The sequence below is a fragment of the Flexivirga sp. B27 genome, assembly GCF_052905685.1.
Window position 1 is genome coordinate 1 of sequence record NZ_JBPYUM010000004.1, and the last position, 55,493, is coordinate 55,493.

56 protein-coding genes (1 of these 56 running past the window's edge) are annotated in these 55,493 nt (G+C 66.7%); 19 read left to right on the plus strand and 37 right to left on the minus strand.

Translation table 11 applies throughout. The features are described from left to right. Window positions 1-221 precede the first annotated feature (221 nt). On the plus strand, window positions 222-1,433 hold the full coding sequence (gene fdhA / locus ACSZL9_RS15300) for a formaldehyde dehydrogenase, glutathione-independent (protein WP_446666377.1): 1,212 nt from the start codon (window positions 222-224) through the stop codon (window positions 1,431-1,433). A 16-nt stretch (window positions 1,434-1,449) separates the two neighbouring features. Here fdhA and ACSZL9_RS15305 read toward each other — a convergent pair whose 3' ends face one another. Next, the gene (locus tag ACSZL9_RS15305; RefSeq protein ID WP_446666378.1) at window positions 1,450-2,412 is read right to left on the minus strand and encodes a LysR family transcriptional regulator; all 963 of its coding nucleotides are present in this window, start codon (window positions 2,410-2,412) and stop codon (window positions 1,450-1,452) included. Between the two features lie 72 nt (window positions 2,413-2,484). Between ACSZL9_RS15305 and ACSZL9_RS15310 the strand changes: the two genes are divergently transcribed. From ACSZL9_RS15310 to ACSZL9_RS15320, 3 genes are read left to right on the plus strand one after another with little or no spacing between them, the layout of a single operon-like run. After that, window positions 2,485-4,524 (plus strand): oxidoreductase, encoded by a 2,040-nt coding sequence (locus tag ACSZL9_RS15310; protein WP_446666379.1) that lies wholly within the window; start codon window positions 2,485-2,487, stop codon window positions 4,522-4,524. Between the two features lie 26 nt (window positions 4,525-4,550). Beyond that, window positions 4,551-5,822: an aromatic ring-hydroxylating oxygenase subunit alpha gene (locus ACSZL9_RS15315; RefSeq protein WP_446666380.1), complete on the plus strand. Its 1,272-nt coding sequence runs from the start codon at window positions 4,551-4,553 to the stop codon at window positions 5,820-5,822. Then, window positions 5,819-6,880, plus strand: coding sequence for an FAD-binding oxidoreductase (locus ACSZL9_RS15320; protein ID WP_446666381.1), 1,062 nt, complete (start codon window positions 5,819-5,821; stop codon window positions 6,878-6,880). The genes ACSZL9_RS15315 and ACSZL9_RS15320 overlap by 4 nt, the downstream gene beginning before the upstream one ends. 19 nt (window positions 6,881-6,899) lie before the next feature. On the opposite strand, the gene ACSZL9_RS15325 is transcribed toward ACSZL9_RS15320, so the two are convergent. Then, entirely contained in the window at window positions 6,900-8,534 is a 1,635-nt protein-coding gene (locus ACSZL9_RS15325) for a beta-N-acetylhexosaminidase (RefSeq protein ID WP_446666382.1), read from the minus strand. A gap of 31 nt (window positions 8,535-8,565) precedes the next feature. Continuing rightward, window positions 8,566-9,591: a hypothetical protein gene (locus ACSZL9_RS15330; RefSeq protein WP_446666383.1), complete on the minus strand. Its 1,026-nt coding sequence runs from the start codon at window positions 9,589-9,591 to the stop codon at window positions 8,566-8,568. A gap of 212 nt (window positions 9,592-9,803) precedes the next feature. On the opposite strand from ACSZL9_RS15330, the gene ACSZL9_RS15335 reads away from it, so the two are divergent. Then, window positions 9,804-10,724 (plus strand): NAD-dependent epimerase/dehydratase family protein, encoded by a 921-nt coding sequence (locus ACSZL9_RS15335; RefSeq protein ID WP_446666384.1) that lies wholly within the window; start codon window positions 9,804-9,806, stop codon window positions 10,722-10,724. A gap of 5 nt (window positions 10,725-10,729) precedes the next feature. On the opposite strand, the gene ACSZL9_RS15340 is transcribed toward ACSZL9_RS15335, so the two are convergent. The 9 genes from ACSZL9_RS15340 to ACSZL9_RS15380 all read right to left on the minus strand — a co-directional run bounded on the left by ACSZL9_RS15340 (window position 10,730) and on the right by ACSZL9_RS15380 (window position 20,531). Beyond that, window positions 10,730-11,320, minus strand: a complete 591-nt coding sequence (locus ACSZL9_RS15340; protein ID WP_446666385.1) for a TetR/AcrR family transcriptional regulator — start codon at window positions 11,318-11,320, stop codon at window positions 10,730-10,732. 56 nt (window positions 11,321-11,376) lie between these two features. Continuing rightward, complete coding sequence (locus tag ACSZL9_RS15345; RefSeq protein ID WP_446666386.1) at window positions 11,377-11,934, minus strand: PhzF family phenazine biosynthesis protein; 558 nt, start codon at window positions 11,932-11,934, stop codon at window positions 11,377-11,379. Between the two features lie 47 nt (window positions 11,935-11,981). Then, window positions 11,982-12,938 (minus strand): hypothetical protein, encoded by a 957-nt coding sequence (locus ACSZL9_RS15350; RefSeq protein WP_446666387.1) that lies wholly within the window; start codon window positions 12,936-12,938, stop codon window positions 11,982-11,984. A 197-nt stretch (window positions 12,939-13,135) separates the two neighbouring features. Then, entirely contained in the window at window positions 13,136-15,298 is a 2,163-nt protein-coding gene (locus tag ACSZL9_RS15355; protein WP_446666388.1) for a 3-hydroxyacyl-CoA dehydrogenase NAD-binding domain-containing protein, read from the minus strand. A gap of 169 nt (window positions 15,299-15,467) precedes the next feature. Then, a complete protein-coding gene (locus ACSZL9_RS15360; protein WP_446666389.1) occupies window positions 15,468-16,679 on the minus strand; it encodes an acetyl-CoA C-acetyltransferase in 1,212 nt (403 codons plus the stop codon). A gap of 40 nt (window positions 16,680-16,719) precedes the next feature. Then, a complete protein-coding gene (locus tag ACSZL9_RS15365) occupies window positions 16,720-17,868 on the minus strand; it encodes an acyl-CoA dehydrogenase family protein (protein ID WP_446666390.1) in 1,149 nt (382 codons plus the stop codon). A 156-nt stretch (window positions 17,869-18,024) separates the two neighbouring features. Next, the gene (locus ACSZL9_RS15370) at window positions 18,025-18,441 is read right to left on the minus strand and encodes a cupin domain-containing protein (RefSeq protein ID WP_446666391.1); all 417 of its coding nucleotides are present in this window, start codon (window positions 18,439-18,441) and stop codon (window positions 18,025-18,027) included. A 10-nt stretch (window positions 18,442-18,451) separates the two neighbouring features. Then, entirely contained in the window at window positions 18,452-19,285 is an 834-nt protein-coding gene (locus ACSZL9_RS15375) for a phosphoenolpyruvate hydrolase family protein (RefSeq protein WP_446666392.1), read from the minus strand. Between the two features lie 25 nt (window positions 19,286-19,310). Further along, entirely contained in the window at window positions 19,311-20,531 is a 1,221-nt protein-coding gene (locus ACSZL9_RS15380; RefSeq protein ID WP_446666393.1) for a Tm-1-like ATP-binding domain-containing protein, read from the minus strand. A 236-nt stretch (window positions 20,532-20,767) separates the two neighbouring features. Here ACSZL9_RS15380 and ACSZL9_RS15385 point away from each other — a divergent pair, with 236 nt between their 5' ends. Together ACSZL9_RS15385 and ACSZL9_RS15390 are read left to right on the plus strand one after the other, a co-directional pair. Beyond that, window positions 20,768-21,637: a hypothetical protein gene (locus ACSZL9_RS15385; protein ID WP_446666394.1), complete on the plus strand. Its 870-nt coding sequence runs from the start codon at window positions 20,768-20,770 to the stop codon at window positions 21,635-21,637. 20 nt (window positions 21,638-21,657) lie between these two features. Beyond that, a complete protein-coding gene (locus ACSZL9_RS15390; protein ID WP_446666395.1) occupies window positions 21,658-22,377 on the plus strand; it encodes a class F sortase in 720 nt (239 codons plus the stop codon). Here the strand turns inward: ACSZL9_RS15390 and ACSZL9_RS15395 are convergent. Together ACSZL9_RS15395 and ACSZL9_RS15400 are read right to left on the minus strand one after the other, a co-directional pair. Beyond that, entirely contained in the window at window positions 22,344-23,141 is a 798-nt protein-coding gene (locus ACSZL9_RS15395; RefSeq protein ID WP_446666396.1) for an alpha/beta fold hydrolase, read from the minus strand. The genes ACSZL9_RS15390 and ACSZL9_RS15395 overlap by 34 nt on opposite strands. Next, window positions 23,141-23,752 (minus strand): DUF2867 domain-containing protein, encoded by a 612-nt coding sequence (locus tag ACSZL9_RS15400; RefSeq protein ID WP_446666397.1) that lies wholly within the window; start codon window positions 23,750-23,752, stop codon window positions 23,141-23,143. Before ACSZL9_RS15400 ends, ACSZL9_RS15395 begins: the two co-directional genes overlap by 1 nt. Window positions 23,753-23,923: 171 nt before the next feature. Between ACSZL9_RS15400 and ACSZL9_RS15405 the strand changes: the two genes are divergently transcribed. Continuing rightward, window positions 23,924-24,571, plus strand: coding sequence for a hypothetical protein (locus ACSZL9_RS15405; RefSeq protein ID WP_446666398.1), 648 nt, complete (start codon window positions 23,924-23,926; stop codon window positions 24,569-24,571). A gap of 16 nt (window positions 24,572-24,587) precedes the next feature. Here ACSZL9_RS15405 and ACSZL9_RS15410 read toward each other — a convergent pair whose 3' ends face one another. After that, window positions 24,588-25,376, minus strand: a complete 789-nt coding sequence (locus ACSZL9_RS15410) for a maleylpyruvate isomerase family mycothiol-dependent enzyme (RefSeq protein WP_446666399.1) — start codon at window positions 25,374-25,376, stop codon at window positions 24,588-24,590. Between the two features lie 90 nt (window positions 25,377-25,466). Here ACSZL9_RS15410 and ACSZL9_RS15415 point away from each other — a divergent pair, with 90 nt between their 5' ends. Continuing rightward, window positions 25,467-26,210 (plus strand): aspartate/glutamate racemase family protein, encoded by a 744-nt coding sequence (locus ACSZL9_RS15415; protein ID WP_446666400.1) that lies wholly within the window; start codon window positions 25,467-25,469, stop codon window positions 26,208-26,210. Here ACSZL9_RS15415 and ACSZL9_RS15420 read toward each other — a convergent pair. After that, window positions 26,201-27,373, minus strand: coding sequence for an epoxide hydrolase family protein (locus tag ACSZL9_RS15420; RefSeq protein ID WP_446666401.1), 1,173 nt, complete (start codon window positions 27,371-27,373; stop codon window positions 26,201-26,203). The genes ACSZL9_RS15415 and ACSZL9_RS15420 overlap by 10 nt on opposite strands. Window positions 27,374-27,511: 138 nt before the next feature. On the opposite strand from ACSZL9_RS15420, the gene ACSZL9_RS15425 reads away from it, so the two are divergent. After that, window positions 27,512-28,084 (plus strand): CGNR zinc finger domain-containing protein, encoded by a 573-nt coding sequence (locus ACSZL9_RS15425; protein WP_446666402.1) that lies wholly within the window; start codon window positions 27,512-27,514, stop codon window positions 28,082-28,084. Window positions 28,085-28,113: 29 nt separating this feature from the next. On the opposite strand, the gene ACSZL9_RS15430 is transcribed toward ACSZL9_RS15425, so the two are convergent. From ACSZL9_RS15430 to ACSZL9_RS15445, 4 genes are read right to left on the minus strand one after another with little or no spacing between them, the layout of a single operon-like run. Then, window positions 28,114-29,508 carry a nucleobase:cation symporter-2 family protein gene (locus tag ACSZL9_RS15430; RefSeq protein ID WP_446666403.1) on the minus strand — a complete coding sequence of 465 codons (1,395 nt, stop codon included), beginning with the start codon at window positions 29,506-29,508 and terminating at the stop codon, window positions 28,114-28,116. Beyond that, entirely contained in the window at window positions 29,505-30,134 is a 630-nt protein-coding gene (locus ACSZL9_RS15435; protein WP_446666404.1) for a glutathione S-transferase family protein, read from the minus strand. Before ACSZL9_RS15435 ends, ACSZL9_RS15430 begins: the two co-directional genes overlap by 4 nt. A gap of 10 nt (window positions 30,135-30,144) precedes the next feature. Further along, window positions 30,145-31,881 (minus strand): Rieske 2Fe-2S domain-containing protein, encoded by a 1,737-nt coding sequence (locus ACSZL9_RS15440; RefSeq protein WP_446666405.1) that lies wholly within the window; start codon window positions 31,879-31,881, stop codon window positions 30,145-30,147. Continuing rightward, window positions 31,878-32,801 carry a hypothetical protein gene (locus ACSZL9_RS15445; RefSeq protein ID WP_446666406.1) on the minus strand — a complete coding sequence of 308 codons (924 nt, stop codon included), beginning with the start codon at window positions 32,799-32,801 and terminating at the stop codon, window positions 31,878-31,880. The genes ACSZL9_RS15440 and ACSZL9_RS15445 overlap by 4 nt, the downstream gene beginning before the upstream one ends. 291 nt (window positions 32,802-33,092) lie before the next feature. On the opposite strand from ACSZL9_RS15445, the gene ACSZL9_RS15450 reads away from it, so the two are divergent. After that, a complete protein-coding gene (locus tag ACSZL9_RS15450; RefSeq protein ID WP_446666407.1) occupies window positions 33,093-33,770 on the plus strand; it encodes an HAD-IA family hydrolase in 678 nt (225 codons plus the stop codon). Window positions 33,771-34,007: 237 nt separating this feature from the next. Here the strand turns inward: ACSZL9_RS15450 and ACSZL9_RS15455 are convergent, their stop codons facing one another. The 4 genes from ACSZL9_RS15455 to ACSZL9_RS15470 all read right to left on the minus strand — a co-directional run bounded on the left by ACSZL9_RS15455 (window position 34,008) and on the right by ACSZL9_RS15470 (window position 37,251). Continuing rightward, window positions 34,008-34,469, minus strand: a complete 462-nt coding sequence (locus ACSZL9_RS15455) for a hypothetical protein (RefSeq protein ID WP_446666408.1) — start codon at window positions 34,467-34,469, stop codon at window positions 34,008-34,010. A gap of 577 nt (window positions 34,470-35,046) precedes the next feature. Then, entirely contained in the window at window positions 35,047-35,973 is a 927-nt protein-coding gene (locus ACSZL9_RS15460; protein WP_446666409.1) for a DUF5655 domain-containing protein, read from the minus strand. Beyond that, on the minus strand, window positions 35,966-36,796 hold the full coding sequence (locus ACSZL9_RS15465; protein ID WP_446666410.1) for a hypothetical protein: 831 nt from the start codon (window positions 36,794-36,796) through the stop codon (window positions 35,966-35,968). The genes ACSZL9_RS15460 and ACSZL9_RS15465 overlap by 8 nt, the downstream gene beginning before the upstream one ends. After that, window positions 36,793-37,251, minus strand: a complete 459-nt coding sequence (locus tag ACSZL9_RS15470; RefSeq protein ID WP_446666411.1) for a hypothetical protein — start codon at window positions 37,249-37,251, stop codon at window positions 36,793-36,795. Before ACSZL9_RS15470 ends, ACSZL9_RS15465 begins: the two co-directional genes overlap by 4 nt. Before the next feature lie 136 nt (window positions 37,252-37,387). Here ACSZL9_RS15470 and ACSZL9_RS15475 point away from each other — a divergent pair, with 136 nt between their 5' ends. Both ACSZL9_RS15475 and ACSZL9_RS15480 read left to right on the plus strand, forming a co-directional pair. After that, window positions 37,388-37,699: a hypothetical protein gene (locus ACSZL9_RS15475; protein ID WP_446666412.1), complete on the plus strand. Its 312-nt coding sequence runs from the start codon at window positions 37,388-37,390 to the stop codon at window positions 37,697-37,699. 28 nt (window positions 37,700-37,727) lie between these two features. Beyond that, a complete protein-coding gene (locus ACSZL9_RS15480; protein WP_446666413.1) occupies window positions 37,728-38,546 on the plus strand; it encodes a hypothetical protein in 819 nt (272 codons plus the stop codon). A gap of 74 nt (window positions 38,547-38,620) precedes the next feature. On the opposite strand, the gene ACSZL9_RS15485 is transcribed toward ACSZL9_RS15480, so the two are convergent. Further along, window positions 38,621-39,142, minus strand: coding sequence for a helix-turn-helix domain-containing protein (locus ACSZL9_RS15485; RefSeq protein ID WP_446666414.1), 522 nt, complete (start codon window positions 39,140-39,142; stop codon window positions 38,621-38,623). 103 nt (window positions 39,143-39,245) lie between these two features. Here ACSZL9_RS15485 and ACSZL9_RS15490 point away from each other — a divergent pair, with 103 nt between their 5' ends. Continuing rightward, window positions 39,246-39,383 (plus strand): hypothetical protein, encoded by a 138-nt coding sequence (locus ACSZL9_RS15490; RefSeq protein WP_446666415.1) that lies wholly within the window; start codon window positions 39,246-39,248, stop codon window positions 39,381-39,383. 515 nt (window positions 39,384-39,898) lie between these two features. Then, window positions 39,899-40,636, plus strand: a complete 738-nt coding sequence (locus ACSZL9_RS15495) for a MerR family transcriptional regulator (protein ID WP_446666416.1) — start codon at window positions 39,899-39,901, stop codon at window positions 40,634-40,636. Window positions 40,637-40,657: 21 nt separating this feature from the next. Here the strand turns inward: ACSZL9_RS15495 and ACSZL9_RS15500 are convergent, their stop codons facing one another. From ACSZL9_RS15500 to ACSZL9_RS15520, 5 genes are all read right to left on the minus strand, one after another. Continuing rightward, window positions 40,658-41,812, minus strand: a complete 1,155-nt coding sequence (locus tag ACSZL9_RS15500) for an acyl-CoA dehydrogenase family protein (RefSeq protein ID WP_446666417.1) — start codon at window positions 41,810-41,812, stop codon at window positions 40,658-40,660. 22 nt (window positions 41,813-41,834) lie between these two features. Beyond that, complete coding sequence (locus ACSZL9_RS15505; RefSeq protein ID WP_446666418.1) at window positions 41,835-42,710, minus strand: CoA transferase; 876 nt, start codon at window positions 42,708-42,710, stop codon at window positions 41,835-41,837. A gap of 118 nt (window positions 42,711-42,828) precedes the next feature. Continuing rightward, the gene (locus ACSZL9_RS15510; RefSeq protein WP_446666419.1) at window positions 42,829-44,034 is read right to left on the minus strand and encodes an AAA family ATPase; all 1,206 of its coding nucleotides are present in this window, start codon (window positions 44,032-44,034) and stop codon (window positions 42,829-42,831) included. A gap of 263 nt (window positions 44,035-44,297) precedes the next feature. Further along, a complete protein-coding gene (locus ACSZL9_RS15515; RefSeq protein WP_446666420.1) occupies window positions 44,298-44,957 on the minus strand; it encodes a VC0807 family protein in 660 nt (219 codons plus the stop codon). 87 nt (window positions 44,958-45,044) lie between these two features. Further along, window positions 45,045-45,581, minus strand: coding sequence for a HutD/Ves family protein (locus ACSZL9_RS15520; RefSeq protein WP_446666421.1), 537 nt, complete (start codon window positions 45,579-45,581; stop codon window positions 45,045-45,047). A gap of 191 nt (window positions 45,582-45,772) precedes the next feature. On the opposite strand from ACSZL9_RS15520, the gene ACSZL9_RS15525 reads away from it, so the two are divergent. After that, on the plus strand, window positions 45,773-46,225 hold the full coding sequence (locus ACSZL9_RS15525; protein ID WP_446666422.1) for a YdeI/OmpD-associated family protein: 453 nt from the start codon (window positions 45,773-45,775) through the stop codon (window positions 46,223-46,225). Window positions 46,226-46,341: 116 nt separating this feature from the next. On the opposite strand, the gene ACSZL9_RS15530 is transcribed toward ACSZL9_RS15525, so the two are convergent. The 3 genes from ACSZL9_RS15530 to ACSZL9_RS15540 form a co-directional block, all read right to left on the minus strand. Continuing rightward, complete coding sequence (locus ACSZL9_RS15530; protein ID WP_446666423.1) at window positions 46,342-47,364, minus strand: zinc-dependent alcohol dehydrogenase family protein; 1,023 nt, start codon at window positions 47,362-47,364, stop codon at window positions 46,342-46,344. Window positions 47,365-47,606: 242 nt separating this feature from the next. Next, window positions 47,607-48,251: a CPBP family glutamic-type intramembrane protease gene (locus ACSZL9_RS15535; protein ID WP_446666424.1), complete on the minus strand. Its 645-nt coding sequence runs from the start codon at window positions 48,249-48,251 to the stop codon at window positions 47,607-47,609. A 2-nt stretch (window positions 48,252-48,253) separates the two neighbouring features. Continuing rightward, on the minus strand, window positions 48,254-49,258 hold the full coding sequence (locus ACSZL9_RS15540) for an NAD(P)H-binding protein (RefSeq protein ID WP_446666425.1): 1,005 nt from the start codon (window positions 49,256-49,258) through the stop codon (window positions 48,254-48,256). Between the two features lie 141 nt (window positions 49,259-49,399). Here ACSZL9_RS15540 and ACSZL9_RS15545 point away from each other — a divergent pair, with 141 nt between their 5' ends. Beyond that, window positions 49,400-50,623 (plus strand): MFS transporter, encoded by a 1,224-nt coding sequence (locus ACSZL9_RS15545; RefSeq protein ID WP_446666426.1) that lies wholly within the window; start codon window positions 49,400-49,402, stop codon window positions 50,621-50,623. Window positions 50,624-50,634: 11 nt separating this feature from the next. On the opposite strand, the gene ACSZL9_RS15550 is transcribed toward ACSZL9_RS15545, so the two are convergent. Beyond that, window positions 50,635-51,510 carry a winged helix-turn-helix transcriptional regulator gene (locus ACSZL9_RS15550; RefSeq protein WP_446666427.1) on the minus strand — a complete coding sequence of 292 codons (876 nt, stop codon included), beginning with the start codon at window positions 51,508-51,510 and terminating at the stop codon, window positions 50,635-50,637. An 83-nt stretch (window positions 51,511-51,593) separates the two neighbouring features. On the opposite strand from ACSZL9_RS15550, the gene ACSZL9_RS15555 reads away from it, so the two are divergent. Both ACSZL9_RS15555 and ACSZL9_RS15560 read left to right on the plus strand, forming a co-directional pair. Next, a complete protein-coding gene (locus tag ACSZL9_RS15555) occupies window positions 51,594-52,868 on the plus strand; it encodes an MFS transporter (protein ID WP_446666428.1) in 1,275 nt (424 codons plus the stop codon). A gap of 68 nt (window positions 52,869-52,936) precedes the next feature. Beyond that, the gene (locus ACSZL9_RS15560) at window positions 52,937-53,545 is read left to right on the plus strand and encodes a GrpB family protein (RefSeq protein ID WP_446666429.1); all 609 of its coding nucleotides are present in this window, start codon (window positions 52,937-52,939) and stop codon (window positions 53,543-53,545) included. Window positions 53,546-53,623: 78 nt separating this feature from the next. On the opposite strand, the gene pdxY is transcribed toward ACSZL9_RS15560, so the two are convergent. The 3 genes from pdxY to ACSZL9_RS15575 all read right to left on the minus strand — a co-directional run. Beyond that, the gene (gene pdxY / locus ACSZL9_RS15565) at window positions 53,624-54,472 is read right to left on the minus strand and encodes a pyridoxal kinase PdxY (protein WP_446666430.1); all 849 of its coding nucleotides are present in this window, start codon (window positions 54,470-54,472) and stop codon (window positions 53,624-53,626) included. Between the two features lie 101 nt (window positions 54,473-54,573). Then, complete coding sequence (locus tag ACSZL9_RS15570; protein WP_446666431.1) at window positions 54,574-54,903, minus strand: rhodanese-like domain-containing protein; 330 nt, start codon at window positions 54,901-54,903, stop codon at window positions 54,574-54,576. A 14-nt stretch (window positions 54,904-54,917) separates the two neighbouring features. Further along, window positions 54,918-55,493 carry the 3' portion of an Fpg/Nei family DNA glycosylase gene (locus ACSZL9_RS15575; RefSeq protein WP_446666432.1) on the minus strand. 279 nt of this gene lie beyond the right edge of the window, so 576 of the gene's 855 nt are visible here — the last part of the coding sequence; its start codon lies beyond the right edge, outside the window; the stop codon is at window positions 54,918-54,920.

Consider the following 55,493-nt stretch of genomic DNA (forward strand, 5'->3'; position numbering starts at 1 on the left):
GCCTGCCCGCCGAATCGTAGTGCAGTGCAGGCGGTTTCGGACGGTTCTGATCACTGCTTCATGTCGTTGGGGCGCCGACCTCCTGGCCTGCGACCAGCTGCTCGTAGTCGTCCTTCGCACCGAATCTGCCGACCGCTGACTGCCTCACATCTTCCGGGGCTAGCTTGGAGTGATCCAGCTCACGACACATTGCCGTGATCGATCGAGATTGGAGTCTCCTCATGGCCGGAAACCGAGTCGTCGTCTACAAGGGTGCGGGCGAAGTCGCCGTCGAGTCGATCGACTACCCGAAACTCGAACTCCCCGAGGACGTTTCGTCGGGACTGAAGCTGAAGAAGAAGGCGCCGCACGCCGCGATTCTGAAGCTGGTCACGACCAACATCTGCGGCAGCGACCAGCACATGGTCCGCGGCCGGACAACCGCCCCGGTCGGGCAGACCCTGGGCCACGAGATCACCGGTGAGGTCGTCGAGACCGGTGACGACGTGCTCTTCGTCAAGGAAGGTGACATCTGCTCCGTGCCGTTCAACATCGCCTGCGGGCGGTGCCGGATGTGCAACGAGGGCAAGACCGGAATCTGCTTGAACGTCAATCCTGCTCGCGCCGGCGCGGCATACGGGTATGTCGACATGGGTGGCTGGATCGGCGGCCAGGCGGAATACGTCATGGTGCCGTATGCCGACTTCAACCTGCTGAAGTTCCCCGACCGCGATCAGGCCTTGGAGAAGATCCTCGACCTGACGATGCTGTCCGACATCTTCCCGACCGGCTACCACGGCGCCTACACGGCGGGCGTGACCACCGGCTCCACGGTGTATGTCGCGGGCGCCGGCCCGGTCGGGCTGGCGGCAGCTCACGCCGCGCAGGTGCTCGGGGCATCCGTCGTGATCGTCGGCGACATGAACACCGACCGACTCAAGCAGGCACGTAGCTTCGGCTGCGAGACCATCGACCTGTCGACCGATGCGACGATCGAGGACCAGCTCGAGCAGATCGTCGGTGAACCCGAGGTCGATGCGGCGATCGACGCCGTCGGCTTCGAAGCCCGCGGTCACGGATCCGGTGCGGACGAGGCTCCTGCAACGGTGCTCAACGACATCATGAGCATCTCGCGCGCAGGTGCGTCGCTCGGCATACCGGGGCTCTACGTCACCGGTGACCCGGGCGCCGTCGACGAGAACGCCAAGATCGGCCAGCTCGGCGTCCGCCTCGGACTCGGCTGGGCCAAGTCGCACTCCTTCACCACGGGTCAGTGCCCGGTGAAGAAGTACAACCGGCAGCTGATGAATCTCATCCTGGCCGACAAGGCGCAGATCGCGAAGGCGGTGAACGCCACGAAGATCACCCTCGACGAAGCGCCGCAGGGCTACGCCGACTTCGACAAGGGCGCCGCCAAGAAGTACGTCATCGACCCGCACGGCATGGTCGCCTGACGCGGTCGCAGCGGCATCACTCTGCGGGGTGCTGCCGCTGCTGCCCGGGCGGGTCTTCGCACGACCCGAGCGACTCCATGCTCCGGCTGGCGGTGGAGCGCAGGGCTTCCAGGGTCGTCGCGATCTCCGGGTACTGCGCACTGCCGCGACGCACACTGGTGAGGATGTGCCGCGACGGGCTCGGGTCGCCGTGCAGTTGCACTCGCGCCACGGCATACCCGGCAGGAAGCCGTGCCAGTCGGGGGATCATCGCGATGCCGAGCCCGGCGGCGACGAGCGCGGCCGCCGTCTCCCACTCCGTCGCCCGGTGCGCGATGGCCGGGGTGAAACCGGCGTCGTTGCAGGCGCTGATCACCAGCTGGTGATAGGGCCGACCGGGCCGGTCCAGGATCCACGGCTCGGCCGCGGTCTGGTCGAGCCGGACCGAGGTCTCGTGCGCCAGCGGATGGTCGGTCGGGAGCAGCACGTCGAGCGGGTCATCGAGCAACGGCTCCTGGTCGAACCGCGGATCCACACTCGGCGGCAACGCCGACGTCGCCACCACGACCGCTACGTCGGCATGGTCGGCCAGCAACAGGTCGAAGCACTCCTCCGGATCCGCTTCGATGATCTGCACCACGGTCTCCGGGTGAGTGGTGCGCAGCTGCTGGGCGACCGGCGGCAGCAGCGTCGCTGCCGCCGTCGAGAAGCCGCACAGCCGCAGCGTGCCCAGGCCGCGACCGCTGGCGGTGGCGAGCTCGGCCTTCATCTCCTCCCAGCGGGCATACAGCTCGTCCGCATGCGCGAGCAGCGTCCTGGCTGCGGGAGTGAGTCGAACCCCGCGCCCCTCCTGCACGAGCAAGGTCACGTCGAGTTCCCTTGCGAGAGAGCGCAATTGGTGAGAGACCGCGGACGGCGTGTAGTTGAGCGCTCGCGCAGCGGCCGTGACCGTGCCGTGTGAGGCCACCATGCGAAGCACATGGAGCCGAGGATCGATCATGCAATCAGTTTGCACGTTATCGTGCAGGTTCGTTTGCTTTTCTTCAGCAGTGACCCGTCCCACACTGGCGGTGTGCGAACCTTCGATCCACTCCTGGAGCCCTTCACACTCCGGGACCTCACTCTCCGCAACCGGGTGGTCAGCACGTCCCACGAGCCGGCATACGGCGAGGGTGGGATGCCGACGGATCGCTACCGCGCCTACCACGTCGAAAAGGCCCGCGGCGGAGTCGGTTTGACGATGATCGGTGGGTCGGCGGTCGTCGCACCGGACAGCCCGCCGTCGTTCGGGAACCTCCTGCTCTACCGCGACGAGATCGTGCCCTGGCTCCAGCGCCTCTCCGACGAGGTGCACGACGAGGGCGCCGCGGTGATGTGCCAGGTCACCCACCTCGGCCGCCGCACCAGCAACTACACCGGCGACTGGCTGCCGGTCGTCTACCCGTCCCGCAGCCGCGAGTCACAGCATCGTGCGTTCCCGAAAGTCGCCGAGGACTGGGACCTGGCACGGATCGTCAGCGCGTATGCCGATGGCGCCCGCCGCTGTCAGGCCGGCGGGCTGGACGGCATCGAGATCGAGGCCTACTCCCACCTGTTCGACAGCTTCCTGTCGCCGGTCACCAACGACCGTGACGACGCCTTCGGTGGCGACCCTGAACGCCGAATGACGTTCCCCCGACGGGTGATTCAAGCGATTCGTGCGGCTGTCGGACCGGACTTCATCATCGGTGTCCGGATGGCGATGGACGAGGACGACCCCGACGGGTTGCACGCCGAGGACACGGTGGCGGCACTGCGCACCCTCGTGGCCGACGGTGTTGACTTCCTCAGCGTCATCAAGGGACGCCTGGACAGCGATGCCGCGCTGGCCAGGACCATTCCGTCGATGGGCACGCCGTCCGCGCCCTTCCTGGAGTTCGCGGGTGAGATCCGGCGCGCGATCGACATACCGGTGATGCACGCGGCGCGGATCTCCGACGTCGCGACGGCGCGGCACGCCATACGGGACGGCCTGCTGGACCTGGTCGGTATGACGCGGCCGCAACTCGCCGATCCCTATCTCGTCGCGAAGATCCGGTCGGGCGACGAGGACCGCATCCGGCCGTGCGTCGGAGCCAGCTACTGCCTCGACTCGCTCTACGCATCCGGCGACGCGAAGTGCATCCACAATCCGGCGACCGGACGCGAGCTGACGATGTCGCACGTCATCGCGCCCAGCGCGAAGTCACGCAACGCTGTCGTGATCGGCGCCGGCCCGGCCGGCCTCGAAGCCGCTCGTGTCCTCGGCGAGCGCGGCCACCGGGTCGTCGTGTTCGAGGCCGCCGACCGCCCCGGGGGCCAAATACTGCTCGCTGCCGCCTCGCCGCGACGGCGAGACCTGACCGGCATCATCGACTGGCGGGTCGCCGAGGCCAAGCACGCCGACGTCGAATTCCGTTACGGCGTCTACGCGGAGGCCGAGCAGGTGCTCGCCGAGGACCCGGATCTGGTGCTGGTCGCCACCGGCGGCATGCCGGACCGGTCGTTCCTGACCGAGGGACAGGACCTGGTGCTGGACACCTGGGACGTGATGAGCGGCGCAGAACGACCGAACGGCACCGTGCTCGTGTATGACGACAACGGCGCCGAGCCGGCCATGGACGCCGCCGAGCTGCTGGCGTCGCACGGCGCCGCGGTCGAGATCGTCACTCCGGAGCGGACCCTGGCCATCGAGGTCGGCAGCATGAACTCGCCGGCGTACCTGTCCGCGTTCGCGGCACACGACGTGCGCACCACCTTGGGCTACCGGCTGCGGGCAGTCCGACGGGGACCGGAGGGACGCCGAATCGCTGTGCTGCACAGCGATTACACCGACGCCGACGTGGAGCGGGAGGTCGACGCCGTGGTCGTGGAGCACGGGACCAGCCCGAACGATGAGCTCTACTTCGACCTGGTCTCCTCGTCCACGAACCTCGGCGAGGTCGACCAGCAGGCCCTGCTCGAAGTCCGGCCTCAGGCGCTGACCACGAACCACGACGGGCGGTTCCAGTTGTTCCGGATCGGGGACGCTGTCGCCAGCCGCAACATCCACGCCGCCATCTACGACGCACTCCGCCTCTGCCAACCGATTTGAGCCACCTTCTCCCCGAGGATGCATCGATGACCACGATCGCCGAAAATCCCACCAGCACAGCAGATCTCGCCGGTCTGCTCGCTCAGCACCGTGCCGGACGTGCGCTCGAGGCGCCGTTCTACGTCAGCCAGGAAGTCTTCGACGCCGACATCTCCGGGGTCTTCGCCAAGTGCTGGATCTTCGTCGCCACCGAGGCGGAGGTCCGTGAGCCGGGAGACTTCATCACCTTGGACATCGGCCCCTACTCGATCATCGTGGTGCGCAGCGACGACGGGTCAATACGTGCGCTGCACAACGTGTGCCGCCACCGCGGGTCGCGGGTCCTGACGGAGTCGCGCGGCTCCGTGGGCAACATCGTGTGCGGCTATCACCAGTGGACCTACGACACCGACGGCAAGCTGCTGCACGCCGGCAGCCAGGCACCCAATTTCGACCCGAAGTGCTTCGGACTCAAACGGATTCATGCACGCTCGGTCGGTGGGCTGATCTTCATCTGCCTGGCCGAGAATCCGCCGGAGGACTTCGAGGACATGGCGTCGCGGGTGGCGCCATACATCACCCCGCACCAGCTGGAGCGAACCAAGGTGGCGGCCCAAGAGGACATCGTCGAGACCGGCAACTGGAAGCTGGTCATGGAGAACAACCGGGAGTGCTACCACTGCGAGAACGGCCACCCGGAGCTCGTCTGCACCTTCTTCCCCACCTGGGGTTACACGGATCTCGACCAGATTCCCGAGCGTCTGCTGCCCGCGCATGCGCGCTACCTGCGGTCGCAGGCCGAGCTGGAGCGCGCCTGTCAGGAGCGCGACATGCCCCATGCGCTGATCGAGGAGATCAGCGGACGGGTGTCCGCATTCCGCATTCAGCGCGAGCCGCTCGACGGTGCGGGCGAGTCGTACACCCGCGACGGATCTGCCGCGAGTCAGAAGCTGCTGGCCGACTTCGACACTCCGCGGCTGGGGCGGATGTCCCTTCACCACCAACCGAATTCGTGGTTCCACCTGCTCGCCGACCACGCGGTGACCTTCACCGTCCTCCCGCTCGCCGCCGACCGCACGCTGGTGCGGACGACCTGGCTGGTGCACGAGGACGCCGTCGAAGGAGTCGACTACGACCTGGCCACGCTCACCGACGTCTGGCACCACACCAACGAGCAGGACGGGACGTTCGTCGGCCGCGCGCAGGCCGGAGTCACCAGTCCGGCATACGAGCCGGGTCCCTATGCGCCCAACGAATACCAGGTGGCCGGTTTCATCACCTGGTACCTGGAACGTATGACGGAGGAGCTGACGCGATGACCGACATGCTGATCCGGCCGGTCACTGAGGCGACACGGACCGATCAACTCGACGAAGCCTTGACCTGTGTCGATGTGCTCGACGTGACACACGACGTGAAGACGTTCCTGCTCGCGCCGCAGAGCCCATCTCCCATGTATGACGCGGGCCAATACCTCACACTGACAATGGATATCGCCGGAGAGACGCTGCAGCGTTGTTACACGATCAGCTCCGCACCGACGACTCCCGGACCGCTCGCGATCACCGTCAAGCGGGTGCCCGGCGGACCGGTCTCGAACTGGCTGCACGACGAGTTCGGGCCCGGCGACACCATCTGGGCGACCGGTCCGCACGGCGAGTTCAGCCACGTCCGCCATCCGTCCGGCAAGTACCTCTTCCTGTCGGCGGGCAGCGGCATCACCCCGGTCATGTCGATGACGCGCACCCTGCGGAACGACCCGTATGCGGATGTGGTGTTCGTGCACAGTGCACGCACGCCGGACGACATCATCTTCCGTGCCGAGCTGAACACGATCGCCGCCGCCGGGGATGCCTCCGTCACGGTGATCTGCGAGGCAGACTCGCCGACCGAGACGTGGCAGGGGCCGACGGGTCGCCTCGGACTGCGTAACCTGCTCTCGGTGCCCGACCTGCACGCGCGGGAGGTGTTCACGTGCGGTCCGGCCGGGTACATGAAGGCGGCGCGCCAGCTCCTCGAGCTCGCCGGCATCGATCAATCTCGTTGCCACGAAGAGCTTTTCGATCTCGCGGCGCGCGGGGCGGCGGTGACCGGGGAGACTGAGCTGTCGGACACCCGCTACGTCGTGGAGCTGCGCCGCAGCGGCCGCAGCGTCGATTGCGCCGCCAACGAGACACTGCTGCAGGCCGCCCACCGCGCCGGGCTCACCCCGCCGAGCATGTGCGCCGAAGGCATGTGTGGCACGTGTCGGACCACCCTGCTCGCCGGAGACGTGGACATGCAGCACCAGGGCGGCATACGTCAGCGGGAGATCGATCAGGGGCAGATCCTGATGTGCTGCTCGAAGCCCACGGGTGACGTCGTGATCGACGGGTGAGCAGACCACATCGCCGACCTCACTCGTCGGGCTCGGCGATGGACGCGACCAGGTCGGCAAGGTGCGCGGCACGCTCGGCGTCGCTCTGCGCCCTCCCCGGGACCCCAGGGCGACGTTGCCATGGGTGCGGGCCGTCAGATTGCCGGTATTCGACGCCGAATTCGTCGAGCCGGCACAGGTGCTCATCCAGTCGCCGGCTGAAGTTGGCGAAGTCCCCGCCCGGCCCGCTCCACAGCACCTCGGCGAGCGCGGCCACCCGCGGATACGCGAAGTAGTCGATGACTCGTGCGGAGTCGATGTGCTCGGTCCAGATGTTGCCCTGGCCGCCGAGCACGTGCGCTGCCTGCTCGGGCGTCGCGTCGTCCGGAATCGGTCGCAGGCCGTAGACCCGCTCCACGTCGTTGACCGTGCCGACCGGGATCGGCTCGTCCGGGTCGTCGGACTGTCGGTAGTCCAGATAGACCGGCGAGTCGGGGCACGCCACGACGTCGAGACCACGGCGGATCGCGGTGCGCGCGCCCGTCATACCTCGCCACGAGGCGACCAGCGTGCCATCGGGGACGTCGCCTTCGAGCAGCTCGTCCCAGCCGAAAGCCTTTCTGCCGCAGGCGGATAGGTGATCGACCAGACGCCCCATGAACCATGCCTGAGCCTGTTCCTCGTCGGCCAGGCCGCGCTCACGCATCAGCTGCTGGGTGCGCTCGTCCTGCTCCCACGGACCCTTCGGGCACTCGTCGCCGCCGACACCGATGTAGGTGCCCGGGAAGAGCTCGAGCAGCTCGTCGAGCACGTTGCAGAAGAAGGTGACGGTGTCCTCCTCCAGGTTGAGGATCTCGGTGCTGATGCCCCACCGCGTCCACACCTGCGCCTGCCGCTCCGGGTCGAGGCCCAGCTGCGGGTATGCCGTGATCGCAGCCTGACTGTGCCCCGGCAGGTCGATCTCGGGGACGATCGTGATGCCGCGCTCCTCGGCATAGGCGACGATCTCGCGGATGTCGTCCTGCGTGTAGAACCCACCGTGCGGACGACCGTCCGCGACGGCATCCGGGCCTGCGCCGACGGTGCTCTCGGCGCGCCAGGAAGCGATCTCGGTCAGCCGCGGGTAGCGCAGGATCTGCACCCGCCAGCCCTGGTCGTCGGTCAGGTGCCAGTGCAAGGTGTTCAGCCGGTGCATCGCCGCGAGATCGATGAAGCGCAGCACGTCCTGCTTGGGCAGGAAGTGCCGGGCGACATCGAGCATCACTGCGCGCCATACGAATTCCGGCTCGTCCTCGATCTCCACCTGCTCGATCTGCCAGTCGACTCCACGCACCGTCGCTCGGCGCTGGACCTGCGGCGGCAGCAACTGCAGCAGCGTCTGTATGGCGTGCAAGGCCCCTCTTGGGCCGGCCGCTTCGATGCGGACCTGGGAGTCGTCGACCGTGAGGCGATATCCCTCAGTGGCAAGGCCTTTCACCTCCGTCAGCCGGATCGTCGCCGCTGTCGCATCGACCGCAGTGGGCAACTCGAAACCGGTGCTGTCCTGCAGCCGGCGACGCAGCTGCCGCAGCGCCGGCCACAGACTCCGGTCCGCAGCAACGCTGGCCTCACCGGTCAGCGCGAGCGTGCCGTTGCCGGTGACAAGATGACGAGGGCGCGGGATAACGGAGGTCACAACCCACCACCCTGGCACGGATCCGCCCGGCTCAGTAGCTCGGCAACATCGCCTTCGCCAGTGCGACGAGCTTGGCCTTCGTCACGTGCTCGCCGGTGCCGTCCACCGTGACCTCGGACTTCTTGGTCGCGACGTGGAGCTCGCCGTTCGGGAAGTAGACCGCCGCCTCACCGAGACCCTTGATCTTCTCCGACTTCGGGACACGCCCCGCTTCGTCCTTGATCGCCTTCGCTGCGTCGTCCATCGGCATGCCGTAGATGCTTGCCGAAGCCTGATGGACCGCCCAGCCACAGATCACCGAGCCGTTCGTGTCGTCCCGCCGGATCGTGGCCGGACCACCGATCGCCGAAGCTGCCGCTGCGTTGCCCTTGGCACACTCGGACTTGCCGAGCAGTGCCGGCCACGGCTTGACCGAGGACGCCTGGGGCACAGCGAGTTTCAGCAGCGCGACGATCTGCTCGCGCGTCGTCTCCGTGTTGCCGACGGCCTCGACGAGACGGTTGCCGACCAGGACGTAGCCGGAGACCTTGTCCGCCATGCCCTTGTGGCTGCCGATCTTGATCGCCTTGTCTGTCTCGTTGTCCTTGAGGTCGAGGCGCAACTGCTCGTCCCACTCGGCCTCGGTCCACGTGTCGGCCGAGATGCCGTAGCTCGCGTGGCCGCTGTACTGCGTCTCACCCTGCAACGCGTATTGGCAGGAGTCGAAGGTCACGTAGCCCACGTCCGAGGTGACCACCTTCGTCTGGGGCACGACGACCTCGGCTTTGACCACCTTCGCGACCTTGTTGACGTCGATCCTGCTGCACAGACTGTGCGACCACTTGAACGAGTCGCTCACCATGGTGGCCGTCGCGGTCGGTGTCGGTGAGGTCGACGAAGTCGATGGTGTCGGCGACCCGGCGTTGGTGTGGATGGCACGGGTCGTCGAGTGCGTGCTCACAGCCGGGCTGCCCGACGTGTGCGTGGGTGTGGACACCGCCACTCCGCCACTCGAGCCGCAGGCCGCCAGGCCCGAAACCGCCACTGCCGCAACCGCAATCGTCATCGTGCGCTTCATCAACTCTCCCCTTCTGTCCGCGATCAACGCGGATCGTGATGGCTCCTCCGGGGCGTCAGTAGAGCACAGTCCGCGCTTCACCCGACGAGCGCTGTCCACAGGCAACGTGACGCAGCCGACACCATCGAGGCAAGTAATCACTTGCCACCGGCAGAGCGCGAATCTACGCTCGAAGGCAAGTAATCACTTTCCTAACGATACGGAGGATGACAATGCGAGTTCTTCTGGCGGGAGCGACCGGCGCGATCGGACGCCCCCTGACAACGGCACTACAGCAGTCCGGCCACGACGTGGTGGCCATCACCCGCCACCTCGCACGGGCCGCCAACCTGAGGGAGCGCGGCATCAGCACGATCGTTGCCGACGCACTCGATCGCGACGCACTGCTACGCGCGGCTCAAGGCGTCCAGGTCGACGCGGTGATCCACGAGCTGACCGCGCTGCGCAAACCGCCGGCGAAGCACAGCGGCATGACGCAGACCAACACGCTGCGGACGACCGGCACCCGCAACCTGCTGGAGCTCGCAATTGCCAGCGGTGCCAAGCGTTTCGTGACCCAGAGCATCGTCTTCGGCTACGGCTACTTCGACCACGGGACGGAGCCCGTCACTGAGGACGCGCCCTTCGGCGAACGCGTGCACGGTCCGACCGATCCGCACGTCCATGCGATGGGCCTCAACGAACGCCTGACGCTGGACAACCCGGATCTGGACGGCATCGCGCTGCGCTACGGGCTCTTCTACGGCGGAGCCGACATGGCGGGGCTGCTCCGCGATCGGAAGGTCCCCGTGCCACGCCACGGCGGTGGCGAACTGGGCTGGGTGCACCTCGACGATGCCACTTCCGCAACTGTCGCGGCACTCGAAAATGGTTCTGCCGGCTCGGCATACAACATCGTCGACGACGACCCGGCATCCTGGCGCACGGTCATGATGCGACTGGCGAGGACGTATGGCGCACCACCGCCGCGCGCCCTGCCGACGTGGGCGTTCCGCCTGGCAGCGCCGTACGTGCGGTCAATGCTGGACACGTCGCTGCGTGCGTCGACCGCCAAGGCTCGCCTCGAGTTGGGCTGGTCGCCCGCTCACACCTCAACGCGTCCGGAGACCGACGTCACCGCACCCTGTGGATGACCGCGCTACGCCGGTGACTGACCCGTGATCGCCGAAACCGTCAGGGACACAATGGCTTTCACGAAGCGTTCGCGTGACACGCCCGACGGATGAGCACCGAAGGTGTCCTCCAACAGCCAGTAGTGCGCAGTCGCGCCCTGCAGCACGGTCGCGAGCGCCTCCCAGTCGTTGTCGCCGCGGTCACCGGCAATGGTCGCGAGCAGCGCAGCCAGGTCTCGGGTGATCCTCGCAATCTCTTGATCACCGAATCGCGCTAGCAACTCTGGGAATTCGGCCAGTCCACGGAAGAGGATCCGGTTGAGGTCGCGGTCCTCCTCCATGCGCGCGAGTCCAGCCCGCGCAACGCCGTCGAGCGCGGCAGCGGGTTCGGTCGGTCGCTGCTCGAGCGCGGCGAGCGTGCTGCCTCGGGACGAGAGCAACTGGTCCAGGCCGACGCTGAGCAGCTGCTCCTTGGACTTGAAATGCTTGTAGAGACTGCCGGATCCGGGTGCCAGTCCGGCGGCCCGCTCGATCTGGGCGACTGATGTCGCGGCATACCCGCGCTCGCCGAAGAGGCGCATGCCTTCGGCGAGTATTCGTTCGCGTCTCGTCGTCACGGATCGACTGTAGCAAGTGCCCACTTGCGTGGTCGGTAGCTCGCTCGGCGGGTGTGTCAGGCGTCGGAATAGTCTGCGCGCTCGACGAATTCGACGCGTCCGCCGATCGCGACCGTGCCGTCCGGCGCAGGTTCGACGACGATGCGCGACGCAACACCCTGGTGGATCGTGAGCGGCCGCCGCAGCAGTGCCCCGAGTCGGATGGCGGCAGAACCGGTCGCCTCGTCCTCGTCGATCCCCATCCGGGTGGGGAAGACGCGCACTCGCACGTCACCGGCGGTTTCGTCCCCCCACGACCAGACCTGCAGAACCTTGTCCCGCCCGGCACCAGGGTGTGCGTCGACATCCGTCGGTGCGGCCAGCTGATGCATGTCGAACTCGGGCGCCCACTCCGGGCGCGCCCGGATCCAGGTGTCGTCGCCGTCGACCCACGTCGGCACCTCTCCGGCGGGCGGCCGGAGCACCGGCACCTCGACGCCCTCCCTGCGCAGCAGCCAGGAGGTGCCGACCAGCGGGTGCCCGGCCAGCGGCAACTCGACGGCAGGAGTGTGGATCCAGAGCTCGCCGCGGTCGGCCGCGGCGACGAAGACCTTCAGCACCTGAAGTTGCGTCATACCGTCATCGCTCCCTGATAGCTCCCTGATCGCCCACTGCAGCCAACCTACGGCAGCCGGGACGTCGTGGCTTCCAGACGGAGCATCCCGGCGATCGCGCCACCGAGCGCGCACAGCAAGCTGAGGACGCACAGCAGCGCCGCACCCGGCCCGTAGATCGGGTCGTCGTCCGGCCCGGCCACGACCAGGTCGGTGACCAGTGACAATGACTCGGCGAAGACGACGCCGCTGCCGATCCACGCTGCTGCCAACAGTTTTCGGCTCTGCGGGCGCCCGCGCCAGAATTGCGTGTATGCCGCCACCCCGACCATCGCGAGCAGCGCGAACGTCAGCTGGGCGACGCGTTGAGTGGTCGTGGGGTCCAGGTAGAGGCCGCCGCCGGCGATCGCGTCATACATGTGCTGCGCGGCGAAGACGGTCGCGCCGACCACAAAGCCGCCCTCGAGGATGCGGCGCGTCCGGTGCGGGCCGGCGGTCCCGATCGCAGCCTGGCGCGCAGCGAACAGCGCAGGCCACCGGTCACGCGCATAGAGCGCGAAGGCCGGGATGAGCAACCCGGCCTGCACCAGGAATCCGCTGTAGACGACCACGAAGACCCATGCGTTCAGGCCGCCGTCGTCCCTAAATGCGTCGCCGCCGGACAGCAGTTGGGCGGGCAGGCCGAGCACGAGCCCGCCACAGAGTGGCGTCAAGAGCCCGGTCGCGACCCAGGTCGGCAGGCCCACGAGCAGTGCCGGAATCCGCCGCCCGACCGGATGCACGAAGAGCACGGCCAGACCCGCCGCGCAGAGGTCCATGAACGCGGTGGCGATGTTCGCGGGGCGGGTGTCGTCGAGGAAGGTCGATCCGTTGACACCCAGTCCGATCCCGAGGATCCACAACACCTTCAGGGTCAGGTATGGCGCGCAGGCCGCGACCGTGACGATGCACAGTTTCCGGCGCGCCGGCGACGGGCCGACGTTCGGTGCCGCCGGAACGACGGGTCGTTCGATGATTTCAGTCATGCCGCACATGCTCTGCGCCACGGACCGTCACGACCTCCCCCGAAGGTGCCGGCGGCATACCACCACGAGGTGATTCGGGCTCGAACGCCGAATGACGGCCTCCCCGTCGAGTGACGGTCAGATGGGACCGTCACTCGGCGAGGAAGCCGTCATTCGCGATGGAGGGGCTGGGGGTGGACCGGGTCCCAAGCGGTCGGTCAGTAGGTCTCGCCGGCCTCCGCCTTGGCCACCAGCGACGCGGGCGGAGTGAACTGCGGGCCGTAGCGATCCGCGAGTTCACGGGCGCGGGCGACGAAGCCGGACAGGCCGCCGTCGTACCCGTTCATGTACTGCACGACGCCACCCGTCCAGCCTGGGAAGCCGATGCCGAGGATCGAGCCGATGTTGGCGTCCTCGACCGAGCGCAGCACGCCCTCGTCGAAACACTTGACCGTCTCGAGCGCCTCGGCGAAGAGCATCCGCTCCTTCATGTCCTCGAACGGCAACTCCTTGTCACCGCCGAAGTTCTCGACCAGCCCCGGCCACAGGCCGGTGCGCTTGCCGTCGGCGTAGTCGTAGAAGCCGGCGCCGCCCAGCTTGCCCTTGCGGCCGTCGGCGATGAGCTTGTCGACGATGTCGTATGCCGGGTGGTGGAAGTAGTTCTCGCCCTTGCCGTCGGCGGCCAGGCCTTCCTTGGTCTCCTTCTGGATCTTGCTCATCAGCGTCAGGTTGAGCTCGTCGGCGAGCTGCAGCGGCGCCGCCGGGTAGCCGGCCTGCTGACCTGCCTGCTCGACCGACGCCGGGTGCACGCCCTCGCCGACCATCGCGATCGCTTCGTTCATGAAGGTGCCGATGACGCGGCTGGTGAAGAAGCCGCGGCTGTCGTTGACGACGATCGGGGTCTTCTTGATCTGCTGGGCGATGTCGAATGCCTTCGCCAACGTCGCGTCGGAGGTGTTCTCCCCGGCGATGATCTCCAGCAACGGCATCTTGTCGACCGGCGAAAAGAAGTGCAGCCCGATGAAGTTGTCCTGCTTCTTCACCCCCTCGGCCAGGCCGGTGATCGGCAGCGTCGAGGTGTTGGAGCCCAGCACGGCGTCGGACTCGACGACGTCCTCGATCTCCTGGAAGACCTTGTGCTTCAGGTCGACGCTCTCGAAGACCGCCTCGATGACCAGGTCGCAACTCTTGAGGTCGGTCGCCTCGGTCGTCGGCGTGATGCGCGCGAGTATGGCGTCAGCCTTCTCCTGCGTGGTCTTGCCGCGCGCCACAGCCTTCTCGAAAAGCCCTGCGGAGTAAGCCTTTCCGCGCTCGGCGGCCTCCTGCGAAACGTCCTTGAGGACGACGTCCATGCCGCCGCGTGCGCAGACATAGGCGATGCCGGCACCCATCATGCCGGCACCGAGCACGCCCACCCTCTTGGCGGTGAACTTCGGCTGGTCGGCCGGACGGCTGCCGCCGCCGTTGATGTGCTGCAGGTCGAAGAAGAACGCCTTGATCATGTTCTTCGACACCTGGCCGGTGACCAGCTCGGTGAGGTAGCGGGACTCGATGACCAGCGCGGTGTCGATGTCGACCTGCGCGCCCTCGACGGCCGCGGCGAGGATCGCACGCGGTGCCGGGTAGTTGGCGCCCTTGAGCTGCTTGCGCAGGTTCGCCGGGAAGGCGGGGAGGTTGGCCGCGAAGGCGGGCGTCGACGGAGTGCCGCCGGGAATCTTGAATCCTTTTACGTCCCAAGGCTGCTGGGCCTCAGGGTTTGCCGCGATCCAGGCCTTGGCCGCGGGCAGCAGCTCCTCGACGCTGCCGACGACCTCGTCCACCAGGCCGAGCTCCTTGGCCTTCACCGCCGGGTAGCGGTTGCCCTGCAGGAGGACCTTCATCAGCGCGTCGGCGATGCCGAGCATGCGGACGGTGCGCACAACACCGCCGCCGCCGGGCAGCAGACCGAGGGTGACCTCGGGCAGGCCGACCTGGGCACCCTTCACGTCGGCGATGATCCGGTGGTGGGTCGCGAGCGCGATCTCCAGGCCACCGCCCATGGCGGCGCCGTTGATCGCCGCGACGACCGGCTTGCCGAGGGTCTCCAGCGCGCGCAGCTGTGCCTTGACCTCGGTCGCGCCCTCGAAGAACTCCTGCGCCTGGTCCTTGGTCGTGGCCATCAGGTCGTGCAGGTCGCCGCCGGCGAAGAATGTCTTCTTCGCCGAGGTGATGACGACGCCGGTGATGTCGTCCTTCTCGGCAACGAGGCGGTCGACCGCCGCACGCATCGAGGCGATGTATGCCGCGTTCATCGTGTTGGCGGACTGCGACGGGTCGTCGAGGGTGAGGACGACGACTCCGTCGGCGTCCTTCTCGTAGTTGATCGTGTTCTGCTCAGTCATGAAATGTCCTTGTTGTCAGGCAAAGTCGGTGGTTCGCGTAGCCACAGAAAGCTGGTCGAGTGCCGGAGGAGCGAAGCGGGGGAGGTGTATCGAGACCAGGTGGATGGAAACGACGCTTCGGTCTCGATACGCGGCTCGTTCCTCACCGCTACTCGACCACCTTTCAGCGTCATACGCGCTCGATGAGGGTGGCGACGCCCATGCCGCCGCCGATGCACAGGGTGATGACGGCCGTGTTCAGATCACGCCGCTCGAGCTCGTCGACCATGGTGCCGAGGATCATCGCGCCGGTCGCGCCGAGCGGGTGACCCATGGCGATAGCGCCACCATTGACGTTGAGCTTCTCGTCCGCGAAGCCAATGTCGCGCTGGTACTTCATCGCGACCGAGGCGAACGCCTCGTTGATCTCGAAGAGGTCGACGTCCTTCTCGGTGATGCCCGCCGTGGCGAAGAGCTTCTTAGTCGCCGGTGTCGGACCGGTGAGCATGATCGTCGAGTCGGCACCGCTGGTCGCGGTCGCCACGATGCGAGCACGCGGGGTCAAACCCAGGTCCTTGCCGACCTGCTCGGACCCGACGAGCACCAGCGCGGCGCCGTCGACGATGCCGGACGAATTCGCAGCGGTGTGAACGTGATTGATCCGCTCGACGTTGTGATATTTCTGCAGCGCGACGGCGTCGAAGCCGCCCGCCTCACCCATCGCGGCAAAGGACGGCTTGAGCGCGCCGAGCGACTCCACCGTGGACTCCGGCCGCATGTGCTCGTCGTGGTCGAGCACGACGATGCCGTTCTGGTCGACCACCGGGACGATCGACTTGGCGAAATATCCGTTGGCCCAGGCCTTGGCCGCCGCTTGCTGCGAGCGCACGGCGAACCCGTCGACGTCCTCGCGGCTGAAGCCCTCGATGGTGGCGATCAGGTCGGCGCCGATGCCCTGCGGCACGAAGTGGGTGTCGTAGTTGGTCGCCGGGTCCATCGCCCACGCGCCGCCATCGGAGCCGATCGGCACTCGCGACATCGACTCGACACCGCCGCCGATGACCAGGTGGTCCCAGCCGGAGCGGACCTTCTGGGCTGCGGTGTTGACCGACTCCAGGCCGGAGGCGCAGAAGCGGTTGAGCTGCACACCGGCGACGGTGTCGGGCAGGCCGGCGGCCAGCGCCGCGGTCCGGGCGATGTCGGAGCCCTGGTCACCGATCGGTGAGACGACGCCGAGCACGATGTCGTCGATCCGGTCGACCTCCAGGGTCGGGTTGCGCTTGCGCAGCTCGTCGATCAGGCCGACGACCAGGTCGACCGGCTTGGTGCCGTGCAGCGACCCGCCGCGGTTGCGACCGCGCGGGGTGCGGATCGCGTCATACACGAATGCTTCGGTGCTCATGGGAGCAGTCCTTTCGAATCATCAATGGAATCAAGCAAGTTCACAGGCTTCGGGCGATGAGTTCCTTCATCACCTCGTTGGCGCCGGCCAGGATCCGCAGCACGCGCACGTCGGTGTAGACGTGCGAGATCGGGTATTCGTCCATGTAGCCGTATCCGCCGAAGAGTTGCAGGCAGCGGTCTGCGACCTCGGTGGCGCGGTCGCTGATCCAGTACTTCGCCATGGACGCCTCGGCGGCATCGAGCTCACCGGCTACGTGCTTCTCGATGCACTGGTCGAGGAAGGCCCGCGCGACGCGGGAGATCGTCTCGCACTCGGCGAGCTCGAACCGGGTGTTCTGCATGGCGAAGAGCGGCTTGCCGAAGGCCTTCCGCTCTTTGGTGTAGTCCACCGCCAGCTTGACCGCTGTCTCGATCGACGCCTGCGCGATGACGGCGGTGATCAGCCGCTCCTGGGGCAGCTGCTCCATCAGCTGGTAGAAGCCCTGCCCTTCCTTCGGGCCGAGCAGGTTCGCCGCCGGGACGCGCAGGTCGTCGAAGAAGAGCTCCGCGGTGTCCTGGCCCTTCTGCCCCATCTTGTGCAGGATCCGGCCACGCTGGAATCCCGTTGTGTCGTCTGCGACTTCGGCGACGATGAGCGAGATGCCGGCCGCGCCGTCCTCCTCGCCGGTCCGGGCCACGATCACCAACAGCGAGCAGACGTGCCCGTTGGAGATGAAGATCTTGGACCCGTTGATGACGTAGTCGTCCCCGTCCCGTGCAGCGCGGGTCGTGATCGCTTGCAGGTCCGAGCCGGTGCCCGGCTCCGTCATACCGATCGCGGCGACCCACTCCCCGGAAGCGAGCTTGGGCAGCCAGCGCGCCTTCTGCTCGTCCGTGCCGTATGCCGCGATGTAGTGCGACACGATCCCGGCGTGCACGGCGAAGCCCATGCTCGTGTCACCGGCGCGCACCTGCTCCTCGATCAGCGTGGCTTCGTGCGCGAAAGTGCCTCCGCCGCCACCGAATTCGTCCGGAAGTGACATACCGAGCAGGCCCAGCTCACCGGCCTTGACATAGAGGGCGGGGTCCGGGTGGCCCTGCGCGAGGTGCTTGTCCCGGCAGGGCAGCACCTCCTTGGCGAAGTAGGTCGCCGCCAGTTCGCGGACCGCCTCGGTCTCGCCGTCGCTCCAACGCGGTCGTACGGGCACAACAACCTCCAAGCGGTCAACAGGTTACCGACGAGTATCGGCACGCTGTTGACAGGCTGTCAACGAACATCGACGAGGGCATCGCCGGCGACCCGGAGGTGGAGCGGATCCAGGCCTCGGACATGGTGCGCCGCCGGGCGTGAGTCGGACGTCCGGTCAGTCGACCCGCTCCCAAACGGGCGCCGTGCCCGGCTCGAGCACCTGATAGTCCGGCGCTCCGCGCAGCGCCGCCTCGGCACCGGCGGGGTTGTAGATCGCGATCAACCGCAACTGCCGCCATCCGGTGTTGAAGGTCGAGTGCTCGGTGCCCCGCGGGATGTAGACGCTGTCGCCCGCCTTCACGGCGAATTCGCCTGAGTCACCGACAGTTTGCACGCCTTCGCCCTCGATGACGTGCAGCACTTCGTCGGACTCCGGGTGCGTGTGGATGTCGTGGCCCTTGGTCGGGTTGATCACCACTTCTCCGACGGTGATCGAGGCACCGGGGACGGTGTCGGCGGTCACGCCCCACTTGATCGAACCCCAGTCGAAGGTCTCCGTGCGCAGCTCGTCCTGGGTCGTGTGTGTCGTCATACGCCTGCTCCTACTCGTTGCTGCCGAACGTGACGGCCTTGAACTTCTCGGTCTGCTCTCGTATGGCGACCTCGGTGGGCAGCCGCTCGATCGAGCTGGCGCCGAAGAATCCCACGACGCCGTCCGTGCGCTCCAGCACGTATTGGGCGTCCGCCGGCTCGGCGATGGGCCCGCCGTGGCAGAGCACCATCACGTCCGGGTTGACCTCGACAGCCGCGTCGCGCATCGCCTGGACCCGGTCGACACACTCGTCCAGGGTGAGAGCCGTGTCGGCGCCGATGGATCCCTTGGTGGTCAGCCCCATGTGCGGCACGAGCACATCAGCACCGGCATCGGCCATCGCACGCGCCTGGTCGGTGTCGAAAACGTATGGCGTGGTGAGCAATTCGCGCTCGTGCGCGGCCCGGATCATGTCGACCTCGAGGTCGAAGCCCATCCCGGTCTCCTCCAGGTTGGCGCGGAAGGTCCCGTCGATGAGTCCGACGGTCGGGAAATTCTGCACCCCGGCGAACCCGGCGGCCTTGACCTCGTCGAGGAAGCGGCCCATGACGCGGAAGGGATCAGTGCCGTTCACCCCGGCCAGGACCGGTGTGTCATGCACGACCGGGAGCACCTCGTCGGCCATCTCCATCACGATGGCATTCGCGTCGCCATACGCCAAAAGGCCTGCGAGAGAGCCGCGTCCGGCCATCCGATAGCGGCCGGAGTTGTAGATGATCAGCAGGTCGATGCCGCCGGCTTCGGCCGATTTGGCGGAGATGCCGGTGCCGGCGCCTCCGCCGATGACGGGCCGGCCGGAGGCTGCGGTCTCGCGCAGTCGGGTGAGTGCGGTGTTGCGGTCCATGTGGGTCTCCTTGCGGGCTCAGCGGTCAGTGCGCTGCGGTGATCAGTGCGTGCAGACGTCGGGCGGCGTCACGTCCGAAGCCCTCGTCGTTGAGGTGTTGGTCGATCTCGATGACCTCGACGGCATCCCCCACTGCCGTGCGGACTGCGTCGAAAAGTGCTGTGTCTGCTTCGGGTTCGTGGAACGGCCCACCGTCGACGTCGATGCCGCTCACCCCGCGCAGCGGGATCAGCAGGGTGGTCGGACCGGTCGCTGCAGCCAGCTTGGCGCCGATGCGGCGACCCAGCTCGGTGTTCTCCTCGGGCGTGGTCCGCATCAAGGTGACGGTCGGGTTGTGGACCACGAAGGTGCGGTCGTCGAAGCGCTCAGGCACCAGCTCGCGTGGCCCGAAGTTGACCATGTCGAGTGCTCCGAGAGAGACGACCTGCGGGATGCCTGCGGCTCCGGCGGCCTCCAGGCGACGTGGGCCGGCGCTGAGCACACCGCCGACCAGGTCGTCGGCGAGCTCCGTTGTGGTCAGGTCGAGCACGCCGGCCAGCCGGCCGTCGGTGGCGAGCTTCTCCATCGCCCGGCCGCCGGCGCCGGTGGCGTGGAAGACCAGCGGCTCGTAGCCGAGGTCGACCAGCTCCGCACGCGCCTCGTCCACGGCAGGCGTGGTCAGGCCGAACATGCTCAGCCCGATCAGCGGCTTGTGCTCGCCGTCCGGCGCGTTGCGGCGGGTCTCCTCCGCTTTCGCCATACCCGCGATGGCCGCAGCGGCGTTGCCGAAGACCTGCGCGGACACCGAGTTGATCCCGGCGACGTCGACAACGGAATACATCATGGTGACGTCGGATTCGCCGACGTATGGCGCAACGTCGCCGGCCGCCATCGTCGACACGAGGAGCTTCGGCACTCCGACCGGCAACGCCCGCATGGCGCGGGAGGCGACCGACGATCCGCCGGAGCCGCCGAGCGCGAGGACGCCGTCGACCTTTCCCTCGTCGAAGAGACGCAGCAGGACGTTCGCCGCACCGTCGGCCATCGCATCCATCGCGGCGCCACGGTCGTTGCTCTCCTTCAACTGGGCGAGGTCGTGTCCTGCTGCGGCTGCGACTTCTGCCGGAGTGACATCCGCATCGGCGTCGGAGAAGGTGCCGACGTCGAGCCGCGTCACGTGTGCACCGTGGCCGCGGACCTGCTCGGCCAGCCAGGCATATTCGTCGCGCTTGGTGTCCATCGTGCCGATCAGGACCACGGTCGCCATGTCACGTCCTCCTCGGAGTCGTCGCCGCTACCGGCAGTCTGGCATCTCCGGAGGGTTCTGGCCCGGGAGTCGGCGCGACTGCGCGAAAACATGTGCTTCTCTTACCAATCCGCCTGCCCGACTGTGCCGAATCACTCATGTTCGTCGGCTCTGCGGGCTTCCTTCGGTGTCCGGTGCGCGACGAATTGTCGGCGGAGCAACTGCCCTGTCGTCGTCCGAGGAAAGGGAAGCTAGTCATGCAAACGAAGAAGAAGCTGATGCTGTCGGCGGTTCCGGCACTGGCGTGTGTCACCGCGCTGGGCGTGGGGGCACCGGCCGCGCATGCCGCGGGCGATTCCGGTGACACGACCTACCAGGCGAAGCTGGCGCCGGTGGCGCTGAACACTCCGTCCGACGCTGCCTCGGGGAGCGTGTGGTTGACGCTGAAGGGCGACCAATTGACCGTCAACGAGAAGGTTTCCGGCCTGGCCACGAACCTCCCGAAGGACAAGAAGACGCTGGACGCGCTCGGCATACCGACATCGTTCGCGGGCGCGCCCTTCCCGCACGTGCAGCACATCCACATCAACGGCGGGGACTCCTGCCCGACGGCTTCGGCGGACAAGAACGGTGACGGCGTGATCAGCACCGTCGAGGGGCAGCCTGCCTACGGCAAGATCGGCACCACCTTCTCGACGAAGGGTGCGACCGACGCCTCGACAGCCACCGACGTGACCAAGGCTCCCGGTGGTGGCAGCTACACCTACAAGCGCACCTTCACCGTCAATGCCGACACGATGACGGCGTTGAAGAACCGGAAGGCGGTCGTCGTGGTGCACGGACTCAACCCGACAACCGCACCGAAGGCGTCGCTGAGCACGCCCAACTCGCTCGGCGTGACGCTGCCCGGTGCGAGCAAGAAGCTCGCGCTGATCGGCACTGCTCCGGCGTTGTGCGGCAAGTTGGAGCAGTCCCAGATGAACACGATGCCCTCCGGTGGAGTCTCGACCGGTGGCGGCTCGACCTCCGGCACCCAGGACATGGGCCTGTTCTACGGCGCCGGCGCACTGGTGCTCGGTGCCGGAGCGGTGCTCGCGATGCGTCGCCGGTTCGGCAAGCAGCACTGACCCGTCCTGACTGAATCACTATGGGTGACAACATGTTCGGCCACCACGGTCGCCGTATGGCGGCCGTGGTGGCCGGCGTGCTCGCCCTCGCCGCCGTGGTGCTGGTCGTCATCGGCATCCGGGGCCAGGAGCACGCCGCGACACCGCCCGCCTCCGCGGCACACACCGCCGCAGAGGGTGATCTGCCCGCTCCCAGCACGAAGGCGCCACCGTCCCAAAGCACGACACCGTCCCCGGACGCGAAGCCGTCCACCGTCGGCAAGGTCCTCAAACGTTCCAGGCCGACGGCGCTGACCATCCCGGCGATCGATATCGAGCACTCCCACCTGGCGGCATACGGCACCGATGCGCACGGTGCAATCGACGTGCCGCCGGCAACCGGCGGAGTGCCGGCCGGCTGGTACACCGGATCACCCACCCCCGGTCAACTCGGGCCGTCCGTGATCGTCGGGCACACCGATGCGGCCAAGGACGGGCGATCCATCTTCTTCCGCCTCGGCGAACTACGTCCCGGTGACAAGATCCGGGTCGCCCGAGCTGACCACACCGTCGCGACGTTCCGGGTCGACAGCCTCGAGCACTACCCCAAGGCGAAGTTCCCGACCTCCACGGTCTACGGCAACATCAACCACGCCGGACTGCGACTGATTTCGTGCATCGGCAAATTCGACAGGACCACCGGCCACTACCTCGACAACATCGTGGTCTACGCGCACCTGGTCACGAGCCACCGCGGATGACTCGCGAAGTCAGCAATGAACGCTGCCGTGGTCTCTGGGTCGTCGAACATCGGCGTGTGACCGGAGTCGGCGACGATGTCGATCCGCACACCCGGGACACTGCGATAGTCCTCGACCTTCGCCGGACGTCGGCGCTGCTCGTGGCCGCCGAAGATCACCTGCACCGGAAGTGGCAACCGAGCCAGTCGCTCGGGCACCGTTCTCGCACACATGAATTCGAACCCTGCGGCGTATGTCGCGACGCAGGTGTGGTGGTCGACCCGCAGCGAGGCGGCCACGATCCGGTCGAGGTCTGCGGCCTCGGTCTTGATCGAAGCGCGCAGCGCGGCACGAGCGAGCGGCTCGAGGCGCAGGCGCCATACCAGCGGGCCGAGGACGGGAGCAGCGAGCAGCCGACTGTTCGCGCGTTCGCCGGCGATCGACTCGGCGCTCGGCGGCGTGCCGATGAGACTGACGGCGCGGACCAAACCCGGAGCCTGCTGGGCCAGGGCCGTCGCGACCAGACCGCCGAACGAGTGCCCCACCACGATCGCACGCGACACCCCGATGCGGTCGAGGGCGTCGGCGACCCGATCCGCTTGTGCCGCAACGCCATACCCGCTGTATGGCGCGGTCGACCCGCCGTGTCCCAGCAGGTCGATCCGCACCACGCGCCACTCGGCGAAGGCGGGCAGCACCGGATCCCACCACGCCGTCGAGCCGATGAGTCCGTGCAAGAAGACGATCGGCTGCCCGTCGACGCGGCCGGATTCGACGACGTGCATCAGGCGGCACTGCCCGGCGTATTGGCCAGCAGGTCGGCGCGGTCGCGCCACGCGCGCTCCCATCGCCGGGTCAGCAGCGGATAGACGATGAGTCGCCGAATCGGTTTGATGGCAGTCATATACAGCTTCCCGAGTCGCCCGTTCGGCTTGACGAGCGCAGCCATCCGCAGCTCGTAGTCGCCGTCCTCGCCCTGCACCCAGCCGAGGTGGCAGATCGTGTGGACGGTCTTGTTGGCCAACTCCTCGGCGCACTCGTCCGACAGTTCATAGACGGGAGTGAAGGGGATGTTGGGGTCGTCCGATTGCACGGCTTCGCGCAGGTCGTCGGGCAGGCGATCACGCAGCGAATCCACCCGCCCACCAATGGATTCCGAGGGGCTGTCCCACTTCAACAGCGCACCCAGCTTCCACCGTATGTCGAACAGCACCCGCGTCACCGGGTCCTGCTGATCGTGCCGGTTGGTCGCGCGCATCGCAGCCCGCATCAGCGGGAAGTCGTCGGGACCGGCGCCGCGTGTGCGGTAGCGCCATACATCCTCGACCTCGAAGTCCTTGGTGAACTCGTGGATGCGCCATGGCTGCGCACGGTGCTCTGCGGTCGAAATCTGCACGGGTTGTCCCCTTCGTCATCGGTTTCCGGTTGGTAGCCATGACGATTCCGTGCTCGCCGTGCGACGACATCCCCCAATGGAGCGAATTGAATCACTCTGCAGGGTGAAGCGGTCCGGCCCGGACCGGAGTTTGCTGGGTGACCTGACCAGTAGTCCCTGAAATGAGTTGTCATGTCCACTGAATGCGACAGGTCCACCGTGACCGTCCTCGACACCGGCCCCGTGCGGCGGGTGCGCGGCGCGTGGAGTTATGCCCACGATCCCGTGCCTGGGGCGCCGCGTTGGACGCGCCGGGCTGCTGTCGCGGTCATCCTCGCGGTGCTTCCGTCGAGCCTGTGGCGCATCGCGCTGTGCACCCTCCACCTGCCGATCGGCCGCGGTGACCTGGGGCATGGCGCCGCGGCAGGCAGCATCGGCTCCGGAGTGCCCGGGCTGCCGCTCGAGGTGTATGTCGTGCTGCTGTCGGTCGTGTCGGAGCTGGTGGCGTTCACCGCGTTCGGTCTGATCGCGGGGTGGGGCGAGGTGTTCCCGCGCTGGATCCCGCTGCTGCGTCGCCGCCGGGTGCCGACGCTGTTCGCGGTCGTGCCGGCCGTCGTCGGCGCCACGATCCTGACGGTCGTATGCACCTGGACCGCGATCAGCTTCTCGCTGGGACGCCGGGTCGACGGCAGCAAGCAGACGGATACTCCCCCGGTCAGCTTCGACGACTGGCAGGGTGTGCTCGGCTTCCTGGCCTACGGGCCGCTGCTGCTGTGGGGTCCGTTGCTCGGCGCCCTGGCCGTCAGCTATTGGCGCCGGCGGCGGCATACAACCAACTGACGGTCAGGCGTGGTGCTCAGAAGCCGGGGAAGACCTCACGCAGTTGGTCGAGAGTGACATTGCCGGTCACCACCACGTCGACCGGGGTGTGGATCGGTCCGAGCCGGCCGGCGGTCAGCCGCAGCGCGGCCTCGGTCGGACCCTCGAATGTCGCTGTGCCGCCGTCGGTTTCGGTCGCCAGACTGACTGTGTCGTCGATGACGACGGCATACCCTGTCTCACCGACGGTCAGGACCACACGGTCCTGGACACGGTCGGCCTTGCCCGCGAAACCGAGCAACATGGCCAGGTCACCCGAGAGATGCTCGAGAAGTGCGGACGCACTGTCGTCGAGGAGTCCCGCGCCACGATCGCCGGCGACGCGCACGTCCCAGCTGTGATGGGATGCCTCGTTGAGTCGCAGCCCGGCAAACGTCGCGACGCTGACCGGCGCGTGGAGGAAGCCGAGCGACACCGTGAGCGACGAATGCTGCTCCGGCGTCAGGCTTTCCAGCGCTTCGACCAGTCGGGCGTCGTGCTCGAGGAAGCCGGCGCGTTGCTCGTCGGGCGTCATCGCGTCCCAGCGCTCCCACACCTTCCGGTTGAAGTCGTCGCCCGGGGCGTCGCCGTCACCCAGTGCCGCCCGCAGGCCGGCGAGGGTGATCTCCGAGCCGCTGCCCAGGTGTGAGAGCACCTGGGCGACTGGCCACTCGCTCGCGCCGGATGGCCCGGACAGCTGGTCGTCGGTCAATTTGGACGCGATGTTGGCGAGTGTGTCGTGCTCCTGGCGAAGCGCATCAATGGTCCGTATGGCGAGAGAAGTCATATGAGTGGCAACCAGAATCGTCCGCTCGATGTTCCGGAGCCTGCGTCCGGGAGGGCTCGCGTATGCCGCGCCGAGCACATAATGAATTGCATGCCGAAGAAGATGGATGCGCCCGCCGTGACAACCGGTGCGCAGCGGGTGATCGGAATGCTGGGCGGGATGAGCTGGGAGTCCAGCGCGCAGTATTACAAGCTGGCCAACGAGCTGGTCCGGGAACGACTCGGCGGTCTGCACTCGGCCCGAATCGTGTTGTCCTCAGTCGATTTCGCCGAGGTGGAGGCACTGCAGGTCGGCGGTCGGTGGGACGAAGCGGGCGACCTGCTGGCCGAGGCTGCCAGGGGGCTGGAAGCGGCCGGGGCCGAACTCCTGCTCATCTGCACCAACACCATGCACAAGGTCGCCGAGCAGGTCCAGGCTGCGATCGGCATTCCGCTGCACCTGGGTGACGCGACCGCGCAGGCGGTGACGCACGCGGGGATCACATCGGTCGGCCTGCTGGGGACCGCGTTCACGATGGAGCAGGACTTCTACCGCGAGCGACTTGCAAGCCATGGTCTCCAGGTGCTCGTTCCCGGGCCCGCAGATCGAGCCGAGGTGCACCGCATCACCTATGACGAGCTCTGCGTGGGCGTGGTCAGGGAAGAGTCCCGGCAGGCGTACCGCGAGATCATTGGCCGCCTGGTCCAAGCCGGCGCCGAGGGCGTCATACTCGGCTGCACCGAGATCGAGCTACTGATCTCGGCAACCGACAGTCCGGTGCCCGTCTTCCCCACCACACGTCTGCACGTCGAAGCCGCGGTGGACGCTGCATTGCCCAGAGGCTCTCACTCCTGAGTGGCCAGCACGGCGGCAAGTCCCTCACGCACATCATGGACGAAGAAGTCCGGCACCTCCAGCGACGGGAAGTGCCCGCCCGCGTCCGGCTCGCTCCAGCGGACGATCCGGCGGAACCGCTGCTCCGCCCACGGCCGCGGATACTTCTCAATGTCCTTGGGATACATAGTGATTGCCGCAGGCACATCGACCCGAAGGTCGGGGTCCAGGGAGTTGTGGCTCTCGTAGTAGATGCGCGCGGCTGATGCGCCGGTGCGCGTCAGCCAATAGAGCGTGACGTCGTCCAGGATGCGGTCTCGGGAGATCCGCTCGAACGGGCTGTCCTGACTGTCCGACCACTCGGCGAACTTGTCCAGGATCCAGGCAAGGAGGCCGACCGGTGAATCGACGAGTGAGTAGCCGATGGTCTGTGGCCGGGTCGCCTGTTGCTTCGCGTATGCCGCCCGGTGGTGCCAGAAGTCGTGCGTCTCCTCGGCCCACCGACGCTCCTCCGCGGTCAGCCCGTCCGTCGTGAGTCCGGGCGGTCCCTCAGCGAACGTGGTGTGTATGCCGAGCACGCGTTGCGGGAACCTGCCTGCCAGCACCGTGGTGATGTTGCCGCCCCAGTCTCCGCCCTGGGCCAGGAACTTCTCGTAGCCGAGCCTGCCCATCAGCTCGACCCAGGCGGCCGCGATCCTCTCGGTGCCCCACCCGGTGCTGGCCGGCTTGTCGCTGTAGCCGAAGCCGGGGAGCGACGGAATCACGACGTGGAACGCCGTCGCGTCGGCGTCCGCGGGATTCGCCAATTCGTCTGCGACGTCGACGAATTCGGTGATGCTTCCCGGCCAGCCGTGCGTCATGATCAGCGGAGTCGCATCCGCGCGCGTGGACCTGCGGTGCAGGAAGTGGATCCCGAGTCCGTCGATCGCCGTGCGGAACTGTCCGAGTTGGTTCAAGCGCGCTTCGAAGGACCGCCAGTCGTAACCGGTACGCCAGTAGTTCACGACGTCGACGAGGTCGGCGAGCGGAACACCCTGGTCCCACCGGCGCGGCCCGGCCGGGGCGCCATACACGGTCTCGCGCTCCGGCAGGCGCGCCGCGGAGAGTCGGGCGTGCAGTTCGTCGAGGTCGGCATCGGTCGCATGCGCTTCGAAGGGTTGGACTTCCTCGATCGGGCTGGTCATCGCAGCTCCACTTCCATGCGGGTTAGTAGGTCTGGGGAGCGAAGCGGAGGAGACCGCATCGAAACCCCGTGATCAAGAACCATCTAAGACGGTTCTACCACCGCAGTCGACACCGTCGCAACCGGCTAAGGTGGTTCCATGCCTGCTGACTTCCCCGACTTCCGACTCGGCAGCGTGCTCGCGACGAGCTTCACCGCGACTCTGACGGAGCGTGAGGGCGAGCCCGTCGAGCGCATCCCGACACCGCAACGACTCGTCGATTGGCTGGCGGTGTGGGGTCTTGATGCGCAGTCGTGCACAGAGGCCCAGCTGAAGGGTGCACGCAAGCTCCGGGAGGCGATCCACGCCGCCGCGACGGCGGCCGCGATCGGGGACGCGCTGCCGAAGAACGCCATACGAATCATCAATGATTGCAATGCTGCTGGCCGGGCTGCAGCCGCCCTGACCCTCGACGGCGAGCGCGTATGGCGACTTCCGGACTCGAGCGTCGAAGATGCCCTCGGCGTGATCGCCGCCGACGCGATCAACATCATCTCGGGCGAGCGCGACGGACGACTCGCGTTGTGCGCCTCACCCACCTGCCGAGCCGCGTTCTTCGACACCAGCCAGAGCCGGACTCGCAAGTGGTGCGACATGGGCACTTGCGGAAATCGTCAGAAGAAGGCGCGCTTCAACGCGAACCACCGCACGAAGCACAGTCCAGCGAGGTGACGAGCGGCCAGTCCCCCGATGCTCCCGGGCTATCTATCTCCGGACAGCGCCGGCAGCGGTTCCTCGCCGCCGTCGGCAGGCGCCGAGTCGACCTGCTTCTTACCGCGGCCGAGGTGGTGAAAGATCAGGTTCAGCCCGATGGCGGTGACGGCTCCAGCCGTGATGCCACTGCCCAGGATGTTCCCCGCCCATTCCGGCACGGCATCCTTCACGTCCGGCTGGGTGGTCACGTAGACGCCGATCCCGATGCTCGCGGCAACGATCATCGAGTTGCGGTGGTCGTTGAAGTCGACCTTGCCGAGGATCTCGATCCCGACGACGGTCACCATGGCAAACATCGCCAGGGACGCTCCGCCCAGCACCGGTGCCGGAATGGCGGTGATGACGGCAGCAAACTTCGGAAACACTCCGAGCAGCATCATGATGACGCCCGCTGCGGCGATGACCCACCGGCTCTTGACCCGGGTGAGTCGCACCAGGCCGACATTCTCACTGAAGCAGGTGTAGGGGAAGGAATTGAGCACTCCGCCGACGGCGACCGACAGTCCGTCGGCCCTCATGGCTCGACTGATGTCGTCCTCCTTCACCCGCCGGTCGACGATCTCCGAAACCGCGAACACCGCTCCGGTGGTCTCGATGGCAGTGATCACGATGACGAACATCATGGTGATCACGGGTCCGACCGAGAAGTGTGGCGCCCCGAACTGGAACGGTCCGGCGACGCCAACAACGCTCGCCTTCCCGACCTCGGAGAAATTCGTGTCGCCGAGCACCCACGCCACGCCCGTGCCGATCACGAGCGCGAGCAGCACCCCGATCGTCGACAAGAACTTCTTCGACACCTTCTGGATGAGCACGATGAACGCCAAGGTCCCGAGCGCGTAGGCCAAGTTCTTGGTGCTGCCCGGGTCGAGCCCAGGGCCCTCGCCGCCGGCCGCAGTCGTCGCGGCCACAGGAAGGAGTGCGAGACCGATGATCGTGAGGACGGATCCGGTCACCACGGGTGGGAAGAAGCGCACGATCTTGCCGAAGAGATGCGCAACCAAAAAGGTGATGATCCCGCAGATGATGATGGCGCCATACACAGTGCGCAGACCCTCGGTGCCGCCGCCGGCGGCCGAGCCGATCGCGATCATGGGAGCGACCGCTGCGAACGCCACTCCCTGCAGCAGGGGGAGCCGGACGCCCACCTTCCAGAAGCCGACCGACTGCACGATCGAGGCGATGCCGCACGTCAACAACGCGGCGCTGATGAGATGCACCAGCTGCGCATTCGTCAGTCCGAGAGCGGAAGCCACGAGGATCGGTATGACGATCGCCCCGCCGGCGAAGAACGCCAGGACGTGCTGGAACCCGTAGACGGCCAGCTTCCCGACCGGAAGCTTCTCGTCGACCGGGTGCCGCTCGGCGGTCTCGGTGCTCATGCCGGACGCTCCTGGGGAGCAGGAAATATCCCAGACATCAATGGCACTCCCGGAGCTCTCTTGACGCGGTCGAACCAGCGCCGCACTGCTGGATAGTCCTGCTGACTGATGCCGCCCTCCTCGCAGAGCACGGCGTCGCCGAAGCAGGCGATGTCGGCGACGGAGAATTCGCCGACGAGGAAGTCGTCACCCTGTTGCTCACCGAACCAGAGGTGGCGGTCCATGAAGCGGAGCAGCCGGTGTGCCTCTGCTTGTGCCCCGTCGACGTCGTCGAGCCGATCGCCGAAGGACTGCTGTCGGCGTGCGGCACCGGCGGTCGCCGACAGGGAGCTGGACAACGCCAGCCAGTCGAGCACCTGCGCCAGCTTTGCGGGTTGTCCGCCTCCCCACAGACGTCGTGACTCGTCGTAGGTCGCACACAGGTAGGTGAGCGCTGCGCCCGAGTCGTGCACCACCGCCGGTGGTGAGCACGCTGGATCGACGAGCACCACGCTCGGTCGGGGCGCGTCCGGGCCGGCGTCGTACTCCTCCAGTGCGATCGACCGGAAGTCGAGCCCGAGGACGTCCAGCAGGACGCGCACCCGGTAGCAGTCGGCGGAGGTCTCGTCGTCATACAGGGTGATCATCGGCGGCACCTCATAGATCCAGGGTCAGTTGCGGTGTCAGGGAACGTGAGACGCAGGTCATGATCGAGTCACACGCGGCCTTTTCGTCGTCGTCGAGGTAGACGTCCTGGTGGTCGGGAGTTCCCTCGATGACAGTCGTCCGGCACGTGCCGCAGGCACCCTGTTCGCAGGACGAGGGCACCACGACTCCTGCTTCCCGCAGCGTCTCCAGGATGCTCTTGCCCGGTTGGACGGTGAGGGTCATGACCGATCGTGCGAGGACGACCTCGAACTGGCTGCTGTCGTCGATTTCGATGTCATTGCGGAAGTATTCGACGTGGACCGCGTCCTTCGCCCAGCCTGTTGTGCGGGCGACCGCGGTGGCGAGCTCGAGCATCGGCGGGGGTCCGCAGAAATAGGCTTGGCTGTCGTCGTCCAGTGCGGTGGTCAGGATCCGAGTCAGCTCTGCCTCGGTCTCGGCGGGGCTCAGGCCACAGACGATCCGGACGTTGTCGAGCTGCTCCAGACGCTCGCGGAAGGCGACGTCCTCGTCGGAGGACACGAAGTAGTGCAGTTCGTAGCCGAGCTGCTGGTGGTGCAGTGCCTGCGCCATCGCCAGTAGCGGTGTCAGGCCGATGCCTCCCGCGATCAGGACCGTCCGGTGCCGGTCACGCCGCAACGGAAAACAGTTGCGCGGCAAGGAAACTGCCAGGACGTCACCTTCCCGGAGATGCTCGTGCACCGCGATCGAGCCACCTGCGGAGTCGGCAGTCCGTTTGACGCCGACCAGGTAGTGGTCGGTCTCTCCCGGTCCGTTCACGAGTGAGTACTGCCGCACCTGCCCTCCTGGCAGGGCGACGTCGAGGTGCGAGCCGGCCTGCCCGCTCGGAAGGGCATCGCCAGTGGCGCTCACGAGCTCGAGCGCACGCACACCACTTGCCGTGTCCCAAGCCCGCGCGACACGAACGCGCGTCGGCAACTCGCGCTGGTCACCGTCGGGCACCTCGACCAGGTCTTCGGGGACGGGCAGGTATGTCGCGGCGAGTTCTTCGGGAGCCGGGTTGCGTGCTGCTGCTGCCTCCGCGCCGTCCCGCAGGCGGCTGATCTCACGGTCGAAGTGTCGGAGCAGGTCCAGTCGGTCGCGGACCGAGCCCGGTGACAGATCAGGGTCGAGCACGCCACGGATGATGACCCGGGCGGCGTCGGTCGGTTGCACGATGAAGAGGCCGACACCCTGGACTTCGACACTGAAGTCGGAGCAGCGATGCGCAACGCCGGACGCACCGTCGGGGGCAGTGGGCGGATCCGCGACCAGGAGCTGCATCGCGTCCTCGACTGTGGCCCGCACCGGAAGCGGCCGTAGCACCAAGCCATCGGGCGACTCGGGGTCCTCGGTCGGCTGGCCGATGGAGGTCCACACCAGGCCATGGGCGACGCGGACGGGGAACGTGCGGTTGGTGATGGTGCGTGCCGGCGCGTTCGCGGGGTGCGCTGGGATGTAGGTGCACGCCGCAGTGCGGTTCGCATACCGCCAGCCGTGATACTGACACTTCAGCTCGCGTCCGTCGTTCTGTGCGATGGAAAGCCGGACTCCCCGGTGCAGACACCGGTTCTCCCACACGTTCACGTGTCCGTCGTCGGCTCGCCAGATCGCCAGCTCCTGCCCGAGCAGTTGCCCATGGAAGACATGCCGGTAGGCCAGGTCTGTTTCGGAGGCGACCGGATGCCACGCGTCCGTCGCGGTCAGCAGCAAGTCCTGGGCGGTCATGCCGCGGCTCCCGGCAGCACGCCGTATCGGATGCCGAGTTGGCTCAGCCAGCGTCGGTAGGCAACGGCTGCCTTGTCGGCCCGTATCGGGGTCTCGGCCCTCGGGTCCAATGGAAGTCGCCGAGGAAGCTGATTCTCCAGGATGGGTTTGTCCTGACCGAAGATGGAGACCTGGAAGCGACGCAACTCCCAGTCGGGCATGTGGTCGTCCAGCAGGCACAACCACATGTGTGCCCGGATGTGCTCCTCGTCGATGGCCTGGATGAAGACCGCGATGGCGTCCAGCCGCCCCGGGTGCCCGGGGCTGGACTTGTAGAGGATCGCGCAGTGCGGGTGCGGAACCCGGTAGGTGTAATCGACCTCGGCGCCGCCTGTGCTGCCCATGGCGGCCTTGGGCTGGAAGAAGACGCAGTCGGTCGCGAGGATCTCCTGGTCCTCGGCCGAGACGGTGACGTTGTAGTCCTTGACCTCGGTGTGCAGCTCCTCGCCGAGCGTCCCGGTGTGCACGAACGGGAAGTGCGCCATGTCGAGGAAATTCTCGATGCTGCGGCCGGCAGAGGTGTGCACGGTCACCGATCCGGCATGCAGCAGCCGGCGGTCCGGCTCCGCGGACTGGGGCACGTCGAAAAGGTGACGCGGCGTCCCCAGCGAGGTCCACAGGTAGCCGTAACGTTGCAGGACCGGCAGGTCGTTCTCAGCCGCGTCCGTGCCCGATGCTGCCACCCCGGCAGACCCGGCCGATGTGCGCCGCGCAACCGTGATCCGGCCGTCCGGGTGCCGTCGAATGGTCAGTGGCACGCCGAGCAGTTGGTCGTCCCATGATCGTTCCGACGAAAAGGAGTCGATCGAGCCGAGCGGGTGCCACAGATCGAGCAGGGCTCTGTCGTGGCAGGGCTGGGCGGGTGCATAAGTCGGACACACGGGTCTACCTCCCGATGGTGCTGGGTGGGAGGGGAGAGGTGACGAGCAGTCGTCCCAGTCTCCGGAGGCTGCCGCAATGGCGAGCCACGGATTCGGCGAAATCACTCCCGTGCTAGTGCCGTTCGGCAGTTTAACGACGTGACTCACCTCACACAATAGCGATGCGCCGAGTCGCTGCCCGCGTCATACACGAGCACGTCCGCCTTGTGGTCCACGATCCCCACCGACGCGGGACCGACATAGGTTGCTGCCTGTCAGTCGACTCATCCGGGCGAGACGAAGGAGACGTTCGTGCCCAATTCCTCGCGCCATACGCCGGCTGTCTTCGAGGCCGCGGCCGTGCTGTTCGACAACGACGGCGTGCTCGTCGACTCCCGGGCGACCGGCGAGGCGGCCTGGGCAACCTGGGCACGGGAACGCCGTCTCGACCCGGAAGCCGTGCTCGCCGTCATGCACGGTCAACGCTCACGGGACACGGTCGCACAGTTCATTCCGCCGGAGGATCTGGAGGAAGCGACTGCCGAGATCGACCTGCTCGAGATGCAGGCAGCAGCAGACACTTCTCCGATCCCCGGCGCTGCCGCACTGATCCAACAGATCCCGGACGCATCGCGAGCCTTGGTAACGTCCGCTTCCCGCCCGCTCGGCACGGCGAGACTGGAGGCCGCCGGGGTGCCATCGTTCGCAACCATGGTCACCGCAGAGGTGGTCACGAAGGGCAAACCGAACCCCGAGCCCTACGAAACGGCTGCCCGACTTCTCGCACTGGCTACCTCTGACTGCATCGTCGTCGAGGACAGCTCAAACGGCATCCGTGCAGCAAGGGCCGCCAAAGTCGGCGCTGTCATCGGCATCGGAACCCCCGCCGTCGGTCAGGGCTGCGACATTGTGGTCCCGGACTGCACCCACCTCGCCTGGACCGCCGCCCGGCTGGTCGCCTCGGACCCAATCTGTCTCGCGCACAGCTAGCCGGCACGGCTTCACCGTGCGTGGCCGCCGCACGCAGCACGGCACCGTATTCGGCATGCCGGGCTCGGGCGCGAGCCATCGAAGACACATCATCTGGGATTCCGGCTGGACGCCAAGGATCTGATTCACTTGAACGGTGACCGCTACGTTCTGACGCACCTCGGCGAAGGGGACGTCGAGCAGCGAAAGTTGCTCGAACCGCAGTAGGCCGCCTCCGGAAGCCCACGGCACCGATATTCATGGGGTCGACGACATCGGGTCTACGCCGCCGACCCGTAGCAAACTTCGCAGCCGGTCTCGATACTGGCGCAACTCTTCGTAGTCCAAGGTCACAACATCTCCAGACGTTCGCGGCGGGGCACCAACTGCCGCCAATCGTTGCTCTGAGGAGTCGTCGATCAGCCGCGTGCCGTGCGCGAAAGCGTTCCGTACCACTGCAACTTCGACTGCGCCAGCTTCCCCATCGAAGACCCCACTCCAGTCTCGACTGTGCTCGCCGAGCAGACTCCCTCCCCAGACTTCGATGCCGCCAGCAGTCCGCGAATCGATCCCAAGTTTCCGACACGCAGCCGACTCTGCGAGTGCGTACGTGTGGATCAGCACCGACGCATAGAGAGTGACTTCGTCTTCGACGGCGGATAGGTGGTTCTTCAGCGCCACTTCATAGCGCCGGCGGCCCGTGGTGCTCGTGATCATCACCGCGTCAGGATCGGAGAGCTCAAGCGAGCTCCATAGATTCCGCTCTCGTGCGAAAGCAAGCCGAGCGCTCTCGAGAAACCGAGTGAGCGCACCCCACTCAGTCCAAACGGTCGGCATTCGACACTCCTTCCCTCCACGCCAGACTCAACAGCAGGCATACCTCAATTTGCATCGATGCCGCGACAGCGAATGCTCCAAATCGTTGGTCTGTCGTAGCGAGAGGCAAACGCAGCTTCGAACCGAGCAGATCCTCTCCGAGCCTGGCACCGCCTGAGCTATGTCGAACAGTCTGCCGAAACTCCTCGAGCGTGATCGATCGACGAGTTCGAACCGGACCGAACCGCTGCCGATTCAGCACCCAATCCACGAGGGCCGAAACGGCATCATATGGGGCTCCAGGTCCCGCAGACTCAGCCATTACGAATGGCCCATGGGACATCATCCGCAGGGGTCCACGAACCCGTGCCGTTCAAGTCACCGACCGGAAGCACCACGCCCACCATGATTGACGGCACCGGCAAAATATGAGTGACCGCATGCTGGCCTTCATGCCATTGCAGTAGCGGGCAAGATTCCATCAGCTCTCCTCGTAGGAGCGCTCGATCAACCCCTGCGCGCGCTGCATATCCTCGGGTCCCCGCATACGCAACTCCAGATCACCTGTGCCGAAGTGTCCGATCGACCTGACGTCGCGGCTAAATCCGTCTTCCAGTGTGATGGAGTCAGGGTTGACCTTGAGGTAGACCAACAGGTTCCGTGTCTGCGGATGAACTTCCACACAAGCGAAGTTCTTCAGCCGACGGAAGGCGAAGTAATTCTTCAAGGTCTTCTTCGTGACGTCGTCGCCGAGCGCGATGCAGAACGCCTCCACCGCTTCGTATAGGTCTTGAAGTTCCGTCGATGACTGTGCGAGGTACTCAGTCGCGGTCTTGGTCGAGGCCACGCTGCCCGTCCCGGGTCCTGGCGTTGCCGGCGCTCCCTCAGACCCGGTGTTGTCGACCTTCGTTCCGCTCATCAGTTCCAGAGCCAGTAGTTCCCCACCGAAGTCGCGGTAGCGCACAAGTTCGATGCTGCGGTTCATCTGCTGCACTGCGTGCTCGTCGTACCGTGTGAAGCCACCTGCAACGCAGATCAGTCGCGGATTGCGCCAGTCGACGGCGGCTGCAGCTTCCGATCCGAGGCGATCGAGAACCAGCATCGTGAAGTCACCGCGGTGGTCCATTAGCCAGTCGAGATAGAACAGTCCTTGGTTGATGACGTTCTCGTTGACGGCGCGCTTGTACTCGAAGATCACCGGGCTGTAGTTCTCGTCAATACCGAGGGAGTCCATCCGTCCACCGTGCTTGACGCCAGTGGAGAACTCAGAGTCCAGGAGCCGTACACCGAACAGTGTCTCCATGTTCCGTTCGATCACCATCTGGAGGGACCGTTCCAGCGCTACGGAGGAACTGGCCAGTTCCTCCGCTGCGCCATCCGTGATACGGAAGAGCTTCAGATCAGACACCAAACCATCCTCTCGGCGCGACGTTTTCGACTGTCTTGCACACGTAGTCACGGACCTCACGAACGCGCGCATCAAGGTCGGCAAGACGACCTGGCGGGTACTCCACAACCAGCGGCTTCGTCGCATGCATGATCACGTTCCGAAATTCGGGGAGCTCACCCATCGTCTCCGAGATGGGACCCGGAACGTCCTGATCCACGCGGCTCACATACACATTGAGAAGATCCCTCAGGTCGAGATACTCGACAATCCTGGTGTCCGTGCCCTCTTTGCGTGCCTTCTTGAAGCGGTTGGCTCCTGGTGACTTCCGCACAAGCTCTTCGATAACCTTGTCGGGAACGGCTGCGCCGATGACGTCGGTCAGACACATCTCGATTTCAGCAATTGCCAGGTAAAAGTGCCCACGCATTGCGTGGCGCTCCAAATCGCTGGGCACGATGAACCCGCTCAAGCCGGCGCCATGGACCGTGAACACGAAGCCGTTCTGCACTGCTGGCAGAACACGCGACAACGATGTCGTCGCTGCGACAATTGGAGTGCGGCTGAGCGGAGTCAGGTGCCCGGCGACAGTGCCGTCACCAGTTTTGAGGTCGCGAAGGTGCACCCACCCGACGGTGTCGCCGCCGGACTGCACTGGAGCTTGGTCGAACTCGGCAGCCTCCAAGCGTTCGAGGGCAGCTTCGCGCGACTCAGTGGCGGAGAGCGCAACAGCGCCATCGAGCGACGTCGACAGCTGACTGGCCACGAACGGTGAGAAACGGTCGTCCCCCATGGGAGCCGAGGGCGCGGTGGTACCAGCAGGGTCGTCGGCGTCGAGTGTCATGCGCTTTCGCCTGATTCACGGATGGTCTTGTAGAACTCGCGGCCAATCATCTGAGTGAGTGCGCTGCGGAAGTCGGGCTTGTCGAGGAACGCTTGCACCAAGTCGCTGTTAACGTCGTGACGATCGATCATGGCGCCTCCGAGGTAGCCGTCCAAAACGGACATGGACTGGTCTTCGCCATCGTGCTGCGCGACCGCCATGACGTGGGCGTTGTCGGCCAGGTCGACTTGGGCTTGTTCGAAGAAGAACTGGTCGGTCTCGGTGAGGTCGGTGCCGACACGTTCGTCGAGCAGGCCGATGATCGACGACAACGGCTCGCGCGGGTCATCGTGTTGCTTGCCCCGATCCGCTTCGCTGCCCTTATGCCCGGACTGCTCAGACTCCTCATCCGTCACCGTCGTCAGAGAAGCGTCGGCGAAGGAAACCTTGTCGTTGAAACGCTCGACTCCTGGCACGCTCGTGAGATTAGTCGTTGGCCGCCGCCCAGCGCACCCAACAAGACACGGAACCCGCCAACATCGATCTGGCAGCAGGCTGGGAGGTGTTCCGGCATACTCCGTGATGCCGCAGCCGCTTAGGGAGGACACCAGCGTGACGACCGTCGATTTCAGGATCAGCACTGACACCGGTGAGCGACTTCTCACCGTTCACGACGGCATGTCTGGAACCGCCACTGATCTCCTCCACTCGGCGTTCCAACTCGCTCAGGCAGGCAAGATGACGCCAACCCGGTTCAACGTCGCTGAGATGGAGTCCGAGGTAACGGGCTCCGTGCTGCGAGAGTTGCTCCAATCGGTGACGCTCGACGACGCCGACGATGGACCGACCGATGAGCATGTCGCCGACGTGCTGAGCCAGATCGATGACTCAGCGACCTACCGGATATCCGGGTTGGAGGTCTAGGCGTGCTCGTTTTCCAAGGCTCAGTGGGATGGACTTCCCGATGGCAGTGAACCCGGTTGACCGTGGCCGCACGCAACCATCTCAGGCTGCTTTCCTCGGGCGTGACGACGAGTGGGTTCGCTGGAACACGGCCGCGTGGCGCTCCTTGGCAGACCCGGGCGGTGAATACCCGCGCTGGAACGCTCGGCTCCGGGAGACGGCAGACCACATCGAGCAAGCAGCTGCCGTCGTCAGCGTCTTGGAACTTGCGATGTTTGGCCTCGGGTGGCGCCGCCCCGACATCGGATTGGCTGCGTGGATCGGACTCGGTCGCCCGACGGATCACCCGATACTCGCGCTCCTCGACGATTGGTGGGGCGAAGACATCGCACTCATCACGACTTGGGCTGGGCACCCTGACTGCGCCGCCTTCAATCTCCTCGATGAGCAAGTCTCCGAAGCCTGTGGCCTTCCCTCGCAGCCGTTTCAGCAACTTCGGCGCAACCCGGCGCTCGAAGAGCACCCGTGGATTCAGAACCATTGCCTCGGTGGATCGGACCCCTTCCATTCGTCTTTTCACGTGCCCGTGCCTGTGCTGCCCAACTATTCGTGTGACCGCGCTGAGCCTCCACGATGGATCACCAACTCCACGTCGAACCCGCCCACCGCGACCATGATCACGAGCCGATACCCCGGGTGGTACGCGCACCTCGTGCATGGCGGAGACAAACTTCCGTCGTCGACTCGCTCTTGGCGGGTCGACGTGGTCATCCAGCCGTTCGGGTGGCTTGGGCAATACCGCAGATCGCGTCAGACTGGCATGTGGTTCACCGGCCGACATCGCTGGCACATGCTGGGACATCCATAGACTCCCGCCCGGCAAGGTCCCATTCGCTGCAGCGATGGCGCCTATGGCCCTCCCACGGTGCAGACGCACCGTGGTCAGTCCGCGGGGTCCGACACATCGACCCCGAGCTCCGTAGCGAAGTCTTCCAACTGCTCCTCTGGGAGCTTCGCTAGGGCCTCGGAGAGTGCGGCCTCGAGACGCTTGCGCCCACGTCGACGGCGATGGACTGCAGCCGTGGTGGCCGCCGCAAGGATTGGGGCGGGCGTTACAAGTGCGCCAACCGCAGCTGCACCCAAGGCTTGCCCGAGCGCTCCGCTCACGGTTCCGGCGCGAAGTGTCGCATCATCAGCTCCGCGCGCCTTATGAAATTGCCAGGCACTGGCGCGCTGTGAGAGATCGGGTGCGTCAATCCCGAGCGCCACAGCCAGCCGCTTCAGCGTGGTGGCTGAGGGCGCCTTCCGTCCCTGCTCAATCTTGGCCAGCATCTCCACGCTGAGTGGCCTGACATCATCCGACCCGGTCAAGAGACACAAGTCCTGACGACTCAAGCCCTGAGCCTCACGCAGCGTCTTGACCGTCGCGCCGATGCTCTGCCGGCGCTCCTCTTCCTCACTCATCGTCCGCCATAGTACCAGTTGCGTACTTGACAGGTACCGACTAACGGCGATACAAACGGTGTACTCACTAAGTACTAACTTGGTACCAGGAAGGGAACACGTCATGATCAGCGGCATCATCACCATTGCGCGGCACCCCGTTGTGCAGCAGGTCGCAACTCAGATTGTGATCACGGTTGCAAACCAAATCGCAGAAATCGCAACCAAGAATGCAGCTCGCCGCGCCCAGGGCACGGCATGAGCGGCGCGGCTTCGAAGCCACTGCGCGTGCCGTCGCTGGCAGAGGCTGCAGCGATCCACGCGAAGAACAAGGCACGCATCGAGGCCGGCGAGACGTACAGATCACAGCGCGCCTTCCCTTATCGCACAGCCGGACGCGCAACCCATTGGCGGTGACTCGGAGAGAACGGCCATACGCAGAGTCCCGTGCAGAACGCGAAAGTTGAGGGTGTGGATCCATTGCAATGGATCCACACCCTCATACCTCCGAACGTCAGTGCACACAGCTGGTGGGTGTCGGCTGTCCAGACTGGGCATTGGGTGGATCCAGAGTCGCAGGTGACTGCGAGCCAGGACGACCTGCACGAGTAGCACGCGAGTCCTACCGAAACCGGTGTCGGTGCCTTGGGACTGGCGCCCGCGACGGCGCCGGGCAAGCCGGCGCGGCTGGCAACCACCTCGACGCGACATCCATACGGTGACAGTTTCGGTGTCACCCTCGGACTTCGACTGTCGCAGGTATGCGAGTATGACGAGATGCCAGGTCGCGCCCCCGCCGAGTTCACCCTTGACGAGCTCGCTGCCCGCTCCGGCGTGACCGCACGCAACATCCGTTTCTACACCGGGCGCGGCATGTTGTCGGCGCCCACCCGACGTGGACGAACCGCGCACTACACGGCCGATCACCTGGTGCGGCTGGAGCTGATCCGAGAGCTGCAGGCGCACGGGTTCACGCTCAGCGCCATCGAGACCTATCTGGCGCGCGTGCCGGCGGACGCATCCCCCGAGACCATCGCCCTGCACCGCACGTTGCTCGCCCCCTGGATGGCCGAGCAGCCGGAATCGTTGTCGATGGCCGAACTCAGCGCCCGCGCGGGGCGCGACCTGAGTCCGCAGGACGTGGGCATCCTGGAGGACCTCGGGATCGTCCGGCGCGCCGGACGGCGGTATGACGTCAGTGTCGCCCACTTGTCCATCGGCGTCTCGATCCTCACGCTCGGGCTGCCCGCCGCCGCTGCCCGGCAGGCCAAGGACATCTTCGATGCCCACGGGCGAGCGATCGCCGAGGAACTCACCGAGGTCTTCCGTGACATCGTCTGGCCGGCATACCGCGACGGCGGAGTTGACGCCGACGATCTGCGAGAGACCGTCGAACGATTCAAGCCCCTGACGATTGCGGCGCTGATCCGCTCCTATGAGTCCGCGGTCAACGACACCAAGCGGGATGCGGCCCTGAAGCGCGCCGCGGCGGAAACGCACGACGCCGGCGCATGATCGAGCCGGCACGGCGGCGGATCAGAGCGTGCGAGCGATCAGCTCCTTCATGATCTCGTTGGTCCCGCCGTAGATCTTCTGCACGCGCGCGCTGGCGTACATCCGGGCGATCGGATACTCGGTCATGTAGCCGTAGCCGCCGAACACCTGCAGGCAACGGTCGATGATCTCGACCTGCTTGTCGGTGCTGAAGTACTTGGCCATCGACGCCGACGCCGCATCGAGCTCGCCCTTGAGGTGCTGTATGACGCAGTGGTCCACCAGCGTCCGCACGGCGCGCGCCTCGGTGGCGCACTCGGCGAGCACGAACCGGGTGTTCTGGAATTTGAGCAGTTCCTTGCCGAATGCCTTGCGATCCTTGGCGTATTGAAAGGTGAGCTCCACGGCCACCTCGGCGACCTTCGCTGCGGAGACCGCGATGATCAGCCGCTCCTGCGGCAGCTGTTGCATCAGCTGGATGAACGCCTGGCCCTCCTCACCGCCCAACAGGTTCTCCGTCGGGATCCGCATATCGGAGAAGAACAGCTCGCGGGTGTCCTGCCCGTGCATGCCCAGCTTCTCCAGGACACGCCCACGCTCGAAGCCGGCCAAGTCCTTGGTCTCCGCGACGAGCAGCGACAGCCCCGCGCCGCCCTCCCCACCGGTCCGCACCACGATGATGATCAGGTCGGCGTGAGAACCGTTGGTGATGAACGTCTTTGACCCGTTGACGACGTAGTGGTCGCCGTCGAGCTTCGCCGACGTCTTGAGCGACTGCAGGTCGGATCCCGCACCCGGCTCGGTCATGGCGATCGCGCCGACGAGCTCGCCGGTCGCCATCTTCGGCAGCCAGCGCTGCTTCTGCTCCTCGGTGCCGTAGTTGAGGATGTAATGGGCGACGATCGTGCTGTGCACGCTGTTCCCGAACGCGTCATCGCCAGCCTGCGCCTGCTCCTCCATCACCACGGCCTCGTGGGCGAAGGTGCCACCGCCGCCGCCATACTCCTCCGGGATCGAGATGCACAGCAGACCCGCAGCGCCGGCCGCGTCCCAGTACTCGCGGTCGACCTGCTTCTGCTGGGCCCAGCGCTCCTGGTTGGGGATGGATTCCTTCTCGAAGAAGGTGCGCGCCATGGACCGAAGATCATCCAGGTCTTCGTCCATCCACGGCGAACGGTAGGCACTGCTGAGCTGCATGGTTCACATTTCTTCTACGACGTCAGGGTGCGTATGGGGTGCGTACGGCGGCGATCGGCAGGTCACGCTCCTGGGCCCAGGCCTGCCACTCCTCGGCCGTGCGTTCGGCGAATGCCGTCTCCAGGTCCTCTTGGCTGCCTTCGACACCGAGCTCCTCGGTCAGGCGTTTCCAGAAGTGCCCTTCCAGCGCCGCGACGGCGACGAATCCCGTTGCTGCTGAATAGATCCGGTACATCGGCAGCGAACCGCCGAGGAATCCCTCTGGCGTGGTCATGCCGTGGGCCGCGGGCTGCGCCATGTCCGCCGCGACCTCGCTGAGGGCGACCTCGCGGAACTGTCCCTCGCCGGTGCGGCCGCAGCCGACCAGCGCGGCCAACCCGTCGGCCACGGCCCGCTCGGCACCGGCCAGGTCCGCGACCAGCACCGTGGGCAGGCCCGGTGGCCGGAGGGTGCCGACACTCGCCTGGTAGGTCAGATCGTGGCCGGCGATCTCGGCTTCCGCACCGGGGTGACCGACGATCGCGACTTGGCACAGCTGGGGGAATTTCGCGTGAATCGTCTCCCAGTCGACGCCGAGACGCGCGAGCGCGGACGGCCGCGAGGATGTGATGAGCAGGTCGGTGTCGGCCAGCCGCTCCCACAACTGATCGAGCTGATCGGCGGCCTTGAGATCCAGCGTGACGACCTCTTGACCAGTGACGAGTTGCTCGTAGTAGGCCGGCACGCCCAGCGCGAGCGGGTCACCGGAGACGGGTTCGACCTTGGTGACGTGCGCGCCGAGGGCACGCAACCGCGCTGCCGCTGCCGGGCCGGGCAGATTGATCGCCAGGCTGAGAACGCGAACGCCCTCCAACGGCAGCGCGACGTGCGAGTCGGTGGTTTGCGGAGTCTCGGCCATGGAGCACCCTCCTGATACGGCGCGTCGACCCAGCCTGTCAGTCTCGGTGCGCGGGGGATGTGATTCGTCGCAATAACACTATCAGTGGCACTGTCAGAATGAGGTGACTCCGCCCGACCTAGCTCACGCTGCGCAGGTACCTCCCGAAGTGCGGGACGGTGAACGCGATACGGCCGCGCTCGCCGGAGTAGATCAGGCCCTTCTTCAGCAGGGCGTCGCGCGCCGGCGAGAGTGACTGCGGCTTGCGACCGAGGACCTTGGCGACTTCGGAGGTCGGCACCGACTCGACGTCGTCCCGGTCGTCGTCGGGTATGTCGAGCGCGGCGTCCGCCATCGCGCGGAGGTATTCGCGCTCGCCGGGAGTCGCTCTCTCGTAACGGGATCCGAAGAATCCCACCGCCAGCTCGGCTTCAGCTGCAGGTGCAGCAACGTCGATGTCGGCGGCGCCGACTGGCGAGCCGGGTGCGACGTCCCACGCGACCTTGCCGTAGGCCTGGATGAAATAGGGGTAGCCGCCGGTGGCGGCATACATGGCATCGAGTGCCGCGTCGTCGAACTTCGCGTCCTCCTCCTCGGCGGGTGATTGCAACGCCTTGTCGGCGGCTTGGCGGGGAAGTCGGTCGATGCGGGCGTATCGAAAGAGCCGCTCGCTGTACGACTTCGACGCCGACAGCACCGCCGGCAGATGCGGCAGGCCGGCGCCGACGACGATGATCGGGAGCGACGCCTGGCTGATCTCGTGGCACGCGGCGCACAGCGCGGACACGTCCTCGGGATCGAGGTCCTGCATCTCGTCGATGAAGATCGCGATGCCGCGGCCCATGTCGGCGGCCAATCCGCCTGCGTCAGAGAGCAATTCGACCAGGTCGATCTCTATGTCGCCGGAGTCGGCGCGGCCGGAAACTGCGGGTGCATCGATGCCCGGGTTCCAGCGGTCGCGCAGCTTGGCGTTGGCCGGGGCGTCCCGTTGGGCGAAGGACTTGATGACGCCGAGCACCTGGTCGACGTCCTCCTGCTGGGAGTGGCCGAGCTCGCGGACCGCCTGGTGCAGTGCGGAGGAGAGCGGGCGGCGCAGCCGCTGATCAGGACGTGCCTCGAGCTTGCCGGTGCCCCACTTCGCGCGAACAGCCGCTGACCGCAACGCATTCAGCAAAACAGTCTTGCCGACACCGCGCAGACCGGTGAGCACGACGGAGCGCTCCGGGCGGCCACGGGCGATGCGCTCCAGCACCACGTCGAAGGTGCGCAGCTCGTCGTCACGGCCGGCCAGCTCGGGCGGGCGCTGCCCGGCACCGGGCGCATAGGGGTTGCGTATCGGATCCACGCGAGGACTGTATGAGTAAATCTAGGGTTTGGCTGATACATCGTTAGCGTGTCGCATCGAGAGGTCGATCCATCAAACCGGCTACACGCGAGGACTGTATAGAGGTATCTAGGGGTTGGGTGATACGTCGCTAGCGGGTGGCATCGAGGACGGTGGTCTCGATACACCTCCTCCGCTGCGCTCCCCCCGGCACTCGACCAGCTTGGGTGGGCGGTCTCGATACGCGGCTCGTTCCTCGCCGCTACTCGACCAGTTTGAGTGGCTTACTCGGCCGCGAGGGCGCGCATCTCCTTGATGCGCGCGATGGTGACGACGAGCATCACGGCATACGCCGCGATCTGTATGACGGCCGACGCGGCGACCGAGAAGTCCAGCGACATCGTGTAGATGACGACCAACCGCACCACCGACTCGATCACCAGCCCGAAGCCCCACAGGAGCGACAGCTGGATGAATCCTGCTCGCAACTCTGCGGATTCGCGCCAACCCTGCTCCAGCTCGGCCAGCGACTCCGGGTCCCTGGCCGCGAGGCGTTTGCCGACGGTGAACGTCAGCGGCCGCTTCAGCACGGCACTGACCAGGAAGATCAGACCCGCGAGCGCCGTGACGACACAACCCTTCACCAGCAGCCACCGCGCGTCGCCGGTGATCGCCGACAACACCATGCCGAGCGCGAAGAGCGTCATCATGAACGCCGAGAACGCGTCGATCTTCTTGTGCTGCCACGCACCCCACGCGACCCGCAGACCGGAGACGATCGTCGCCGCCACCAGCGACCAGAACGCGCTCTGCCCGGCAGCCCGCGCCACGTAGTAGGCGACCAGCGGCAGTCCGACGTCCCACGCGAGCATCGTCACCAGACCGCTGAGCTTGATGCGACTGCCGTACGCGCCGGCGGGAGTGGCGCTCTCGGTCTCGGTCATCGGTTCAGCCTAGGCGGATCGCAGTCTCGATACGCGGCTCGTTCCTCACCGCTACTCGACCAGCCTGCGTGGGCTACTCGACCAGCTTCAGTGTGTGATCGTGACGACGATCGCCGCGCCGGCGGTCGCGTCGACCGTTGCCGCAGTATCGAGCTGCGACAGATCGAAGGGCCCGAGCTCGACCCCGCACGACACCGTGCCGTCCATGCAGAAGACGAAGACCTCCGCGCCTGGCAGCACCTCCGCCATTGCCGTGCCACCGACAACGGTCGCGACGTGCGCGGCATACGCACCGCGCCGGGTCATCACGTTGAAGTCACGGGTCGGACCGTCAGACACCGTGCAGGCGACCTCCGTCTCACCCTCGAAGCTGTATGGCGAAAAACGCTGCAACTCCACAGCATCCGGACTGTGCAGCGTCATTCGACCTTTCGAGCACAGGACGATCACGCGGTCCACGCCATCGATCCGGGAGAACGGCCCGTCCTGCTCCACCTCGGCAACGCTCAGCCGCCATCCGAAGTCGCCGTCTGCCGGGTGACGGGCGAGTTCGTGCGTGATGCCTCCGCCACCGAGCCACGGCATGGTCGTCGCTTCGGCGAAGCGGGTCACCGTCACTGTCATGCTCTTCCTCCTGTTTCCGCGCTTGGTCTCGATACGGCCTCGGCTAGCGCCTCGCCCTACTCGACCAGCTTGAGTGAGCCGGCCTCGGTTAGCGCCTCGCCCTACTCGACCAGCTTGAGTGAGCTACTCGACCAGCATGATCGATCGGTGCAAGGATCGATCGAACACCTGTGACCAGCGGAGGAGCGCACATGGAGTTCGAGACCACGATCCAGCTGCACGGCAAGGACAATCTCGGGATCACCGTGCCTGACAACCTCGTCGAGGAGCTCGGCGGTGGCAAGCGTCCGAAGGTCGTCGTGACGCTCGGCGACTACACGTACCGCACGTCGATCGCGCGCATGGGCGGGCAGTTCCTCTTCGGCGTCAACAAGGAACACCGGGCCAAGGCCGGCGTGCACGCGGGCGACGAGGTCACCGTCGGCCTCGAGCTGGACACCGCGCCCCGAGACGTGACGCTACCGCCGGAGGTAGCTGCCGCTCTCACCGAGAAGCCAGCACTGGCAAGCTATTTCGCGTCGCTCTCCTATACCAAGCAGAAGGAATACGTCACCTGGATCGAGAGCGCCAAGAAGCCGGAGACACGGGAGAACCGCATCGCCAAGACGCTCGCGAACCTGGCGGAGGGCAAGCCGCTGCGGTGAGCGCACTTGGTCTCGATACACCTCCCCCGCTTCGCTGGTCTCGATACACCTCCCCCGCTTCGCTCCTCCGGCACTCGACCCACCGCTCCGGCACTCGACCAGAGTGCCCGCTCTTCTCACACAGTCAGCAGTGTCTTGATCGCCCGCCGCTCGTCCATCGCGGCATACCCCTCGGCGGCTTCCTCCAACGGCAGTGTCAGGTCGAAAACCTTGCCAGGGTTGATCTTTCGGCTCTCGATGCGGTCGATCAGGTCGGGCAGGTAGCGGCGCACCGGTGCCGGCCCGCCGTGCAGATGTATGGCGGAGTAGAACATCTCCTGACCCGGCAGCTCGACCCCGTGCGAGACCCCCACGAACCCGACATGACCGCCGGCGCGCGTCGACCGGATCGCCTGCATCATCGACTCCTGCGTGCCGACCGCCTCGATGACCGAGTGTGCGCCATACCCGCCGGTCATCTCCTTGATGTGTTCGACGCCGTCGTCGCCGCGCTCCTCGACGATGTCCGTCGCACCGAAGGCACGCGCCAACTGCTGCCGCGGCTCGTGCCGGCTCATCGCGATGACGCGCTCCGCCCCGAACTCCCGCGCCGCCAGGACACCGAGCAGGCCGACCGCGCCATCCCCAACAACGACAACGGTTTTCCCAGGCGCAACCGCTGCAGCATCCGCCGCGAACCAGCCGGTCCCCAACACGTCCGACGCGGCGAGCAGCGACGGGAGGAGGTCGGCGTCCGGCATACCCGATGTGGCGACGAGGGTCCCATCTGCCCACGGGATCAGTGCACGCTCGGCCTGCGTGCCGCTGCGGCCGACGGGTTGCACGTGGGCACAACGGGATTGGTAGCCCGCCTGACAGATCTCGCAGGTGCCGTCGGACGCCATGAACGATCCGACCACGAAGTCGCCCGGTGCGACCGTGGACACGTCGTCACCGATCTCCTCGACGACACCGACATACTCGTGGCCCATCGGGATCGGGCCGTCGAAGTCGTTCGCGCCGCGGTAGGACCACAGGTCCGAGCCGCACACGCAGGTCGCCGCGAGTCGGATGATCGCGTCCGTCGGCTGGGTGATCGTCGGATCCGGACGGTCCTCGACCCGCACGTCGCCGGGGCTGTGCAGCATGACTCCACGCATCGCGTCTCCTTCGCATTGGGGTGTATGGCGCCTTCTGGCATTCACACTAGACACTGGTAGAGGCGGGCATCGAGTGGTGATGGCGCCCACTTGATCTCGATACACCCTCCGCCGCTCCGGCACCCCACGAAGTTTCTCCCCCGCTTCGCTCCTCCGAATACTTCGCGGGGACCCCGCCCGCTCCCCCGGCACTCGATCAGCGTGGGTCCGGGCACTCGATCAGCATGGGTCCGGGCACTCGATCAGCGGGGGCGCTGCAGAATCGGCGGCAGCACGCAGAGCATGCCGGTCGACCAGATCACGTGCAGCACCAGCGGCGCCACGACGGAGTCGGTGCGCGCTCGCTCACAGCCGGCCAGCACACTGAGCGGCCCCGACGCCAGCACCAGCATCGGGTTGCCGGTGGCCGAGGTCACCAAGATGTGCAACGCGGTGGTGCCGGCCACCGCAGGCAGGCCGACGCTCCGCGCCATGTCGTATGACGCCCCACGGAAGAACAGCTCCTCGGCTGCTCCGGTGAGGAGCGCCAGTGCGGCGACCGGGACGAGCGGACCCTTCCGAGCGTGATCGACGACGTCGGCGATCTGCTTTCGTAGCAAGGGAACACGTGACCCAACGACGCCGCCGGCCGCGAAGGCCGCGACCAAGCCGGCACCGACGGCAGCAGGCCGGAGGACCTGCTCCCGGACGTCGAAGGGTCGGCGCTCAGCCGGTGTCGCGACGCGGACGGCCACGGCTCCAACGGTCCAGATCACGGCAAGTTCGACCGTGCGCCGCCGGAAGTCCGGCCCGCCGCGCGGGCTGCGGATGGCCCGGCGCAGCGCGGGCACGCCAGCAGCGAGGGTCGCCGCCTCGGCGACCAGCGCCGCGATCCGCCGACGTGTCACGCTCAACCCGCCCACGGCGGATCGGCGCTGGTCAGCCCGCCCGGCTCGGCCTGCCCGGGCTCGGGAAGCTGCCCGGAGCCGCGACCCGCTCCATCGAGTGCCGCTGCGATCGCCGCGTCCAGGCGCATCGGCTCGGGCACGTCGACCAGCTCCCAGATGTCGCGCTCGCGGCATACGACCTCATGCACGAGACTGCCGACGAGCGGTTTGGCGACACCGGTCGGCACCGGCGTCACCAGGCCGACCCACTGGCTGGCCAGCCAGGGCGTGAGCACCGGGACGGTCACCACTCGCCGGCGGCCCAGCGCGGCCGCGGCCGCGTAGCAGTCGATCAGCCCCCGATAGGTCACCACCTCGCCCGCACCGATGTCGAAGGTGCGGTTGCTGTCGGCGGGAAGCTCGGCCGCCGCGACCAGCAGATGCAGGACGTCACGGACCGCGATGGGTTCGATGCGGTTGTTCAGCCACTGCGGGGCGACCATCACCGGCAACCGGTGCGTCAGATGCCGCAGCATCTCGAACGACGCCGAACCCGACCCGACGATCACCGCGGCCTGCAGCACCGTCGCGGGCACCTCACCGGCGAGGAAGATGTCACCGACCTCGACACGTGAGGCCAGGTGTGGACTGAGCTCCTCGACGTCGGGGTGCAGGCCGGACAGGTAGACGATCCGTTGCACGCCGGAATCGGCTGCGGCATGGCAGAACTGGTGCGCCATACGCTTGTCCCGCTCGCGGAAATCTCCGTCGCCGTCCATCGAGTGCAGCAGGTAATAGGCGATCTCGACACCTTCCATCGCCTGCCGCAGGTCGTCCGGATCGGTCGCGTCACCGGCGACCACCCGCACTGCGTCCTCGTCGCGGGCCCAGTCACGCTCGCGGATCCTGTCGGGATGCCGGGCCAGCACCGACAGGTGCCGCCCGGTCGCCAGCAACTCCGGCGCGAGTCGCGACCCTATGTAGCCGCTCGCGCCCGTGACGAGCACGCGGCCCGGTTGGTGTGCCATCACCTCAACCTAACCGGCTTGCGGCCTATCGCGTCTTCTGCCGCTCGCGCTAGACAGTGTTAGACATCGGCATCGAGGGGTGTTCCCGGGGTGCCCGGCCCCGCTGCTGCCGCCGGACGCCCCGCAGCGGACCATGGAGGTATGACGTCAGCCGCTCCGGACACCACCCGCACCTCGTCCGGAGATGCCGGACACCGTCGTGCGTTCTGGCTGATCGCCGCCGGATTCGCCGCGACGATGGCGTTCACGACAGTGCCGACGCCGATGTACGGGCTCTACCAGGACCGCGACGGCTTCCCGACGCTGATGATCACGGTGATCTTCGCGGCATACGGCTTCGGGGTGATGGGCGGGCTCTACTTCGCCGGGCACGTGTCGGACTACCTCGGCAGGCGGCGGGTGCTGCTCGCCGCGGTGCTCACCGAGTTGGCGTCCTGCCTCATCTTCGTCTTCCTCAAGGACGTCACCAGCCTGCTCATCGCGCGGTTCATCTGCGGGGCGGGCATCGGTGCGGTGACGTCGACCGCCACCGCACACCTCGCCGAACTGCGCCGCGTCGGCGCGCCGGGCGAGGACGGGCGTCGCGCCAGCCTGGTCGCGAGTGCGGTCAACACCGGCGGTCTCGCGCTCGGGCCGCTGATCGGCGGCATGCTCACCGAGTGGCTGCCGCACCCGTTGACACTCCCTTACGTGGCGTTCCTCGTCGCACTTCTGCTGGTCGGGCTCATCGCATTCCGCGCCCCGGAGACGGTGCAGGTGCCGGCGCGGCGGCCGTCATACAAACCGCAGCGCGTGAGCGTATCCCCTGAGGTGCGAGCGGAATTCATCGCCAGCGGGCTGGCCGCGGCGGGGTCGTTCGCAGTCCTCGGGTTCTTCACCTCGCTCACCGGCAGCGTGCTCGGCGAGGTCATGCACGAGCAGTCACGGCTGGTCACCGGTCTCGTCGTCTTCGGCACCATGGGCGCGTCCTCGGTCTCGCAAGTGGCGTTCTACGCGCTGCGGCCACGCCCGAAGCTGCAGGCCGGGATCGCGCTCATCGTCGCCGGGCTCGTGCTCGTCGGTGCGGGCACGATGGCAGGTCTGATCGCGCTCTTCGCCCTCGGTGGCGTCATCGCCGGCGCCGGCATCGGCCTCATCTTCGCCTCGTCGATCGCCGCTGCGAACCGGATGGCCGACCCGGCCCACCGCGGAGAGACCGTGGCGGGGATGTTCCTCGCGGCATACGCCGGGATCACCGTGCCGGTCATCGCGTGCGGTGTGCTGCTCACCTGGGTCCCGACCGTCACGCTCGTCGTGTGCTTCGCCGCGCTGATCATCGTCGTCGCGACGGCGTCGACCTGGCAGATGCTGAAACACACGCCCTGACCGACGACTGGTCAACCCGCCAATTCCGTTGCCTGTGAGAGCATTTCGTCCACCGATCCGGCCGGGTCGATGATCGGCGCCTGGACGAACCGCACGACACCGCCAGGATCGACGAGCAACGACTGTCGCTTGTAGCGCTCCGCTCCCGCGACCCTGAACATCGGCAGTCGAAGTGCCGCCGCGACGCGGCCGTCCGGATCGGACAGCAGCGTGAACGGCAGCTTCTCGGCGTCGGCGAACGCCTTCTGCTGGTCGGCCCGCTGCGTGCTCACGCCGTGCAGGCCCACCCCGATCGCGTCGAACCGCGGTTCGCGAGCGGCATACGTCCGCGACTCCAGGGTGCAGCCGGGTGCGCCGGGGATGTCGTCCCAGCCCGGCGGATGGCCCTGCACGCCGGACACGAACGCACCGGGGAAGAAGTAGAGGACGCGCCACCCGGCTCCGCGCAACGCGACGTCCGACCCGTCGTGCGCAGGCAGCGTCAGGTCCGGCAGCGTGGTGCCCACGAGGCGGTGCACCCGCTCCGACTCGGCGGAACGCACCGACGACGTCGCCGCCACCGAGCCGTCACCGAGGAGCCAGCGGTCGCCGAACTCCTGCATCGCGATCAGCACCGGCAGCAACCCCTCGCCGCGTCGGGTCAGCACGTAGTCGTGCCGGGGCGGCCGTGTCGAATAGGCCCTCCGCTCGACCAACCCGTCGTCGACGAGTGACGCCAATCGCTCGCTGAGGGCGCGCCGACTGATGCCCAGTGCGTCCTGTATGACGTCGAATCGCGTGACACCGGAAGAGATCTCCCGCACGATCAGCCAGCTCCACCAGTCGCGGACGACACCCAGTGTCTGCGCGATGCCGCAGTCGGCGTCGCCGAGATCTTCGTGCCGCATGTCACCTCCAACGCGCGAGAAGCGTAGTAGATTCCATCCTGGAACGTAGTTAGTTCCATTTTGGAACTCATGAGAGGACGCGTATGGCGCAGAACGACACGGCCGCGGTGCACACACTCGACTCGGGCGAGCCGGAGGTCGGCGATCCACGCGCCTTCTGGACCTACTGGTCCGCGTCCACCACGTCCGGCGTCGGCAGCGCGATGACCACGGTCGCGATGCCGCTGGTCGCGGTGCTGATTCTGCATGCAGGCGCTGTCGAGATGGGCGTGCTGACCGCAGCGGGCGACATCGCCTGGCTGGTGGTCGGGCTCCCGGCAGGCGCGATTGTGCAGTGGCTGGCGCTGCGTCGTCTGCAGGTCGGCCTCGACCTGCTGCGCGCCGTCGCCATACTCAGCATCCCGCTCGCGTGGTGGCTCGACGGCCTCACGCTCGCGCACCTGGTGATCGTCGCCCTCGTCGTGTCGTTCGCGAACGTGTTCTTCTTCGTGGCCAACTCCACCTTCCTGCCGTCGGTCGTGCCCAAGTCCGAGTTGCACGCGCGCAACAGCCTGATGAGCGGCACCCACGCGACCACCCAGCTCAGCGGACCCTCCGTCGCCGGACTGCTCGTGCAGGCGATCGGCGCGGTGCCGACGCTGCTGGTCGACGCAGCGAGCTACCTCGTGTCCGCGACGCTCCTGCAGCGCCTGCCCGAGCGACGCCAACCGGGCGACCGGACGGAGGTCGGCTCCTTGCGCCGTCAGATGCGGGAGGGCTGGGACTTCGTCCGCCACCACCCGGTCATGAACGCCTGCATGTGGGACGCCACGATCACCAACTTCGTCTGCGGCGGCCAGCTGGCCCTCTTCGCGGTCTACCTGGTCCAGTCGACACGCGCACCCGCCGGCCTCGTCGGATTTCTGCTCGCTGCCGAGGGCGTCGGCTCGCTCATCGGTTCAGCGCTCTCGCCACGGATCGTCCGGTCCCTCGGATCGGCGCGCGCCTGCATCGTCTACGGCTTCGTGTCTGTCGTCGGCGCCCTGACCATCCCGCTCGGCGCTCACGTGACCGCGTGGATCCTCTTCGCCGTCGGCAACATCGTCTTCGCGCTCGGCGTTGTCGTGCTCAGCACCGCGACCCGGACCTTCCGGCAGACCGCTACGCCGCCGGAGTTGTTGTCCAGAGTGATGGCGACGGTCCGCTTCGTGTCGTGGGGCGCGATACCACTCGGCGCGCTCACCGCCGGAATGCTCGGGCACTGGCTCGGACTGCGACCCGCGCTCTTCGTGCTCGGCGCGGTCACCATCGGCTCACCGCTCGTGCTGTTGTGCAGCCCGGTGCGCCACCTGCGGAATCTGGACGATCCGGTCGTATGACGCCTCAACGCAGCCGCACGACCTCCATGATCGCGATGCACCGAACATGCTGAAATACACTCTCCGACATGTCGATCCATCCGCTGTGGCGCCCCTTCAACCCGGGCGCCAATGCTCGACGTCAGGGCGAGCGGGTGGCACACCGGCAGTCGGAGATCGGGCCGCTGACAGCAACCGGACACGCGCGGTTCGCCACCCAGTACGCGGCACTGCGCGAAGCGATAACGGAAGCGCTCGGGGAGAGGCTGCTCGCCATCGAACACGTCGGTTCGACCGCGATCCCAGGGTTGCTGGCGAAACCGGTCATCGACATCGACCTGACGGTGCCCGACGTGAATGCCGAGGGGGACTACCTGCCCGCACTGGAGTCGATCGGCTGGCGGCTGATCTTCCGTGACGATTTCGGTGGCGACGCACACCGGCAACTGACGTATGCCGAGCCGAACACCAATCTGCACGTATGGTCGCCCGGCGCGATCGAGCCACAACGGCATCTGCTGTTCCGAGAGTGGCTGGCTGCCAATACCGGAGCGCAAGAACGGTATGCCGCCGCGAAGCGATCCGCACTGACCGGAGAAGTGCGTTACAACGACGCGAAAGCCGGCGTCGTCTATGACCTCTACGAGCAGGCCTTCGCCTCGGACGCACGTCATACACATGAACCTCAGCCCCGATGACGCTTTCGCCCATGCCACGCGGGAGCTATAGCTCCCGTTCGGCATCGGCGAACCCGATCCGAGGCCACGGCACGCGCCTCAGCGCAACCGGACGACCTCGAAACGCCCCTGCGGGTGCGCGATCGCGTCCTGGCTCTGGATCAGCTGGATCTCACGAGTGCCCGCCTGATGAGTCCGCTCCATGATCGAGTAGACCGAATCAGCTGTGTCCGCAAGGGCTTTCGCTGGATCCTCGGTCATCCAGCGGGCCAGGAAGATCGCCGCCGTCGCATCGCCGGCGCCGGAGACGTACATCGGCAGGAGGGGCGTCGTCACCAGCCAGGCGCCGTCGTCGGTCACGATCGCGAGTTGCACTGAGTCCGCTGGGGTCTCGTCGGTCTGCACGGACGTGACCAGCACGACGCGAGGGCCGCGCTCACGCAGCGCGTCGACAGCCTGCAGCAGCTCGTCGACCGTGTGCACCTCGGACTCGGTCAGATAGTCCAGCTCGAACTGGTTGGGCGTGACGATGTCCGCGGCGGGAATCACCTTGTCCCGCATGAATTCCGGGATGCCGGGCCGCACGAAGAAGCCGCGCTCGACGTCACCCATCACCGGGTCGGCGCAGTAGATCGCCGCCGGATTCGCTGCCTTGACGCGCGCGACCGACTCGAGGATCACCGCACCGACCTGCTCGCCGCCCTGGTAACCGGACAGCACCGCGTCGCACTCGCCGAGCACACCGCGCTCCTCGATGCCGGTGATCACGTCGGCGACGGTCTCCGGCTCGAAGACCGGGCCACGCCACTCGCCATACCCGGTGTGGTTGGAGAAGTGCACCGTGTAGACCGGCCACACCTCGAAACCGAGGCGTTGCAACGGAAACACCGCCGAGCTGTTGCCCGCGTGACCGTAGGCGACGGAGGACTGGATCGACAGGATGTTCACCGCGGCAGTGTAGGCCTCGAGACGTGGTTCCTGAGGAGCCCGTGAGGGACGAGCGGGCGTCTCGAAGGGCTCGTGCCTCGCTCCTCGGCCACCTCGGGCGGTCACATCACCTGACCGTCGGCACCGGAGTCGTCGACGACCGGCTTGCCCGCGAACGCCCACTGCTTCATGCCGCCATGGACGTTGATCGTGTCGAAGCCCTGCTGCTCCAACCAGGCAACCGCGCGGCCGGACCTGTTGCCCGACCGGCAGATGATCGGCAGCGGGTCACGCTCGTCGGACTCGGGCAGCTCACCCAGCCGAGCCGGCAGCTCTCCCAGCGGAATGTGTATGGCGCCCGGCGCATGCCCGGCATCCCATTCGTTCTGCTCGCGCACGTCAATCACGACGGCGTCGTCGGCCAGCTTGTCGGGCGTCGTGGAATCAGCCATGACTCCATCCTGACTCATTTGAGTAGCCGAGACATCCGGCGGTCGGCCAACGTCTTGCCGCCGGTCTGACAGGTCGCGCAATATTGCATCGACCGGTCCGCGAACGACACCTCACGCACCACATCACCGCACACCGGGCACTTCTCGCCGGTGCGGCCGTGCACCCGCATGCCGGACCGCTTGGCATCCTTCAGATCCTTCGCCGGTTTGCCCGAGGCCGCCGCGATCGCCTCGGTGAGGATGTCGCGCAGCGCCTCATACAACGCCGTCACCTGGTCCTCGGTCAGCTTCCCGGCCACGGTGTATGGCGAGAGCTTCGCGGCGTGCAGCACCTCGTCGGAGTAGGCGTTGCCCACGCCCGCGATCACCGACTGGTCACGCAACAGACCCTTCACCTGAGATCGCGAATCGGCAAGCAGCGCAGCGAAATCCGCCCGGGAGATGTCCAGCGGATCCGGCCCGAGCGAGGCGATCCCGGGCACCTCGGAAGGGTCCCGCACGACATACGCGGCCAGCCGCTTCTGGGTGCCCTGCTCGGTCAGGTCGAAGCCGGAGTCGTCGGCAAACCGCACCCGCAGCGCGATCGGCGA

Bases quoted from the DNA above. Each gene is read 5' to 3' on its own strand.
- fdhA (WP_446666377.1), top strand. From the start codon at position 222: ATGGCCGGAAACCGAGTCGTCGTCTACAAGGGTGCGGGCGAAGTCGCC.
- ACSZL9_RS15305 (WP_446666378.1), bottom strand. From the start codon at position 2,412: ATGATCGATCCTCGGCTCCATGTGCTTCGCATGGTGGCCTCACACGGC.
- ACSZL9_RS15315 (WP_446666380.1), top strand. From the start codon at position 4,551: ATGACCACGATCGCCGAAAATCCCACCAGCACAGCAGATCTCGCCGGT.
- ACSZL9_RS15320 (WP_446666381.1), top strand. From the start codon at position 5,819: ATGACCGACATGCTGATCCGGCCGGTCACTGAGGCGACACGGACCGAT.
- ACSZL9_RS15330 (WP_446666383.1), bottom strand. From the start codon at position 9,591: ATGAAGCGCACGATGACGATTGCGGTTGCGGCAGTGGCGGTTTCGGGC.
- ACSZL9_RS15335 (WP_446666384.1), top strand. From the start codon at position 9,804: ATGCGAGTTCTTCTGGCGGGAGCGACCGGCGCGATCGGACGCCCCCTG.
- ACSZL9_RS15345 (WP_446666386.1), bottom strand. From the start codon at position 11,934: ATGACGCAACTTCAGGTGCTGAAGGTCTTCGTCGCCGCGGCCGACCGC.
- ACSZL9_RS15350 (WP_446666387.1), bottom strand. From the start codon at position 12,938: ATGACTGAAATCATCGAACGACCCGTCGTTCCGGCGGCACCGAACGTC.
- ACSZL9_RS15355 (WP_446666388.1), bottom strand. From the start codon at position 15,298: ATGACTGAGCAGAACACGATCAACTACGAGAAGGACGCCGACGGAGTC.
- ACSZL9_RS15360 (WP_446666389.1), bottom strand. From the start codon at position 16,679: ATGAGCACCGAAGCATTCGTGTATGACGCGATCCGCACCCCGCGCGGT.
- ACSZL9_RS15370 (WP_446666391.1), bottom strand. From the start codon at position 18,441: ATGACGACACACACGACCCAGGACGAGCTGCGCACGGAGACCTTCGAC.
- ACSZL9_RS15375 (WP_446666392.1), bottom strand. From the start codon at position 19,285: ATGGACCGCAACACCGCACTCACCCGACTGCGCGAGACCGCAGCCTCC.
- ACSZL9_RS15380 (WP_446666393.1), bottom strand. From the start codon at position 20,531: ATGGCGACCGTGGTCCTGATCGGCACGATGGACACCAAGCGCGACGAA.
- ACSZL9_RS15385 (WP_446666394.1), top strand. From the start codon at position 20,768: ATGCAAACGAAGAAGAAGCTGATGCTGTCGGCGGTTCCGGCACTGGCG.
- ACSZL9_RS15390 (WP_446666395.1), top strand. From the start codon at position 21,658: ATGGGTGACAACATGTTCGGCCACCACGGTCGCCGTATGGCGGCCGTG.
- ACSZL9_RS15395 (WP_446666396.1), bottom strand. From the start codon at position 23,141: ATGCACGTCGTCGAATCCGGCCGCGTCGACGGGCAGCCGATCGTCTTC.
- ACSZL9_RS15405 (WP_446666398.1), top strand. From the start codon at position 23,924: ATGTCCACTGAATGCGACAGGTCCACCGTGACCGTCCTCGACACCGGC.
- ACSZL9_RS15410 (WP_446666399.1), bottom strand. From the start codon at position 25,376: ATGACTTCTCTCGCCATACGGACCATTGATGCGCTTCGCCAGGAGCAC.
- ACSZL9_RS15415 (WP_446666400.1), top strand. From the start codon at position 25,467: ATGCCGAAGAAGATGGATGCGCCCGCCGTGACAACCGGTGCGCAGCGG.
- ACSZL9_RS15420 (WP_446666401.1), bottom strand. From the start codon at position 27,373: ATGACCAGCCCGATCGAGGAAGTCCAACCCTTCGAAGCGCATGCGACC.
- ACSZL9_RS15425 (WP_446666402.1), top strand. From the start codon at position 27,512: ATGCCTGCTGACTTCCCCGACTTCCGACTCGGCAGCGTGCTCGCGACG.
- ACSZL9_RS15430 (WP_446666403.1), bottom strand. From the start codon at position 29,508: ATGAGCACCGAGACCGCCGAGCGGCACCCGGTCGACGAGAAGCTTCCG.
- ACSZL9_RS15435 (WP_446666404.1), bottom strand. From the start codon at position 30,134: ATGATCACCCTGTATGACGACGAGACCTCCGCCGACTGCTACCGGGTG.
- ACSZL9_RS15440 (WP_446666405.1), bottom strand. From the start codon at position 31,881: ATGACCGCCCAGGACTTGCTGCTGACCGCGACGGACGCGTGGCATCCG.
- ACSZL9_RS15465 (WP_446666410.1), bottom strand. From the start codon at position 36,796: ATGACACTCGACGCCGACGACCCTGCTGGTACCACCGCGCCCTCGGCT.
- ACSZL9_RS15480 (WP_446666413.1), top strand. From the start codon at position 37,728: ATGGACTTCCCGATGGCAGTGAACCCGGTTGACCGTGGCCGCACGCAA.
- ACSZL9_RS15485 (WP_446666414.1), bottom strand. From the start codon at position 39,142: ATGAGTGAGGAAGAGGAGCGCCGGCAGAGCATCGGCGCGACGGTCAAG.
- ACSZL9_RS15490 (WP_446666415.1), top strand. From the start codon at position 39,246: ATGATCAGCGGCATCATCACCATTGCGCGGCACCCCGTTGTGCAGCAG.
- ACSZL9_RS15495 (WP_446666416.1), top strand. From the start codon at position 39,899: ATGCCAGGTCGCGCCCCCGCCGAGTTCACCCTTGACGAGCTCGCTGCC.
- ACSZL9_RS15500 (WP_446666417.1), bottom strand. From the start codon at position 41,812: ATGCAGCTCAGCAGTGCCTACCGTTCGCCGTGGATGGACGAAGACCTG.
- ACSZL9_RS15505 (WP_446666418.1), bottom strand. From the start codon at position 42,710: ATGGCCGAGACTCCGCAAACCACCGACTCGCACGTCGCGCTGCCGTTG.
- ACSZL9_RS15515 (WP_446666420.1), bottom strand. From the start codon at position 44,957: ATGACCGAGACCGAGAGCGCCACTCCCGCCGGCGCGTACGGCAGTCGC.
- ACSZL9_RS15520 (WP_446666421.1), bottom strand. From the start codon at position 45,581: ATGACAGTGACGGTGACCCGCTTCGCCGAAGCGACGACCATGCCGTGG.
- ACSZL9_RS15525 (WP_446666422.1), top strand. From the start codon at position 45,773: ATGGAGTTCGAGACCACGATCCAGCTGCACGGCAAGGACAATCTCGGG.
- ACSZL9_RS15530 (WP_446666423.1), bottom strand. From the start codon at position 47,364: ATGCGTGGAGTCATGCTGCACAGCCCCGGCGACGTGCGGGTCGAGGAC.
- ACSZL9_RS15540 (WP_446666425.1), bottom strand. From the start codon at position 49,258: ATGGCACACCAACCGGGCCGCGTGCTCGTCACGGGCGCGAGCGGCTAC.
- ACSZL9_RS15545 (WP_446666426.1), top strand. From the start codon at position 49,400: ATGACGTCAGCCGCTCCGGACACCACCCGCACCTCGTCCGGAGATGCC.
- ACSZL9_RS15550 (WP_446666427.1), bottom strand. From the start codon at position 51,510: ATGCGGCACGAAGATCTCGGCGACGCCGACTGCGGCATCGCGCAGACA.
- ACSZL9_RS15555 (WP_446666428.1), top strand. From the start codon at position 51,594: ATGGCGCAGAACGACACGGCCGCGGTGCACACACTCGACTCGGGCGAG.
- ACSZL9_RS15560 (WP_446666429.1), top strand. From the start codon at position 52,937: ATGTCGATCCATCCGCTGTGGCGCCCCTTCAACCCGGGCGCCAATGCT.
- ACSZL9_RS15570 (WP_446666431.1), bottom strand. From the start codon at position 54,903: ATGGCTGATTCCACGACGCCCGACAAGCTGGCCGACGACGCCGTCGTG.